General features: G+C 68.1%; 55 protein-coding genes (2 of these 55 running past the window's edge). 21 read left to right on the plus strand and 34 right to left on the minus strand.

Going from position 1 to position 56,272, the window contains the following annotated elements; genetic code table 11:
* On the minus strand, positions 1-3,113 hold the 5' portion of the coding sequence (locus G6N59_RS08205; RefSeq protein WP_138231689.1) for an ATP-dependent helicase. It extends 160 nt beyond the left edge of the window; 3,113 of the gene's 3,273 nt are visible here — the first part of the coding sequence; the start codon lies at positions 3,111-3,113; its stop codon lies beyond the left edge, outside the window.
* Entirely contained in the window at positions 3,104-6,244 is a 3,141-nt protein-coding gene (locus G6N59_RS08210) for an ATP-dependent helicase (RefSeq protein WP_138231690.1), read from the minus strand. The genes G6N59_RS08205 and G6N59_RS08210 overlap by 10 nt, the downstream gene beginning before the upstream one ends.
* 89 nt (positions 6,245-6,333) lie before the next feature.
* Between G6N59_RS08210 and G6N59_RS08215 the strand changes: the two genes are divergently transcribed.
* Positions 6,334-7,119, plus strand: coding sequence for an alpha/beta fold hydrolase (locus G6N59_RS08215; RefSeq protein WP_407665835.1), 786 nt, complete (start codon positions 6,334-6,336; stop codon positions 7,117-7,119).
* A 2-nt stretch (positions 7,120-7,121) separates the two neighbouring features.
* On the plus strand, positions 7,122-7,427 hold the full coding sequence (locus G6N59_RS08220) for an MGMT family protein (RefSeq protein ID WP_138231691.1): 306 nt from the start codon (positions 7,122-7,124) through the stop codon (positions 7,425-7,427).
* On the opposite strand, the gene G6N59_RS08225 is transcribed toward G6N59_RS08220, so the two are convergent.
* From G6N59_RS08225 to G6N59_RS08250, 6 genes are all read right to left on the minus strand, one after another.
* The gene (locus G6N59_RS08225; protein WP_138231692.1) at positions 7,414-8,373 is read right to left on the minus strand and encodes an isopenicillin N synthase family dioxygenase; all 960 of its coding nucleotides are present in this window, start codon (positions 8,371-8,373) and stop codon (positions 7,414-7,416) included. The genes G6N59_RS08220 and G6N59_RS08225 overlap by 14 nt on opposite strands.
* On the minus strand, positions 8,370-8,810 hold the full coding sequence (locus G6N59_RS08230) for a nucleoside deaminase (protein ID WP_138231693.1): 441 nt from the start codon (positions 8,808-8,810) through the stop codon (positions 8,370-8,372). The genes G6N59_RS08225 and G6N59_RS08230 overlap by 4 nt, the downstream gene beginning before the upstream one ends.
* Positions 8,807-10,201, minus strand: coding sequence for a purine-cytosine permease family protein (locus tag G6N59_RS08235; protein ID WP_138231694.1), 1,395 nt, complete (start codon positions 10,199-10,201; stop codon positions 8,807-8,809). Before G6N59_RS08235 ends, G6N59_RS08230 begins: the two co-directional genes overlap by 4 nt.
* A 57-nt stretch (positions 10,202-10,258) precedes the next feature.
* Positions 10,259-11,113, minus strand: a complete 855-nt coding sequence (locus tag G6N59_RS08240; RefSeq protein ID WP_138231695.1) for a TIGR02569 family protein — start codon at positions 11,111-11,113, stop codon at positions 10,259-10,261.
* 95 nt (positions 11,114-11,208) lie between these two features.
* Positions 11,209-12,387 (minus strand): adenylyltransferase/sulfurtransferase MoeZ, encoded by a 1,179-nt coding sequence (moeZ, locus tag G6N59_RS08245; RefSeq protein ID WP_138231696.1) that lies wholly within the window; start codon positions 12,385-12,387, stop codon positions 11,209-11,211.
* A gap of 119 nt (positions 12,388-12,506) precedes the next feature.
* Positions 12,507-13,550: a DUF3152 domain-containing protein gene (locus G6N59_RS08250; protein WP_138231697.1), complete on the minus strand. Its 1,044-nt coding sequence runs from the start codon at positions 13,548-13,550 to the stop codon at positions 12,507-12,509.
* A gap of 256 nt (positions 13,551-13,806) precedes the next feature.
* Here G6N59_RS08250 and G6N59_RS08255 point away from each other — a divergent pair, with 256 nt between their 5' ends.
* On the plus strand, positions 13,807-14,484 hold the full coding sequence (locus G6N59_RS08255) for an HTH-type transcriptional activator FasR (protein WP_138231698.1): 678 nt from the start codon (positions 13,807-13,809) through the stop codon (positions 14,482-14,484).
* 70 nt (positions 14,485-14,554) lie between these two features.
* On the opposite strand, the gene G6N59_RS08260 is transcribed toward G6N59_RS08255, so the two are convergent.
* The gene (locus G6N59_RS08260; RefSeq protein ID WP_138231699.1) at positions 14,555-14,791 is read right to left on the minus strand and encodes a DUF3107 domain-containing protein; all 237 of its coding nucleotides are present in this window, start codon (positions 14,789-14,791) and stop codon (positions 14,555-14,557) included.
* Between the two features lie 363 nt (positions 14,792-15,154).
* On the opposite strand from G6N59_RS08260, the gene G6N59_RS08265 reads away from it, so the two are divergent.
* Positions 15,155-16,111, plus strand: coding sequence for a hypothetical protein (locus tag G6N59_RS08265; RefSeq protein ID WP_179970283.1), 957 nt, complete (start codon positions 15,155-15,157; stop codon positions 16,109-16,111).
* 33 nt (positions 16,112-16,144) lie between these two features.
* On the opposite strand, the gene G6N59_RS08270 is transcribed toward G6N59_RS08265, so the two are convergent.
* The gene (locus G6N59_RS08270; RefSeq protein WP_179970284.1) at positions 16,145-16,858 is read right to left on the minus strand and encodes a ferritin-like fold-containing protein; all 714 of its coding nucleotides are present in this window, start codon (positions 16,856-16,858) and stop codon (positions 16,145-16,147) included.
* Positions 16,859-17,118: 260 nt separating this feature from the next.
* On the opposite strand from G6N59_RS08270, the gene G6N59_RS08275 reads away from it, so the two are divergent.
* A complete protein-coding gene (locus G6N59_RS08275) occupies positions 17,119-18,669 on the plus strand; it encodes a DEAD/DEAH box helicase (protein ID WP_138231700.1) in 1,551 nt (516 codons plus the stop codon).
* Between the two features lie 20 nt (positions 18,670-18,689).
* A complete protein-coding gene (locus G6N59_RS08280) occupies positions 18,690-19,904 on the plus strand; it encodes an Rv3212 family protein (protein WP_138231701.1) in 1,215 nt (404 codons plus the stop codon).
* A 9-nt stretch (positions 19,905-19,913) separates the two neighbouring features.
* Here G6N59_RS08280 and G6N59_RS08285 read toward each other — a convergent pair whose 3' ends face one another.
* On the minus strand, positions 19,914-20,717 hold the full coding sequence (locus G6N59_RS08285; RefSeq protein WP_163911122.1) for a ParA family protein: 804 nt from the start codon (positions 20,715-20,717) through the stop codon (positions 19,914-19,916).
* 50 nt (positions 20,718-20,767) lie between these two features.
* Here G6N59_RS08285 and G6N59_RS08290 point away from each other — a divergent pair, with 50 nt between their 5' ends.
* From G6N59_RS08290 to G6N59_RS08310, 5 genes are all read left to right on the plus strand, one after another.
* The gene (locus G6N59_RS08290; RefSeq protein WP_234884336.1) at positions 20,768-21,403 is read left to right on the plus strand and encodes an acid phosphatase; all 636 of its coding nucleotides are present in this window, start codon (positions 20,768-20,770) and stop codon (positions 21,401-21,403) included.
* Between the two features lie 44 nt (positions 21,404-21,447).
* Entirely contained in the window at positions 21,448-22,494 is a 1,047-nt protein-coding gene (locus G6N59_RS08295) for an isochorismate synthase (protein ID WP_138231741.1), read from the plus strand.
* A 13-nt stretch (positions 22,495-22,507) separates the two neighbouring features.
* Complete coding sequence (locus G6N59_RS08300) at positions 22,508-22,999, plus strand: GNAT family N-acetyltransferase (protein WP_138231704.1); 492 nt, start codon at positions 22,508-22,510, stop codon at positions 22,997-22,999.
* A gap of 126 nt (positions 23,000-23,125) precedes the next feature.
* On the plus strand, positions 23,126-25,321 hold the full coding sequence (locus tag G6N59_RS08305; RefSeq protein ID WP_138231705.1) for an adenylate/guanylate cyclase domain-containing protein: 2,196 nt from the start codon (positions 23,126-23,128) through the stop codon (positions 25,319-25,321).
* Positions 25,321-26,718: a mechanosensitive ion channel family protein gene (locus tag G6N59_RS08310; RefSeq protein WP_170212424.1), complete on the plus strand. Its 1,398-nt coding sequence runs from the start codon at positions 25,321-25,323 to the stop codon at positions 26,716-26,718. The genes G6N59_RS08305 and G6N59_RS08310 overlap by 1 nt, the downstream gene beginning before the upstream one ends.
* Positions 26,719-26,722: 4 nt before the next feature.
* Here G6N59_RS08310 and G6N59_RS08315 read toward each other — a convergent pair whose 3' ends face one another.
* The gene (locus G6N59_RS08315; RefSeq protein WP_138231707.1) at positions 26,723-27,112 is read right to left on the minus strand and encodes a hypothetical protein; all 390 of its coding nucleotides are present in this window, start codon (positions 27,110-27,112) and stop codon (positions 26,723-26,725) included.
* The gene (gene aroQ / locus G6N59_RS08320; protein WP_138231708.1) at positions 27,109-27,552 is read right to left on the minus strand and encodes a type II 3-dehydroquinate dehydratase; all 444 of its coding nucleotides are present in this window, start codon (positions 27,550-27,552) and stop codon (positions 27,109-27,111) included. The genes G6N59_RS08315 and aroQ overlap by 4 nt, the downstream gene beginning before the upstream one ends.
* Before the next feature lie 78 nt (positions 27,553-27,630).
* Between aroQ and G6N59_RS08325 the strand changes: the two genes are divergently transcribed.
* The 3 genes from G6N59_RS08325 (at position 27,631) to whiB1 (ending at position 29,503) form a co-directional block, all read left to right on the plus strand.
* Positions 27,631-27,987 carry a YchJ family protein gene (locus G6N59_RS08325; protein WP_138231742.1) on the plus strand — a complete coding sequence of 119 codons (357 nt, stop codon included), beginning with the start codon at positions 27,631-27,633 and terminating at the stop codon, positions 27,985-27,987.
* A gap of 52 nt (positions 27,988-28,039) precedes the next feature.
* Positions 28,040-28,999, plus strand: a complete 960-nt coding sequence (locus tag G6N59_RS08330; protein ID WP_138231709.1) for a diacylglycerol/lipid kinase family protein — start codon at positions 28,040-28,042, stop codon at positions 28,997-28,999.
* A 249-nt stretch (positions 29,000-29,248) separates the two neighbouring features.
* The gene (whiB1, locus tag G6N59_RS08335) at positions 29,249-29,503 is read left to right on the plus strand and encodes a transcriptional regulator WhiB1 (RefSeq protein ID WP_043392449.1); all 255 of its coding nucleotides are present in this window, start codon (positions 29,249-29,251) and stop codon (positions 29,501-29,503) included.
* Positions 29,504-29,596: 93 nt separating this feature from the next.
* Here the strand turns inward: whiB1 and G6N59_RS08340 are convergent, their stop codons facing one another.
* Both G6N59_RS08340 and G6N59_RS08345 read right to left on the minus strand, forming a co-directional pair.
* The gene (locus G6N59_RS08340; RefSeq protein ID WP_138231710.1) at positions 29,597-31,090 is read right to left on the minus strand and encodes a two-component system sensor histidine kinase PdtaS; all 1,494 of its coding nucleotides are present in this window, start codon (positions 31,088-31,090) and stop codon (positions 29,597-29,599) included.
* Positions 31,091-31,113: 23 nt separating this feature from the next.
* Positions 31,114-31,329, minus strand: coding sequence for a biotin/lipoyl-binding carrier protein (locus G6N59_RS08345; protein ID WP_036421130.1), 216 nt, complete (start codon positions 31,327-31,329; stop codon positions 31,114-31,116).
* Positions 31,330-31,467: 138 nt separating this feature from the next.
* On the opposite strand from G6N59_RS08345, the gene G6N59_RS31835 reads away from it, so the two are divergent.
* Entirely contained in the window at positions 31,468-31,542 is a 75-nt protein-coding gene (locus tag G6N59_RS31835) for a 50S ribosomal protein bL37 (RefSeq protein ID WP_085976028.1), read from the plus strand.
* Between the two features lie 54 nt (positions 31,543-31,596).
* Here the strand turns inward: G6N59_RS31835 and rsrA are convergent, their stop codons facing one another.
* Together rsrA and G6N59_RS08355 are read right to left on the minus strand one after the other, a co-directional pair.
* Entirely contained in the window at positions 31,597-31,914 is a 318-nt protein-coding gene (gene rsrA, locus G6N59_RS08350) for a mycothiol system anti-sigma-R factor (protein WP_138231711.1), read from the minus strand.
* Positions 31,914-32,543: a sigma-70 family RNA polymerase sigma factor gene (locus G6N59_RS08355; protein WP_179970338.1), complete on the minus strand. Its 630-nt coding sequence runs from the start codon at positions 32,541-32,543 to the stop codon at positions 31,914-31,916. The genes rsrA and G6N59_RS08355 overlap by 1 nt, the downstream gene beginning before the upstream one ends.
* A 221-nt stretch (positions 32,544-32,764) precedes the next feature.
* On the opposite strand from G6N59_RS08355, the gene G6N59_RS08360 reads away from it, so the two are divergent.
* Both G6N59_RS08360 and G6N59_RS08365 read left to right on the plus strand, forming a co-directional pair.
* Positions 32,765-33,256: an aminoacyl-tRNA deacylase gene (locus G6N59_RS08360; protein ID WP_138231713.1), complete on the plus strand. Its 492-nt coding sequence runs from the start codon at positions 32,765-32,767 to the stop codon at positions 33,254-33,256.
* 23 nt (positions 33,257-33,279) lie between these two features.
* Positions 33,280-34,128, plus strand: a complete 849-nt coding sequence (locus G6N59_RS08365; RefSeq protein WP_138231714.1) for an SDR family oxidoreductase — start codon at positions 33,280-33,282, stop codon at positions 34,126-34,128.
* Positions 34,129-34,152: 24 nt separating this feature from the next.
* Here G6N59_RS08365 and G6N59_RS08370 read toward each other — a convergent pair whose 3' ends face one another.
* From G6N59_RS08370 to G6N59_RS08380, 3 genes are read right to left on the minus strand one after another with little or no spacing between them, the layout of a single operon-like run.
* Entirely contained in the window at positions 34,153-34,398 is a 246-nt protein-coding gene (locus G6N59_RS08370) for a hypothetical protein (RefSeq protein WP_138231715.1), read from the minus strand.
* Complete coding sequence (locus G6N59_RS08375) at positions 34,398-35,282, minus strand: oxygenase MpaB family protein (protein WP_138231716.1); 885 nt, start codon at positions 35,280-35,282, stop codon at positions 34,398-34,400. Before G6N59_RS08375 ends, G6N59_RS08370 begins: the two co-directional genes overlap by 1 nt.
* Positions 35,279-35,512, minus strand: coding sequence for a hypothetical protein (locus G6N59_RS08380; protein WP_138231717.1), 234 nt, complete (start codon positions 35,510-35,512; stop codon positions 35,279-35,281). Before G6N59_RS08380 ends, G6N59_RS08375 begins: the two co-directional genes overlap by 4 nt.
* Before the next feature lie 31 nt (positions 35,513-35,543).
* Here G6N59_RS08380 and G6N59_RS08385 point away from each other — a divergent pair, with 31 nt between their 5' ends.
* Complete coding sequence (locus G6N59_RS08385) at positions 35,544-36,302, plus strand: class I SAM-dependent methyltransferase (RefSeq protein ID WP_138231718.1); 759 nt, start codon at positions 35,544-35,546, stop codon at positions 36,300-36,302.
* A 2-nt stretch (positions 36,303-36,304) separates the two neighbouring features.
* Here G6N59_RS08385 and G6N59_RS08390 read toward each other — a convergent pair whose 3' ends face one another.
* Together G6N59_RS08390 and G6N59_RS08395 are read right to left on the minus strand one after the other, a co-directional pair.
* The gene (locus tag G6N59_RS08390; RefSeq protein WP_138231719.1) at positions 36,305-37,780 is read right to left on the minus strand and encodes a DUF7782 domain-containing protein; all 1,476 of its coding nucleotides are present in this window, start codon (positions 37,778-37,780) and stop codon (positions 36,305-36,307) included.
* Positions 37,777-38,607 (minus strand): SOS response-associated peptidase, encoded by an 831-nt coding sequence (locus tag G6N59_RS08395; RefSeq protein WP_163911127.1) that lies wholly within the window; start codon positions 38,605-38,607, stop codon positions 37,777-37,779. Before G6N59_RS08395 ends, G6N59_RS08390 begins: the two co-directional genes overlap by 4 nt.
* Positions 38,608-38,625: 18 nt before the next feature.
* Between G6N59_RS08395 and aroA the strand changes: the two genes are divergently transcribed.
* Together aroA and rsgA are read left to right on the plus strand one after the other, a co-directional pair.
* A complete protein-coding gene (gene aroA / locus G6N59_RS08400; protein WP_138231721.1) occupies positions 38,626-39,924 on the plus strand; it encodes a 3-phosphoshikimate 1-carboxyvinyltransferase in 1,299 nt (432 codons plus the stop codon).
* Between the two features lies 1 nt (position 39,925).
* Positions 39,926-40,906, plus strand: coding sequence for a ribosome small subunit-dependent GTPase A (gene rsgA / locus G6N59_RS08405; protein WP_138231722.1), 981 nt, complete (start codon positions 39,926-39,928; stop codon positions 40,904-40,906).
* A 387-nt stretch (positions 40,907-41,293) separates the two neighbouring features.
* On the opposite strand, the gene G6N59_RS08410 is transcribed toward rsgA, so the two are convergent.
* From G6N59_RS08410 to G6N59_RS08430, 5 genes are all read right to left on the minus strand, one after another.
* Complete coding sequence (locus tag G6N59_RS08410) at positions 41,294-42,553, minus strand: fatty acid desaturase family protein (protein ID WP_138231724.1); 1,260 nt, start codon at positions 42,551-42,553, stop codon at positions 41,294-41,296.
* 95 nt (positions 42,554-42,648) lie between these two features.
* Positions 42,649-43,791, minus strand: coding sequence for a ferredoxin reductase (locus tag G6N59_RS08415; protein WP_138231725.1), 1,143 nt, complete (start codon positions 43,789-43,791; stop codon positions 42,649-42,651).
* A 110-nt stretch (positions 43,792-43,901) separates the two neighbouring features.
* Positions 43,902-44,423 carry a DUF6912 family protein gene (locus G6N59_RS08420; RefSeq protein WP_179970339.1) on the minus strand — a complete coding sequence of 174 codons (522 nt, stop codon included), beginning with the start codon at positions 44,421-44,423 and terminating at the stop codon, positions 43,902-43,904.
* A 6-nt stretch (positions 44,424-44,429) separates the two neighbouring features.
* Positions 44,430-45,260 carry a polyphosphate kinase 2 gene (gene ppk2 / locus G6N59_RS08425; RefSeq protein ID WP_179970285.1) on the minus strand — a complete coding sequence of 277 codons (831 nt, stop codon included), beginning with the start codon at positions 45,258-45,260 and terminating at the stop codon, positions 44,430-44,432.
* The gene (locus tag G6N59_RS08430) at positions 45,260-46,672 is read right to left on the minus strand and encodes a WS/DGAT/MGAT family O-acyltransferase (RefSeq protein WP_138231727.1); all 1,413 of its coding nucleotides are present in this window, start codon (positions 46,670-46,672) and stop codon (positions 45,260-45,262) included. The genes ppk2 and G6N59_RS08430 overlap by 1 nt, the downstream gene beginning before the upstream one ends.
* 183 nt (positions 46,673-46,855) lie before the next feature.
* Between G6N59_RS08430 and G6N59_RS30885 the strand changes: the two genes are divergently transcribed.
* Positions 46,856-47,344, plus strand: a complete 489-nt coding sequence (locus G6N59_RS30885; protein ID WP_220099687.1) for an Rv3235 family protein — start codon at positions 46,856-46,858, stop codon at positions 47,342-47,344.
* Positions 47,345-47,351: 7 nt separating this feature from the next.
* Here the strand turns inward: G6N59_RS30885 and secA are convergent, their stop codons facing one another.
* The 7 genes from secA to G6N59_RS08470 form a co-directional block, all read right to left on the minus strand.
* A complete protein-coding gene (gene secA, locus G6N59_RS08440) occupies positions 47,352-50,141 on the minus strand; it encodes a preprotein translocase subunit SecA (RefSeq protein ID WP_138231728.1) in 2,790 nt (929 codons plus the stop codon).
* 128 nt (positions 50,142-50,269) lie between these two features.
* Positions 50,270-50,938: a ribosome hibernation-promoting factor, HPF/YfiA family gene (hpf, locus tag G6N59_RS08445; RefSeq protein ID WP_138231729.1), complete on the minus strand. Its 669-nt coding sequence runs from the start codon at positions 50,936-50,938 to the stop codon at positions 50,270-50,272.
* Between the two features lie 307 nt (positions 50,939-51,245).
* Positions 51,246-51,875 (minus strand): ComF family protein, encoded by a 630-nt coding sequence (locus G6N59_RS08450; RefSeq protein ID WP_138231730.1) that lies wholly within the window; start codon positions 51,873-51,875, stop codon positions 51,246-51,248.
* Positions 51,876-51,923: 48 nt separating this feature from the next.
* Complete coding sequence (gene lpqB / locus G6N59_RS08455; protein ID WP_138231731.1) at positions 51,924-53,684, minus strand: MtrAB system accessory lipoprotein LpqB; 1,761 nt, start codon at positions 53,682-53,684, stop codon at positions 51,924-51,926.
* Positions 53,681-55,333 carry an MtrAB system histidine kinase MtrB gene (gene mtrB / locus G6N59_RS08460; protein WP_138231732.1) on the minus strand — a complete coding sequence of 551 codons (1,653 nt, stop codon included), beginning with the start codon at positions 55,331-55,333 and terminating at the stop codon, positions 53,681-53,683. Before mtrB ends, lpqB begins: the two co-directional genes overlap by 4 nt.
* 43 nt (positions 55,334-55,376) lie before the next feature.
* Positions 55,377-56,063 carry a two-component system response regulator MtrA gene (gene mtrA, locus G6N59_RS08465; protein ID WP_138231733.1) on the minus strand — a complete coding sequence of 229 codons (687 nt, stop codon included), beginning with the start codon at positions 56,061-56,063 and terminating at the stop codon, positions 55,377-55,379.
* Positions 56,064-56,150: 87 nt separating this feature from the next.
* Positions 56,151-56,272: the 3' end of a dTMP kinase gene (locus G6N59_RS08470; RefSeq protein WP_138231734.1), read on the minus strand. The gene runs 508 nt beyond the window's last position; only the last 122 of its 630 coding nucleotides appear in the window; its start codon lies off the right edge, out of view; it ends in the stop codon at positions 56,151-56,153.

A 56,272-nucleotide genomic window follows, 5' to 3' on the forward strand; every position in this document is an offset into this window, starting at 1 on the left:
GCCTTGGTGCGCAAGGTTTCCGGAGTGGTCGGCGGATCACCGGTCTTCCAGTCCAGCACGGTGTAGCCACCGTCGGCGTCGGCGAACACCGCGTCGATGCGGCCGCGGATCACGCGATCGCCGAGCACCATGTCGAACGGCACCTCGATGTCGATCGGGGTACGGGCCGCCCACGCCGACAGGGCGAACGCGGCCTGCAGGTCTGCCAGTTCTTCGGCGACGGACTGCCCCAGCTCGGCGTCGACCGCACCGGGCAGGTCGTCGAGGTCGAACAGCCGCTCTGCCGAGAAGTACCGCTGCACCCAGTCATGAAACGCGGTGCCCAACAGCGCCTGCGGGTCCGGTCGGGACGGCAGCCGCCGCTGCAGCCGTTGCAGTGCGCCGGACCGGTCGCTGCCCAGGTCGACCAACGCGCTGACCGACAGTTGCGGCGGCAGCTCGAGTGGACCGCGCTCCTGGCTCCGCGCGCGTTCGGCCAGCAGGGCATCGACGTCGGCGGACCAACCGTGGGGATCCTCGGCGCTTTCCTCGGTGCCGGCGGCCAGCGCCTGGGCGACCAGGGCCGCACCCCGGTCGACGTCCGCCCGGCGGGAACCGGCCGGGTCGACGGGCCATGAGCATTCGATGACGTTGTCCCGCAACGGGTTGACGGCGCTGTCGGGTGGCGCGGCGGCCCACTGCTCGATCTCGCCGCACGGGTCGCCTTCCGCCGCCGCGCGTTCGATGATGTCGCGCATCTCGACCAGGAAGTCGGAGGGCCCAGCTGGTTTCGCGGCCGTCGTCCCCCAGTGGTACCCGGACAACAGCAGGGTGTCCTCGGCACGGGTGAGGGCCACGTAGAGCAGGCGCCGCTCCTCATCGGTCCGCCGCTGATCGAGCAAGGCCTTGTGCGCGGCGATCTTGTCCGCCAACACCTTCCGGTCGTTGACGTCGGACGTGTCGAGCACCGGCACCCCGTGTTCGGACAGCTCGGCACGGTCGCCGCGCAGCAGCGGCGGTAGGTCGCCCGCGTCGGTCAACCAGGTGCGCTGCGACGCAGTGGACGGGAACACCCGGGCCACCAGATGCGGCACCGCGACGATCTGCCACTCCAGCCCCTTGGCCGCGTGCACCGTCAGGATCTGCACCCGGTCCGAGGCCACCGTCACCTGTGCCGGTGCCAGCCCGTTCTCCACCTCCGCGGCGGCGGTCAGATACGCCAGCAGTCCGACGATGGGCGCCGACGCGTCGGCGTCGCCGGCCGGCCTGGCCGCGTACCCGGCGACCACATCGGCGAATGCATCGAGGTGCTCGGTCCCCCGCCAACCCTCGGAAACGCCACTGGCAGCGCGAGTTTCGGCGTCGATGCCCAGAACCCGTCGCACTTCGGCGACCAGGTCCGGCAGCGGCTGATGCAGATGTGCGCGCAGCTGGCTCAGTTCGGCGGCCAGGGCCAGCAGCCGGCGGTGGCCCTCCGGCGAGTAGCGGTCGGCCGGACCGGGGTCGCTGATGGCGTCGGCCAGGCAGGCGTGGTCGGCATCGGGCGCAACCTGGGCTATTGCCTTGTTGATGGCCTGCTCGGCAGCCGACCCGGACGTCCGCGCGGCATCGGGGACATCCAGTTCCGAAGCGCGACGCCACAGCGCGGCCAGGTCGGCGGCGCCGAATCTCCACCGCGCGCTGGTGAGTACCCGCATCGCGGCGACCCCGGCGGTCGGTTCGGCGACCAGGCGCAGCATCGCGACCACGTCGGCCACCTCGGGGATGGCCAAGAGCCCGGCCAGGCCGACGACTTCGACGGGTACACCACGTGCCGTCAGCGCCTCAGCGATGGGCGCGGCATCGGCGTTACGGCGTACGAGGACGGCCGCCGTGGGCGCCGGTTCGCCGGCCGTCACGGCACTGTGGTAGCGGCGGGCCAGGTGGTCAGCCACCCAATCACGTTCGGCGACAACATCATCCAACAACGCACACTGGATGGTCCCCGGCTCGGCGCCCGGCCTCGGTAGCAGTTCGCGCACACTCACGCTGCGGCGCCGGGCCTCGGCGGACACCGCGTTGGCCAGTTTCAGAGCCCGCGGTGGGTTGCGCCAGCTGGTCCGCAGTTCGAGCGTCGGGGCCGGCGAGCCGTCCGAGCGCCGGAAGTCGGTGGTGAACCGGGGCAGGTTGGTGGCCGACGCGCCGCGCCACCCGTAGATGGACTGGATCGGGTCCCCCACCGCCGTCAACGCCAGGCCGTCGTCGACCCCGCCGCCGAACAGCGACGACAGCGCGACCCGCTGGGCGTGCCCGGTGTCCTGGTACTCGTCGAGCAGGACCACGCGATACCGTGCCCGCAGCTGCGCGCCGACCTGTGGGTGACGCTCCACCAAGCGGGCCGCGGCGGACATCTGGCTGCCGAAGTCCATCACCTGCGCGTCCCGCATCCGCTGGTGCACGGCGTCGATGAGTGGCACCAGCTCGGCGCGCTCGGTCTGGGTCGCCAGCAGATTCAGCAGCCACTGCGTGGGGCCACCGCGCTGGCCCGGTCCCGCCGGGAGCGTGTGGATGAGCCGTTCCAGCTCGTGGTGGGTGTCCCGGACAGCATCGGTGTCGACGAGGTGCTCGGACAGCTGGCCGGCCAGGCGCAGGACCATCTGGGTGATGGCGGCCGGGGACTTGTCGGTCTGCAACCGCCCCGGGTAATCGGACACCACCCGAAAAGCCAACTGCCACATTTCGGTTTCGGTGACGAGCCGGGTGGCCGGTTCGATGGGCAGCAGCAGCCCGTACTCGCGGAGCAGGGTGCCGGCGAAGGCGTGATACGTGCTGACGGTCGCGTGCTCGTCGGCCAGCGAAACGCCGGGCAACAGGCCCGAACCGGCAAGCCGCGCCAGCCGGGTACGCACGCGGCGCAGCAGCTGTCCGGCAGCTTTCCGCGTGAAGGTCAGCCCCAGCACCTGCGACGGGGTGGCGTAGCCGTTGGCCACCAGCCAGACCACCCGCGCGGCCATGGTCTCGGTTTTGCCGGCGCCGGCACCGGCGATCACCACCAGCGGTCCCGGTGGGGCGGCGATGACCGCGGCCTGCTCGTCGGTGGGGGTGAACAGCCCGAGCGCCTCGGCAAGGTCGGCGGGGCTGTATGTCACGGGCATGCCCCCTTCGTACCTTGCGCCGGGCACATGGCCCGCACCGGGCAGGTCGCGCACCCGGCGCCGGCGCGCGCGACGAAGTGCGGCCCGGCCGTCGCTGCCGCGGCATCGGTGACCCGCTGCCGCCACTGTGTCTGAGCCGACTCCCCCATCGGATCCTGCTCACGTTCGGTGGCGCCGGTCTTGGCCGGCTTGGCCGGATACACCAACCGGCCACCTCCCGGCTGATCACCATGCGACACAACACCTTCCGCGATGGCCAGCTGGTAGAGCGCCAGCTGCGCGTGCTGCTGGGCATCGGCCTTGGTGGCCGGGCTCTTGCCGGTCTTGACGTCCACCACGACGAGACGGCCGGCACGGTCGCGTTCGAGCCGGTCGATACGTCCCTTGACCTGAACCTGCGGCCCATCGGATGCGTCGGCGACCACGCCCGTGACCTCGAGTTCGGTGCCGACCTCGGTGAGCTCACCGCGGCTCTCCTGCCGCCAGGTGGTGAACGTGGCGAGCATGGCGCGGTAGCGCTCCAGCTCGTTCTCGGCATACCAGCCGGATTCGAAAGGCAGCTGCTGCCAGACCTTTTCGAGCTCGCTGCGCAGCTGCGCCTCGGTCCGGCCGGAGTCGGCGACCAGCGCGTGCACCAGCGAGCCCAGCGCCGAGCGCAGGTCGCGGCCGTCGCTGCCGCCATGGCGCTCCAGCATCCAGCGCAGCGGGCAGTCGGTCAGGGTCTGCACCGTTGACGGGGACACCGTGACGACGTGTCCGTCGCCGGACCACAGCGGCTCGGCGGTGGACAGCTCGGTGCTGCCATACCATTGCGCCGGGTGTGCACCGGGTACCCCGGCCTCGGCAAGCCGGGCTAATTGCGCTGCCGCACACAGCCGGTCAGTCTCTTCGACCGCGCCGTCGGGGGCGCACACCACCGACCGCAACCGGCCGACCAAAGCCGACGGGGACAACACCGCGGGGGCGTGGACCGGCAGGGCGTCGGCGTCGGGATCGGTACCGCCGGCCAGTGCCGCCAACTCCTCGAAGAAGGTCGACGGCAGCAGCGCCTCGTCACCGTTGTCGCTGTCGACGGCCGTCACCAGCACCCGGCTGCGGGCCCGGCCCAGCGCGGCGACCAGCAGCCGCCGTTCCTCGGCCAGCAGCGGAGCGGTGGCCGACATGCCCCGAACGTCACCCACACCGTCGACGACGTCGAGCAGCTGCTGGGTCCCGAGCACGCCTCCGCGAGGAACAGTGTTGGGCCACAACCCTTCCTGCAGACCCGCGATGACCACGAAGTCCCATTCCCGCCCCAGCGCGGCATGGGCACTCAGGACGGCCACCTCGTCGGCCTCGGCGCGCTCCGGTGTCGAACCCGCCCAGGACAACGCGCGGACGTGGTCGATCAGGCCGGTGAGCGATGCCGCCGCGGTGCGCGCCACATACTGATCTGCAGTGTCGAACAGCGCGGTGACGGCGTCCAGGTCGGCGCCCGCAGCAACCCCGGCCACACCCGGGCGCCCGGCCGCGGCCTGCCACCGTCGCGACAACCCGCTGGCGTGCCAGGCCTGCCACAGCACGAACCGCGGGTCCTGGCCGGTGGCCGCCGACCGGCGCGCCGCGTCGAGGACCGCGCGGACCCGTCGTACCGGCCGGGCCAGCTGATCGGGCAGCAGATGCTTGCAGTCCGCGCCCACCGCTTCGACGAGCAGCTCACCGAACTCACGGCCGCTGCCGTCGGCGCGGCGCAGGGCGCGCCGCAACTGGCGCAACGACACCGGGTCGACCCGGCCGACGGGACCCGTCAGCAAGGCCAGTGCCCGATCGCCGGTGAGCTCATCGGCGACGCAGTCCAGCACCGTGAGCAGTGCGCCCACCGCCGGATGCTGGGCCGGCGGCGCGGTGTCGGCTTGCTGCTGCACCGGAACCCCGGCCGCGGTCAAGGCCCGGGCCAGCGCTGTCCCGGCCCGCGGCACCGACCGCACGATGACGGCCATCTGCGACCACGGCACGCCGTCGACCAGGTGCGCGCGCCGCAGCGCATCGGCGATCAGCGCCGATTCGGCGTGCGGCGAACCCGCGACGCGCACCGTCAGCGTGCCGGCCTCCCCTGCCGCCGCCGACGACGTCAGGGCTCGGGAGGCGTCCACACCGGGCAGCCGCCGGGCCACGGCCGCGACCGCGCCGGCCACCGCGGGGGCGCAGCGGTGGGACTCCGTCAGCACCACCTGCGGCTGATCCTCGGGGCCGTACAGCAGCGACGGCTCGGCGCCGCGGTAGCCGAACACCGTCTGGCTCGGGTCACCGGCGATCACCGTCAGCTGGGCGCCGGCCGCCAGCACCCGCACCAGCAGCGCGGCCTGCGGATCGAGGTGCTGGGCGTCGTCGACGAGCAGCAGCTTGATCCGAGAGCGTTCGGCGTCCAGCAGCGCGGGATCGACGGCGAAGGCTTCGAGCGCGGCGCCCACCAGCTCGGCCGCGCCCAGCGCCGGCACGGTCGCCTGCGGAGCGGCCATGCCGACGGCACTGCGCAGCAGCATCACCTGCTCGTAGACCTGCGCGAACCGGGCCGCGGCCACCCACTCCGGGCGCCCCGCCTTACGACCGATGCGGCGCAGGTCCGCGGGGTCGACGCCGCGTTCGGTGCAGCGCGCCAACAGGTCGCGCAATTCGGTCGCGAACCCGGCGGTGGCCAGCGCCGGACGCAGGTGCAGCGGCCAGTCCACACTGGCCTCGTCGCCGTCCTCCAGGTCACCGGCGAGGAGCTCGCGGATGATGCCGTCCTGCTCGGCGCTGGTGATCAGCCGCGGCGGCGGGTCACCAGCACGTTGCGCGGCCTGGCGCAGCACGGCGAACGCGTAGGAGTGCAACGTACGGACCAGCGGTTCCCGGGTGACCTGGCCGGACTCGCCGAGCAGCGCCGAGGTGATGGCGCCGCGCGCCCGAGTGCCCAACCGTGCCGAACCCGTGAGCAACAGTACGGACTCCGGATCGGTCCCCGTTGCGATATGCGTTGCCGCAGTGCGGATCAGCAGCTCCGTCTTCCCCGTTCCGGGGCCGCCCAGCACCCGCACCACACCGCGCTGGCCGGGCTCGGTCAGGGCATTAACCGAGCCGGGCGCGGTGAGTGCGGAGTGCGGGGCGGCCATGGCAGGAATGCAACCACGGGGGTACGACAAGTTCGGCCCACTGGGCGAGCGCAGCGACGGGACGGCCGAAGTCTGGCAGCATCATTGCGGTGAGCTTGCAGGTGTATCGCTACGGACCGGCGCGGCCGGCACAGATTCTGGCCCTGCACGGCCTGACCGGCCACGGAAAGCGGTGGCAGACGTTGGCGGATGGGTACCTGCCCGAATACGCCGTGCTGGCACCGGATCTCCTCGGGCACGGCCATTCCTCCTGGGCGGCGCCATGGAACATCGATGAGAACGTCGCCGCCCTGGCCGCCCTGCTCGAGGACCAGGCCGGCGGTCCGGTGGTCGTGGTGGCGCATTCGTTCGGCGGCGCGATAGCGCTCAATCTCGCTGCCGCCCATCCGCATTTGGTGTCGGGCCTGGTGCTGCTGGACCCGGCGACCGGGTTGGACGGCAGCTGGATGAGCGAGATCGCCGATGCCATGCTCGGCTCCCCGGACTACCCCGACCGGCGGGAGGCCCACGCCGAGAAGGTGAACGGGTCGTGGGGGGAGGTCTCGGCGAAGTACCCGGAAGAACTCGAACGCGACCTGGACGAGCACCTGGTCACCCTCCCCGGCGGACGCTTCGGCTGGCGGATCAGCCTGCCCGCCATGATGTCGTACTGGAGTGAGCTCGCCCGCCCAATTGTGTTGCCGCAGCCGGGCACGCCGACGACGCTGGTGCTGGCGAAACGCACCCACCCGGCCTATGTGACCGGTGAACTGGTGTCCGCGTTGCAGGCCCGACTCGGCGCCGATTTCGTGCTCACCGAATTCGACTGCGACCACATGGTGCCGCATGCCATGCCCGCCGAAACCGCCGACGTGATCCGGCGCCACCTGGTCTGATCATGGCCGCGGTCACGGACGAACAGGTGGAGAAGGTGCGGGGCCTCGTCGCCTCGATACCGCCCGGCCGGGTGTCGACCTACGGCGATATCGCCGACGCCGCAGGGCTTTCCAGCCCGCGGATCGTCGGCTGGATCATGCGGACGGACTCCTCGGACCTGCCCTGGCACCGCGTGATCAGCGCCTCGGGCCGGCCGGCACCGCACCTGGCCACGCGGCAGCTCGAGAGGTTGCGCGCCGAAGGCGTGCTGGCGGTCGACGGGCGGGTTCGGCTGCGGGAGTATCGGCACGAGCTCACCCGACGGTGATAGCGTCCAGCCGTGCCTTGATGAACTCCGAGGAGACCACGGGCGCCAGCCCGGACACCGCTCCGATGGGCGGCCGCAACGGGGTGATCAGCGCATCGTGGTTGGCTTCGTAGAAGTAGATCAGCGACACCAGGTCTTCTTCCGGTGCGTGTGGTTGCGGCGGCAGCACGCGATGCCGACCGGACGGCCAGCGTCGTCCGCTCCAATACTCCAGCAGGTCGCCGATATTCACGGTCAGCGCGCCGGGTTCCCAGGGGGCGTCCTCCCAGCCCTCGGCGTCGGAATACACCTGCAGCCCGCCGGCGCCCGGCTCCCGGTCGAGGACGGTGACGGTGCCGAAATCGGTGTGCGGGCCGATGCGGAACTGCCCGGGCTCGGGTTCACCCACCACGCTCACTGGCGGGTAGTGGTTGATGTTCATCGTCCAGGTCGGCCGATCCGCCAGCGCGGCAAAAGGATTCGCTGACAACCCCAGCGCGTGTGCAAACAGGGCCAGCAGATCGTCGGACAGCCGGCGCATCTGGGCGGTGTAGTCATCCACCAACGTCTGCAATGTGGGCACCTCGGCGGGCCATACGTTGGGGGCGAACCAGATTCGATCCACCTCCGAATCCCCGGTCGATGTTTCCGCGCCCAGACTGAAGCTCTCTTTGAGGTCGGGAGGCGTCTCGGTGCCTTCGGCGTAACCGTTGGCCTCGGCGCCCGGGCCGATCCAGCCGTGCCCGCCGACCGGCACAGAGTACCGTCGCTTCACCTCGTCGGGCAACGCGAAGAATTCCCGGCTGGCCGCACGGACCGCAGCCGCCAACCCCTGGTCCACCCCGTGGCCGGTGACCACGATGAAACCGGCTCGCCGCAGACCCTCGTCGACTTCGGCGGCCAACGCGTCAGCCTCGGCTCCGCCGGCATACCAGCGGGAAATATCCACTGTCGCAATGGCACTCATTCGCCGATATCCTCCGCCCACAATTCCGGACTGGTTCGGATGAACTCATCCATCATCGCCACGCACCGCGCGTCGTCCAAAAGGGTGACCGCCACACCGTGTTCGGCCAGCCAATCATGACCACCGTAGAACGTGCGGGCCTCCCCGATCACGACCGCGCCGATGCCGAACTGCCGCACCAGCCCGCTGCAATACCAGCACGGCGAAAGCGTCGTCACCATGATGGTCGAGCGGTAGCCGCGCTGACGTCCGGCCGCGCGGAACGCGTCCGTCTCGGCGTGCATCGAGGGATCATCGTTCTGCACCCGACGGTTGTGGCCGGCGCCAAGGAGTTCACCACCGGCACGAAACAACGCCGCACCGATCGGAATACCACCTTCGGCCAACCCTTTTCGCGCTTCAGCTACCGCAACGTCGAGCATCTGCTCAGGGGTCATACGGACGCGCATTCCGCGGAGATTTTCGATCGGCACAGCACCAGGTACGCGGCACCCGAGATGACAAAGCCGACGAAGAAGGTGATATCGCCGAGTTCCGGCACCGCCCGAGCGATATAGCCGACGAACTTCTCCTGGTTGGAGAACAACAGCACCGACAGGCCCAGGCCCAGCGCGAAGGACAACAGCCCCGGCCAGTTCGAGTACGAGCGGTCGTAGAGATAACCGGCGATCTGTTGTCCGCGACGCAGATACTGATCGGCGAAGACCACACCCAGCCAGGGGCCGATCCAATAGGCGATCACCAGCAGGAACGCCTCATAGCTGTGCGCGGCATCGGGCAACGCCCACCACGCGATCAGGAAACCGGCCACGCCGAAGAAGACCGTCACCAGCGCCCGCGCGATGTGTGGCGGCAACGTGATCCCGATGGTCACGAAAGCCATTGCCCCAGAATAGATATTGAGCGCATTGGCGGCGATCGCACCGATCGCGATGGCCAACAGGGTCGCCTTGGCCAGCCACGGCGCGAGCTCGGCGGTGAACGACCCCGTCGGATTGCCCAGGCTCGCCGCGCCGACCGTCGTCGATGCCGCCCCGACGATCTCCAGGACCACACATGAGACGAACAACCCGGTGGAGGCGAAGAACCCCGTCGCGAAGGTGGACACCGCCGACGGCAGATAGCGGGTGTAGTCCGCGGCGTACGGGGTCCAGCCGGCCGCGTAACCGAACGCGGTACCGACGGTGAGCAGGAAGCCACCGAGTCCGCCAACCCCGCCGGACGGCGCCGGCGCACCCAGCTCCGCATGCGCGAAAATTCCCACCGATGCCGCGCCGAAGACGATGGCCAGCGCCGGGAACGACCACCGCTCGAACGCCTGCACCAGGTTGTGGCCGAAGAACGCGAACACGGTCTGCAACACCACGATGATGATCAGGCCGATCAGTGGCCCGAAGCCGAACAGGGTGGACAACGCAAACGCACCGCTGACACTGTTGGTGGCGAACCAGCCGACGCCCGCGGTGATCGACATCAACGTCGCAGGCACAGCGTTACCCTTGAACCCGAACGCCATTCGTCCCAGCACCATCTGCGGCACGCCGTGCAGCGGTCCGCGCGCGGACAGGAAATAATGCGCGATGGCACCCAGCCCGGTACCGACGACGATCCCGGCAACCGCCTGCCAGAAGCTCATGCCGAATGCGAGGACGGCCAGCATGCCGACGAACACCGTCGCGAATTCCATGTTGGGTGACGTCCACGTCCAGAACAGCTGACTCGGCTTGCCGTGCCGGTCCGCCTCGGCGATGAACTCGTTGCCGCCGGGTTCGACCGCAGCGATCCTGTCCTTGTAGGTTCCGTCGGTGGTGGGTTCAACAGCCGTCATGCGAGGTAACTTTCTCACCGAACGGGGCACGCTGCCATTCGAATGCCGGCGCGCCGGCTACAGCACCAGGCGGACCAACGCTGCCGTGCGGGCCAGACCTGGGAAGGCCGCGGCCGTCGAACGGGGGTGCAGCGCGTGCACCGCAAGCCGGAAGATCAACGCGCGCAACAACATCTGCGGCCACTCCGGCAGCGACGCCCAGCGTTCGATGAGACCGTCGTCAGCCTCGCCCCACGACAGCGCGTCGACGACGACCACACCCGCGGCCCACGACGCCGGCCGCCAGTACGGCGTGATATCGGTGATGCCGGGCGCGGCGGTGCCGGCGAACAGCACGGTGCCGTAGAGGTCGCCGTGCACCAGCTGGCTCGGGTTCCGGGTCGGCTTGCGCAGGGACGCAAGCTGATTGATCAGTTCGACCGAGCGGCGTCCGTCGGTGGTGCCGGGCACCGCCCGGGCACCCGGCGGCAGCGACTGCAGCGGCCGGTCTTCCCAGGCCGCGCGGTCGGCGGCGATGAAGACGTCGACGTCGCTCCACGGCACCGCAGGCGGTTGCGTCAGGAAGCGCGGTCGCTCCAACTTGGCGGTTGCCTCGTGCAACCGCACCGCGGCCGAGACGATTTCGTCGTGGCGCGGTTCAGGGGTACCGGTGACGAACGTGTCGGCCCGCCAGCCGCCGACGACGTAGCGGCCATCGGTCGCGCGCACCGGACGGGCCAGCCGGACGCCATCGACGAACAGCGTTTCGCGGACTTTGGCCGACCAGGAGGCGCGCGCGTTGTCGGCGACCATGGACAGCACCACCTCACCGCAGCGCCAGCCACCCTCCCAGCTTGAGCCGAGCGGTACCGCCCGCAGACCGGTCAGGCCGAACGCCGTCAGCACATGTTCAGGAGGACGGTCGACGGTCACCCGATCAGACTAAGGCGTGCCTGCCCGGACACCGCTTTCCCCCGTCGCTTCACTCGCCCGCGTGTCCATCCCGTCGCTTCGCTCGCCCCGGTGCGTCAGTACATGACCATGTCGGGTTCCAGTTGCCTGGCCCAGGCCACGATTCCGCCCTGCAAATGCAACGCGTCCGCGAATCCGGCCTGTTTCAGGGCGAGCAGAGCCTCGGCCGACCGGATCCCGGTCTTGCAGTACAGCACCGCGATTCGGTCCTGCGGCACGCGCGCCAACCCGGCACCGGAGTCGAGCGTCGACTTGGGGATCAGTTCGGCGCCCTCGATGTGGTTGATGGCCCACTCCGAGGGCTCCCGCACGTCGATCAGCGCGACGGGCTTGCCGGAGTCGAGCAGCTCCCGCAGCTCTATCGGGGTGACGGTGGAGTCTGCGGCCGCCGCAGCCGCGTCGTCGGAGACCACGCCGCAGAACGCGTCGTAATCGACGAGCTCGGTGATCTTCGGCGTCGCCGGATCCTTGCGAATTGCGATGGTGCGGTAGGTCATATCCAGCGCGTCGTAGATCATCAGCCGGCCCAGCAGCGACTCCCCGATGCCGGTGATCAACTTGATGGCCTCGGTGCCCATCACCGAGGCCACGGAGGCGCAGAGGATGCCCAGCACCCCGCCCTCGGCGCACGACGGCACCGTGCCCGGGGCCGGCGGCTCCGGGTAGAGGTCGCGGTAGTTCAGCCCGCGCCCGTCGGGGGCGTCGTCCCAGAACACCGACACCTGACCGGCGAACCGGTAGATCGAGCCCCAGACGTACGGCTTGTGGGCCAGCACGGCGGCGTCGTTGACGAGGTAGCGGGTGGCGAAGTTGTCGGTGCCGTCGAGGATCAGGTCGTACTGCTCGAACAGCGGCACCGCGTTGTCGGTGTCGAGCCGGAACTCGTGCAGATTGACGGTGACGAGCGGGTTGATCTCCAGGATCGAATCGCGGGCGCTGAGGGCCTTGGACCGACCGACGTCGGACTGGCCGTGGATGATCTGGCGCTGCAGGTTCGATTCGTCGACCACGTCGAACTCGACGATGCCGATGGTGCCGACACCGGCCGCCGCGAGATAGAGCAGCGTCGGGGAACCCAATCCCCCGGCACCGATCACGAGCACGCGGGCGTTCTTCAGCCGCTTCTGCCCGTCGACCCCGAGGTCGGGGATGATCAGGTGACGGCTGTACCGCGCCACCTCGTCGCGGGTGAGTTCGGCCGCCGGCTGCACCAGCGGCGGCAACGCGTTTGCCATGCCTTCAACACTAGTGAGAGACATTTTTTGACACGCTCGGCGGCTGCGAGCGGCCTGAAAATGCACGTCTGACGCGGCGTGTCGGGCGCAGACACGCACTCTCGCGGGGGACTGCGCGATCAGGGGATGGGGTACGGCCAAGAGTTGACGTGGCAGGTCTTGCCGTCGGGCTTGACCGACTCCGGGTCGAACCTTGCGTCGTCGTTGTTGCTGGTCGAGAAGGTCTGCTGCATCATGATCGGCGCCAGGCCGCCGTTGTCGCCGCACGGCTCGTGCATCCGGAACCCGAGGGCGTGCCCGACCTCGTGGTTGATCAGATACTGCCGGTACGAGCCGATGTCGCCCTGGAACGGCACCGCACCGCGCACCCAACGCGCCTCGTTGATGAACACCCGGGACTGGGCCTTGCCGCCGTCGGCCGGGAAATACGCCGGGTTGAAGCACGACGACTCGAGCTGGATGTCGTAGCCGCAGCCCTCTCGCACCGTCATCGGTGAGGTCAGCGAGACCCGGAAATCGGGCTTCTCCGGTGAACTCTCGTCGAGCCGGGTGAAGGCGAACTTGCCGTCGTGCGTCCAGCTCTTCGGGTTGGCGAGGGTTTCGGCGACCATCCGCGCAAACGCCTCGTCGCCGCCGAAACTGGTGGTGTCGACGCCGTCCTCCACCTCGACGGTGTAGGTCACCGCCTTGGTGGTGCCCTGGCCGATCTTCGGCGTGGTGCCCGGCACGATGTGCCACGCCTTGGCGCCGGCCTCGGTGAACGCTCCGCCGTCGGGGAGGACTCCAGTCGGCAGGTTGACGTCGAACTGGGTCAGGCCCTTCGGCGGTGCGCCGACGATCGCGGTGCTCGCCGAATTGGTGGGCTGACCGACCAGAGGCCCGTGTGGATGATCCGGTGTGACCGGCTTGGGGCCCGAGATGCCCTGGTAGACCACAATTCCGGTGACAACAGCCAGCGCGGGCAGCGCATATGCGCGCCACCCGTACGTGGATAAGAAGCGACCAAGCCAGGACTGCTTGCGCCACTGCTGCCGGTCGTCGCGATTGGACCGGAGGCGACCTGAGTCCTCTGCCACCGGATCCCGCTGGGCGCGCAAAGGCTCACGCCACTCGTTGCGCACCACAGGGACGCGACCGGTGCCTCGGCCCGGGTCGTAGGTCACCGAACCAGGATGGCATAGAGCTGCACGAACGCTTGCCATGGCACGCCACCGGCCGTTCAAGTGCGGCAGCCACAATCGCCGAACCGCTGGTAGCAGGCGGATGCCGCGAACTAACGGTAGTAGTGTCGTGGCGATAAACTGCCGGGTCGGTCAACCTGAACAACAAGTTGGGCGACCATGAACGACAGGGGCCAGACCGGTCCCTGAACAGTTGGTCACGGACATATGTGCCGGACAATGTCAGATTGAGGACGTGATGAGCGAGGTTGCCAACACCTCTGACGCCAGAGGGACGCAAGCCGGATCCGACGGTGCGCAGGGCGGCCCGACCACCAATCGGCGGGGCAACCGGCTGCCTCGCGACGAACGGCGCGGCCAGCTGCTGATCGCCGCCAGCGATGTCTTCGTGGACCGCGGCTACCACGCCGCCGGGATGGATGAGATCGCCGAACGCGCAGGCGTCAGCAAACCCGTCCTCTACCAACACTTTTCATCGAAGCTCGAGCTGTACCTGGCGGTGCTGCAGCGGCACGTGGACAACCTGCTGCAGGGTGTGCGCGGGGCGCTCAGCGCGACCACCGACAACCGGCTGCGGCTGCGTGCCGCCGTCGAGGCCTTCTTCGACTTCATCGAGCACGACAGCCAGGGCTACCGGCTGATCTTCGAGAACGACTACGTCACCGAGCCGCAGGTATCGGCGCAGGTGAAGGTCGCCACCGATTCGTGCACCGACGCCGTGTTCGACCTGGTCAGCAGCGATTCCGGGTTGGAGCCCCATCGCGCCCGGATGATCGCCGTCGGCCTCGTCGCCATCAGCGTCGACTGTGCCCGCTACTGGATCAACAACGACCGGCCGATCTCCAAGGACGCGGCCGTCGACGGCACGGTGCAGTTCGCGTGGGGCGGACTGTCACACGTTCCACTCACCCGCTGACGCGGCGCGATCACACAAAAACTGCCCCATTCCGAACGGAACGGGGCAGTTTTTTGACGTGCGGCCGGTGTCAGTCCTTGCCGGTGACGCCGAAGCCGACGCGGCGGACATCCGCCGCACCGATCTCGACATAGGCGATCTTGGCGGTTTGCACGAGGAACCGGCGACCCTTCTCGTCGGTCAACGCGAGCACGCCCGAATCCGCACCGAGCGCGTCGATGACCAGCTTCTCCACTTCTTCGGGAGTCTGCGCGCTGTTGAGGAACAGTTCGCGCGGGCTGTCGGTGACCCCGATCTTGACCTCCACGCTGACCCCTTTCATTCGTTTTCAAGACTTCATTCGAGCTGTTATCGAACTCTCCCCAGGAGGCTAGTGGACGGTGACGGCCGCGGTGCCCGCGGGCACGTTCGCCGTAGGCGAACCACGTGCGGAGGCCGCCGGTGGCGAATACGTGCGGAGACCCCCGCCGAGGTCACGACGTCGTCACAATTGCCGCTCCGGAAACGCGGCGGGCCGGCCCTACTTTTCGAGGTCGCGACGGGTCGTCTCGGCCCGGTCGGCCGAACCGAGTCCCGACCGTTATCCAGAGGCCAGCGAGCCAACCTCATCGGTAACTTCCGCACCACTAGCATCGATGAGGTAACTGATACTCGACCGGGGAAAGTCGCCATGAGCAGGACATATTCGCGATATTCAGCACCGTCGGGGGCGTCCACCGGCAGCTACGGGGACACCCCGAGCGACCAGGGCTACGACCGCGGCTACAGCTACGGCTCCAGCACGGGGTACGGCAGCACCGACTACACCAGTCGCCGCACACACTCGTACGACTCATACGGTTCGTACAGCTCGTACGGCTCGGCCACCGGCCTGGCCGACCGGCCCACCGGCGAGTACCCGAGCACCTACGGCGACACCGACCGGTTCACCGCAGCTGACGCGGACTACGCCGGCGGGGCTCATGCCGACGCGGCGTACGACGACTACGACCACGACTACAACGACGACGAGATCTACGAGTACGACGACGCCATCGATCGGCGGTGGGTGTGGGTGGCGGGTGTCGCCGGCGCCATCCTGCTGGTCGCGGTGATCTGCACCGTGGTGATCCTCGGTGGCGGCGACAGCGGCCCGGTCACCGCGCCGATCACGCCGCCCAGCACCAGCCAGTCGGCAACACCGACCGCTTCCGCTGCGCCGTCGGCGGCTCCGAGCCCGCGCGTGACGGCCGCACCGCCGACCGCGTCGCTGGCACCCGAGACCGTCACGACCGTCACCCCGACCGCGGCAGCCCCGACGCCCGAGGCCGTCCCGCCGGTCGACCCGGCGGCACCTGCAGCACCTGCAGCACCGGTCCCGAACACGGTGACCTACCGCGTCACCGGCAACAAGTCGCTACTGGACCTGGTGACGGTGATCTACACCGACGGGCAGGGCGCCCTGCAGACTGACGTCAACGTGGCACTGCCCTGGGCCAAGACGGTCACGCTGAACCCCGACGTGACGTTGAGCTCCGTGACCGCCACCAGCGTCACCGGTCAGCTGAACTGCTCGATCAGCGACGGGTCGGGGACGGCGCTCGCCGCGCAGAACAACAACACGATGATCACCACCTGCACGAAGTAACCAGCACAGCACCACAGAACCGGGTGCGTGAGCTCAGCCCAGGCCGAGTTCGCGTACCCGGTTCTTGTGTGTCTCCTGCAGGCGCTCGAAGAACTCGGTCATCTGGGTCAGGCCCTCGCCGCTGGACAGCACGAGATCGACGAGTTCGTCGTGCTCGGCCATCACGAACTGCGCCTGGGTGATGGCCTCGCCCAGGAGCCGCCGCGACCACAACGCCAACCGGTGCCGCTGCCGGTCGCTGGCGCTGACCGCGGCCCGCACCTCGGCCACCACGAACTGGGAGTGGCCGGTTTCCGACAGGACCGCACGCACGACGTCAGCGGCCTCGGCAGGCAGTGAACCGGCGATCTCCAGGTAGAAGTCCGCCGCCAGGGCGTCACCGACATAGGTCTTGACCAACGCCTCCAGCCACGTGCTCGGCGTGGTCAACCGGTGGTAATTCTCCAGTGCCGCAGCGTACTTCGTCATCGCCGGCACAACGTCCACCCCGCGGCGCAGCAGTGCCTCACGCAGCACGTCGAAGTGCCCCATCTCGGCCGCCGCCATCCGCGCCAGGTTGATGCGGCCGGCCAGATTCGGCGCCATCCGCGCCTCCTCGGTCAACCGGTAGAACGCGGCGACTTCGCCGTAGGCCAACAAGGCGAACAGCTCGTTGATACCAGGATGATCGCCGGATACCGCCGGCTGCACCGGAGTTGCCGTCTGCTCGGGCAGCGCCTGGGACCTCGAAGGCGACGGGGAAGGCATGGCCCCAACTGTAGACCGCGATTCGTGTCACAGCCGACCGGCGGCGCGACCAGCTACAATGGTCTCGGCTGCAGTCAGATTCTTCGTGAGATGGGCTGCGACCAAGGAAATGTGCGTGCACGTGTTGGCCCTCGCCGGAACACCCGGCTGAATTCGGCAGATTCGCCCCAAGGGCCCAAGTGTTGATCGTCAGACTCGTGCGCGCGTGGACAACAGCGAGCACTGACTCCGATGACACTGGAAGGCATCCACGCCACCTCATGACCGCATTAACCGCACACACAACAGAAGAAAAAACTTTCGCTGACCTGGGCGTTCGGGACGAAATCGTCCAGGCTCTCGCCGAAGACGGCAAGGCCCACCCGTTCGCGATCCAGGAGCTCACCCTCCCGCTCGCGCTCGCCGGCGACGACCTGATCGGCCAAGCCCGCACCGGTATGGGCAAGACCCTGGCCTTCGGCGTGCCGCTGCTGCACCGCGTCGCCTCCGATGCTTCGCTGCCACTGACCGGCACGCCCCGGGCCCTCGTCGTGGTCCCCACCCGCGAACTCTGCATCCAGGTGTACGGCGACCTCACCATGGCCGGCAAACATCTCAAGGCCGGCGAGGCCGGGGAACGCAAACTCCGCGTCGAAGCCATCTACGGCGGCCGTCCCTACGAGCCGCAGATCGAGGCCCTCAAGCAGGGCGTCGATGTCATCGTCGGCACCCCGGGCCGGCTCCTGGACCTGGCGCAGCAGGGCCACCTGCAGCTCGGCGGCCTGTCCGTCCTGGTCCTCGACGAGGCCGACGAGATGCTGGACCTGGGCTTCCTGCCCGACATCGAGCGCATCCTGCGGCTGACCCCGGATTCCCGGCAGGCGATGCTGTTCTCGGCCACCATGCCGGACCCGATCATCACGCTGGCCCGCACCTTCATGAACCAGCCGACGCACATCCGGGCCGAGGCCCCGCACTCGGCGGCCACCCACGACTCCACCAAGCAGTACGTCTACCGCGCCCACGCCCTGGACAAGATCGAGATGGTCAGCCGGATCCTGCAGGCCACCGACCGCGGCGCGACCATGATCTTCACGCGGACCAAGCGCACCGCACAGAAGGTGTCCGACGAGCTCGCCGAACGCGGCTTCAAGGTCGGTGCCGTGCACGGTGACCTGGGCCAGATCGCCCGCGAGAAGGCGCTCAAGTCCTTCCGCAACAGCGACATCGACGTGCTGGTCGCGACCGATGTCGCTGCCCGCGGCATCGACATCGACGACATCACGCACGTCATCAACTACCAGATCCCCGAGGACGAGATGTCCTACGTGCACCGCATCGGCCGCACCGGCCGCGCCGGCAAGACCGGCATCGCCGTCACGCTGGTCGACTGGGACGAGCTGACGCGCTGGTCGATGATCGACAAGGCCCTGAACCTGGACTGCCCGGACCCGGCCGAGACCTACTCCCGCTCGCCGCACCTCTACGAAGAGCTGGGCATCCCGACCGACGTCACCGGCTCGATTGGCGCCTCCCGGGCCAAGCCCGCCAAGAAGTCTGCAGCTGACCCCGAGGTCAAGCGCGAGTCCAGCACCGACAAGGACCGCCCGGCCCGCAGCCGCAGCCGGTCCCGCCGCCGCACCCGCGCCGGCGAGTCCGCCACGGGCCATGTCGAGACGGCCGGCGCAGCCGAGGGCGATACCGCCGATGCCGGTGCGTCGAGCGGCGACAGCTCCGCCGAGTCGACCCACTCCGGTCGCCGCCGCCGGCGCCGTCGTCCGAGCAAGGCCGGATCCGAGGCCGCGGCCGTCGCCGCACCTGCAGCCGAGTAGCCGCAGGTCGTCGGCACCCTATGGTCAAACCGGAACGACGTACCAAAGCTGATCTGATCGCCGCCGCGGCCATCGCGGTGGTGGTCGCCGTCGGTGCAGCGATGATCTGGTGGAACAGCGACGCGCGGGCCACCATGAGCCGCCCCGCCGACCGTCCCATCCCGGCGTTGCACGCCGCGAAGACGGTGCCCACGACGCTGCGCGAACTGTGGACCGCGACCAGCGGCAAGACGACCAAGCCGTCGGTCGTCGGCGGCGTCGTGGTGACGGGCGACGGCGACGAGATGCAGGGCCGCGACCCGGCCAACGGCAACACCTTGTGGAGCTACTCGCGGGGCCGTGAGCTGTGCGGTGTGACGACCGTCTACCAGTTCGCGGTGGCGGTCTATCCGGACGGGCGCGGCTGCGGGCAGGCCAGCGCCGTCGACGCGAGCACCGGACGGCGCGGTCCCGCCCGCAGCAGCCTGGCAGACGCCGAGGTGAAGCTGTCCACGGACGACACGACGATCCTGTCATACGGCGACAGCAGGCTGGAGCAGTGGCGCTCGGACCTGGTGCGGATGATCAGCTACGGCTATCTCGACGCGGTCGTCAAACCTGGCGTCCCCGCCTCTCCCCTGTGCCGATTGACCTCCGCCGCGGCCAGCCCGGCGTCGGTGGCCGTCATGGAAGCCTGCCCGAAACAGAACGACCTGCGGCTGACGCTGCTCAAGGCCGGCAAGGAAGAAGACCAGCCGGACGTCAAGAAAGTGGCGCTGCCCGGTGTCAGCGTGGATTCCGACGCACAGGTGATCGCGGTGTCAGAAACCAAGGCGGCGATCTACCTGCCGACGCCGCAGCCGTGCGTCAACATCATCGACGAAACCGGCAACACCATCGCCAGCACCTTGCTGCCGCATCCCGCGACGCCGGTGACGGCGACCACCCGCGTCGGTGACGTCGTCACCTGGTACACCGGCGATTCGGTGCTGGTCTTCGACGCCAGCGGCCTGCGCTACAAGTACACCGTCAGCGCGCAGGGCGGGCAGGCGCCGATCGGCCCGGCGACCATGCTGGCCGGGCATCTGCTGGTTCCGGTGACCAGCGGCTACGACACGTTCGACGCGCAGAGTGGCGCCGGCCAGACGCACATCGCGCTGGCCCGCAAACCGGTCAACACCGCGGTCATCCCCGCCGTCGCCGGCCCGATGCTGCTGGAGCAGCGCGGCAGCCAATTGGTCGCGCTGGGCCAGTGACCCGCGGGATCACACCTCAGGGGTGAAGACGGGCAGCGCCTTGTTCTTCTTCCAGTGCTTCAGCAGCGCCTCCGCCAGCTCGCGATAAGCGAGGGCGCCCTTGTTCTTCCGGCCCGCGAGGACCGACGAGCCGGAGGCGCTGGCCTCGGCGAACCGCACCGTCCGCGGGATGGGCGGGGCGAGCACCACGAGGCTGTAGCGGTCGGCCACGTCGAGCAGCACGTCCCGGCTGTGGGTGGTGCGGGCGTCGTACAGCGTGGGCAGCGCGCCCAGCAGCCGCAGGTCGGGGTTGGTGATCTGCTGCACGTCGGTGACGGTCCGCAGGAACTGACCGACGCCTCGGTGGGCCAGCGTCTCGCACTGCAGCGGCACGACGACGTCGTTGGCGGCGGTCAGGCCGTTCAGGGTCAGCACACCCAGGGACGGCGGGCAGTCGATGATGATCACATCGAATTGGTCTGCGATCTTGGCCAGCGCGCGCTTGAGCGCGTACTCCCGGCCGGCCCGCATGAGCAGCATCGCCTCGGCGCCGGCCAGGTCGATGTTGGCCGGCAGCAGGGTCATGCCCTCGGCGGTCGAGACCAGCGCGGCGTCGGGTTCCACGTCACCGAGCAGCACCTCGTGCACCGACACCGGCAGTTTGTCCGGATCCTGGCCGAGGGAGAACGTCAGACAGCCCTGCGGATCGAGGTCGACGAGCAGAACCCGCTGGCCTTCCTCGGTCAGCGCTGCACCCAGCGATGCCACTGTTGTCGTTTTTGCGACGCCACCTTTTTGGTTGGCGACCGCAAGTACCCGCGTCACGATGCCCATCCTGACACGCGGCCATGTGGCGCCGCTTACCGTGGGGCAGAATCTCGGTCGTGGATATTGCAGTCGACCCGTCAGTTGAGCTGCTGACACACCGGCTCTTGCTGCTTCGCCACGGGCAGACCGAATGGTCGCGCACCGGCCGGCACACCGGCCGCACCGAGGTGGAGCTGACCGACGAAGGGCGGCAACAGGCCCGTAGCGCCGCCTCGGCGCTGGCCGCACTGAAGCTCGACGACCCGTTGGTGATCAGCAGCCCGCGCAAGCGCGCCGTGGTCACGGCAGAGCTGGCCGGGCTGGACGTCGCCGAGACGACCGAACTGCTGGCCGAGTGGGACTACGGCGCTTACGAGGGCCGCACCACACCACAGATTCGTGAGCAGGTGCCCGACTGGCTGGTGTGGACGCACGGCTGCCCCGGCGGCGAGAGCGTGGCCGGAGTCGGCGAGCGGGCGGACCGCGCCATCGCGCTCGCCCTGGAGCAGCTGCCGTCGCGCGACGTGGTCTTCGTGGGGCACGGCCACTTCTCGCGCGCCGTGATGGCCCGTTGGATGGAGCTCCCGGTGACCGACGGAATCCGGATCTCCATGGTGCCCGCCTCGATCTCGGTGTGCGGTTTCGAGCACGGGGTACGCCAGTTGGTCGCGCTCGGTCTGACCGGTCACCCCAACCCGTGCCTGCCCGGGTGAGCCGCCCCGCACCGGTGTTCGTGCTGGCCGGCCCCGATGGGGTCATGCTGGCCGACGGACCTGTCCAGGCGTTCGGCGATCTGGACGACGCACGACGGACGCTGGCCGCCGGCGACGTGCCGATCCTGTTGGGCGCCTTGCCTTTTGACCTGCATTCTCCCGCCGCATTGATGGCGCCGACGGCAGTGACCTCGGCCGACGTCCTGCCGTTCACCGACCACCGCTTGCCGGCGGTCCGCATCGCGGCCAGTCTGCCGTCACCCGACGAGCACCGGGCCCGCGTGGCGGCGGCGGTGCGGGCCCTGCGCGATCCCGCTACCGGCCTGCACAAGGTGGTACTCGCCCGGGCGCTGCAGCTCGTCGCCGACGAGGCCATCGATCCCTATGCCGTACTGGCCCGCCTCGCCGAAGACCGCAGCGCCACCGCATTTTTCACCGACCTCAGCGCGGCCGGTCCGCGGTACCGCGGCACCGCGCTGCTCGGCGCGAGCCCGGAACTGCTGGTGGCCCGCCGCGGCGACGTGGTGACATGCACGCCGTTCGCCGGCTCTGCGCCGCGCTCCCTCGACCCCGAAACGGACGCCGCCCACGGCGCAGCCCTGGCCGCGTCGGCCAAGAATCGGCATGAGCACCAGCTGGTGGTCGACATCATGCGCGAGGCGCTCGAACCGCTGTGCGCCGAGCTCCACATCGCCGCCGAGCCGCAGGTCAGCGCCACCACGGCCGTCTGGCATCTGAGCACGCCCATCGTCGGGCGGCTGCGCGAACCCTCGACCACCGCACTGGATTTGGCGATCGCGCTGCACCCGACGCCGGCAGTCGGCGGGGTACCCACCGCCGCGGCGGCGCGGCTGATCACCGAGTTGGAGGGCGACCGCGGGTTTTATGCCGGTGCGGTCGGCTGGTGCGACAGCGCCGGCGACGGCCGCTGGGTGGTATCGATCCGGTGTGGGCAGCTGTCCGCGGATCGGCTGTCCGTCGACGCCCGCGCCGGCGGCGGGATCGTCGCCGAATCCGACCCCGACGACGAAGTCACCGAGACCACAACAAAATTCAGGACGATGCTGACCGCACTGGGAATAGCGCAATGATGGGACAGGACAAATGACAACGACCATCCGACCGGCCCAGCCCGGCGACGAAGTCGAGATCACCGCGATGATCCACGAGCTGGCCGCCTTCGAGAAGGCCGCCGACGAGTGCACCGTGACCGAAGCGCAGATTCGGACCGCGTTGTTCGGCGGTGGCGAGTCCGGTCAGGCCGCCGTCTCGGGTCACTTCGTCGAGGTCGACGGCCGGCCGGCCGCCTTCGCCCTGTGGTTCCGGAACTTCTCCACGTGGGACGGCGTCTCCGGCATCTACCTCGAGGACCTGTTCGTGCGCCCCGACTTCCGTCGCCGCGGGCTGGCCCGGAAGCTGCTGTCCACCCTGGCCCAGGAGTGCGTCGAGCACGGGTATTCACGGCTGCAGTGGGCGGTACTGAACTGGAACGTCAATGCGATCGCCCTGTATGAGGAAGTCGGCGGTAAGCCGCAATCCGAGTGGACCACCTACCGAGTGTCCGGCCCGGACCTCACCGCGCTGGCCCAGGGCTGATCATCACACCCTTGACCAATCCGTAAATTTCGCGCCGGATCCCCTTCAACACGTGGGTCACAGCTGTCACATCGGTGTTAATCTGCGGCCAGCCCGCTCTGAGGCCGGGCCAGCGAAGGGACGGCAATGGTGGATGCCTCCGAACGGAACGGTGACGAAAAGCTCGCAGCTCCGCACCAGGCTTCGCGGCGATTCGATCGATTCCAGCGCCGTCAACTGCTGTCGAAGGTGAGCATCCAGTCGAAGCTCGTCGTGATGCTGGTGCTGTGCACCATCGTGGCCGCCACGGTCGTCGGGTTCATCGCATTCCAGACCGGCCGCGGCTCGATGCGGGATTCGGTCTTCAACCGGCTGACCGAGGTGCGCCAGTCGCAGTCGCGCGCACTACAGGACCAGTTGTCGGACCTGAAGAACTCGATGATCATCTACGCGCGCGGGGCCACCACCGTCAACGCGCTGGCAGACTTCACCGCGGGGTTCGACGCGCTCGCCGACAAGCCGATCAGTCCCGCCCAGGCGCAGTCGGTCGCCGACTACTACACCAACACCTTTGTCAAAGAGGTCCAGAAATCCAGCGGGGTCACCCTCAACACCGACCAATTGCTGCCGAAAGACAACCCACAGCGGTACCTGCAGGCCAACTACACCGCGGTGCGTCAGAACGACGACACCGCCGTCAAGATCAACGACGCCCACGACGGCAGCCTCTGGTCGGCGGCCAACGCCAGGTACCAGGATTTCTTCCGCGAGATCGTCAGCCGGTTCGAATTCCAGGACGCCATGCTGCTCGACACCCGCGGCAACATGGTCTACACGGCGTACAAAGACGTCGACCTGGGCACGAACATCCTCACCGGGCCCTACAGCGGATCCAAACTCCGTGGGGCGTACGAGAAGGCGTTGTCGTCCAACGCGCTCGACTACGTGGGGTTCACCGACTTCGAGATCTACCAGCCGGCGGAGAACGACCCCACGGCGTGGATGGTCACCCCGATCGTCAACGGCGGGCGCGCAGTCGGCGTGCTGGCCCTGCAGTTCCCCGCGTCGAAGGTCAACCGGCTGATGACCTTCAACAAGCGTTGGAACGAATCCGGGCTGGGCAACACCGGCGAGGTCTACCTGGTGGGGTCGGACAACCTGATGCGCTCGGACTCCCGGCTGTTCCTGGAGAATCCGCAGGCCTACAAGCAAGCAGTCGTCGATGCCGGGACCCCCGCATCCGTCGCCGAACGGGCCATCCAGGTCGGCGGGACCACGCTCGTTCAGCCCATCCCGGCGGAGTCCGCACGGCGGGCACAGCGCGGCGAATCGGGGACCCAGATCGGCACCGACTACCTCGGCAACGAGGCGCTGCAGGCGTATGCGCCCGTGACAATTCCCGATTCCGATCTGAACTGGTCCATCATCGCGAAGATCGACACCGCGGAGGCCTTCGAAAAGGAGGCCTCGTTCACCCGGACCATGGTGCTGTCGACGGTCGGCATCATCTTCGCGGTCTGCATCGCCTCGGTGTTCCTCGCCCAGCTCTTCGTCAGGCCGATCCGGCGGCTGGAAGCCGGCGCGCAGCGGATCGGCGCCGGTGACTACGACATCGCCATCCCGGTGTCCACGCGCGACGAAATCGGGGATTTGACAGAAGCTTTCAACGAGATGAGCAGAAGTCTCACCGTCAAGGAGGAGCTCCTCGTCGAGCAGCGCAAGGAGAACTCCAAACTGCTCGCGCTGCTGATGCCCGAGCCGCTCGCGGAGCGCTATCAGCAGGGCGAGGAGATCCCGGCCGAGGAGCACCAGAACGTCACCGTGATCTTCACCGAGATCATCGGACTCGACCGGCTGCAGGCCGAGCTGACGTCGCAGGGGTCACTCGCCATCGTCACCGAGATCGAGCGCCAATTCGATGCCGCGGCAAACAGTCTCGGTATCGAACGGGGCCGGCCCATCCGCAACGGCTACCTCAGCAGCTGCGGCCTGAATGTGCCGCGCCTGGACAACGTGCGTCGCACCGTCGACTTCGCGCTGGAGTGCCAGCGGATCATCGAGCGGTTCAACGGCCAGACGGGCTACACACTGGGCCTGCGCGCGGGCATCGACACCGGCACCGTCAGCAGCGGCCTCGGCGGCCGGCACTCGGTGGTGTACGACATGTGGGGCGCGGCGGTGAATGTCGCGTACCAGATCAAGAGCGGGTCACCGCAACCCGGGATCGACGTCACCGACCGGGTGTACCAGGCCTTACACGAGACCATGAGCTTCACGTCCGTCGGCACCGTCACCGTCGACGGGCGGGAGGAGCCGATCTGGCGACTGGTGGAGCCGCGGTGATCGCCGGCATCTTCACCTCGTCCTGGTTCTACTGGGCCGTCGGCATCGCGATCGGACTGCCGATCGGGCTGGTCGCCCTCACCGAGTGGCAGCACGCCTTACGGCGCCGGCAGAGCTTCCTGGTGCGGCCGGTGACCCTGCTGCGCAATTATCTGCTGCCGCTGGGCGCACTGCTGCTGCTGCTGACCGAGGCCCGTCAGGTGCCCGCCGGGGCCACCTCGGTCCGCACCGTCGCAACGCTTTTCGCGTTCGTCGTACTCGTCCTGCTGTTGTCCGGGGTGAATGCCGCCCTGTTCCAGGGCGCCCCGGAAGGGACGTGGCGCAAGCGGATTCCGACGATCTTCGTCGACGTCGCGCGGTTCGTCCTCATCGCGGTCGGTCTCGCGCTGATCTTCTCGTACATCTGGGGCGCCAACGTCCGCGGGTTGTTCACCGCGCTCGGGATCACCTCGATCGTCATCGGCCTGACGCTGCAGAACTCCGTCGGCCACGTCATCTCCGGGCTGCTGATGCTGTTCGAGCAGCCGTTCCAGATCGGCGACTGGCTCGACACCGCCAGCGCCCGGGGCCGGGTGGTCGAAGTCAACTGGCGTGCAGTGCATCTGGAGACCAGCACCGGACTGCAGATCATCCCGAACGCGGTGCTCGCCGCGGCGTCCTTCGCGAACCTGAGCCGCCCGGAGAACAAGCACAAGGTCAAGGTGACGACGATCTTCTCGCTGGACGATCCACCGAACCAGGTGTGCGCCATGCTGACCGGGCTCGCCGCCGAGTTGCCGATGCGGCGCCGCGAAGGCACCGTGTCGTCCACGCCGCTGGGTGGTCTCGAATACCAGACCACCATTCCCCTGAACTCCCCCGCCGACGACGGGGACACGAAAACCCTCTTCCTGCAATGGGTCTGGTACGCCTCCCGGCGGGCCGGCCTGCATCTCGACGAGGCCGAGGACGAGTTCGCGACGCCCGAACGGCTGCTGGCCGCCGTGGGCCAGGTCGTCGCGCCGACGTTGCATCTGGACGCCGACGAACAGCGTGAGCTCATGCCGGCCGCAGCCCTGGAACGCTACGCCATCGACGAAGTGGTCCAGCGTGCCGGCGAGGTGCCCGAGCGGATGACCTTCATCGTGTCGGGCCGCGTCCAGCTGACCGCCGGAACCGCCGACGAACCCGGCCCGGTGATCGGAATCCTCGACGAGGGTGGGTATCTCGGCCAGAGCACTCTCACCCGCCAGCCGGTGATCGGCTATGCACACGCCCTCGATGAGGTCACGGTGGTCCATGTCGAGCGGGCCCACATCGAAATGGTGGTGCAACGAAACCCGTTGCTGCTACAGGAGTTCGGCCGCGCCATCGAGGACCGCCGGGCCCGGGCCCAGCGCGCACTGACGGAGGACTGAAATCTCAGTCGCGCTGGGATATCCACTGCACGGTCGACGGGCTGAACAACAGCCCCAGCGTGACGAGCGAGACCAGCGCGACCACAATGGCGTACTGCAACTGACCGGACTGGAAGACGTACCACGCGACGCCGAGCAGCAGCAGGTTGGCGAACACCCCAATGCCGCGTCCCCACCGTCGTCCGGTGATCAGCGCCCAGCCACCGGCAAGCACGCCACCGCAGATGCACACCAGCCAGAGCGCGTTGCCGTACCCGCTGACGATGTGCTGGTCCGCCCCGGCCAGCCCGCGCACCACGTACACCGCCGCCCCGATCAAACCGAGCACCCCCTCGGCCGCCACCAGGAACCCGGCCCGGCGGACAGCCGGCGGGTGGATCGCCGGATCACTCACCGCGACAACCGATCTGCCAGGTACCGCACTGCCAATTCGTAGCCGATGGGCCCCGCGCCGGCGATCACGGTCTCGGCCACCGCCGACACGTAGGAGTGGTGCCGGAAGGCCTCGCGCTTGTGGATATTGCTCAAATGCACTTCGGCAACCGGCAATTCGGCCGCGGTGAGTGCGTCTGCGATGGCCACTGAGGTGTGGCTGTACGCGGCGGGGTTGATCACGATGCCGACGCAGTCGGTGCGCGCCGCCTGGATCGCGTCGACCAGTTCACCTTCGTGGTTGCTCTGCACCGCACGCACGGAGAAACCGAATTGCGCGGCCAGGTCGGTGACGGCCCGCTCGATCTGCGCCAGGGTGGTGGAGCCGTAGATTTCCGGCTGGCGAGTACCCAACAGATTCAGGTTGGGCCCGTTGACGAGGAGCAGGCGGCGATCGGTCACCTACCCACGGTACCGGCTGCGAACAGGCAGAATTGCCCGGTGCCGATCAACACTGCGCCGTGTCGCTGCGATACCGGGATGGAGTACGCCGCCTGCTGCGGCCCGCTGCACCGCGGGGAGCGCCGCGCCGCCACCGCGGTGGCGCTGATGCGTTCGCGGTTCACCGCGTTCGCCCTCGGCGATGTCGACTACCTGCTGGCGACGTGGCACCCGAGCACCCGCCCGGCAGACCTCGACCTGGACGCCGACGTCGTGTGGCGCCGGCTGCAGATCGTCGACACCGAGGCCGGCGGCGAGGATGACCCGACCGGCGTGGTGCAGTTCCGCGCCCAGTACGTGCGCGACGGTGGTCGGCACATCCTGCACGAGCGCAGCCGCTTCGCCCGCGGCCGTGACGGCCGCTGGCTTTACCTCGACGGCGATTTCGTGGACTAGCACCCGGGCGATCGAGTTGCCGACGGTCGCGGCGCGGATAGGCTCGTCATCCGTGCGTGCCGTGCTGATCGTGAACCCGAACGCGACCTCGACCACCCCGGCAGGCCGGGACCTGCTGGCCCATGCGCTGGAAAGCCGCGTCGACCTCACCGTCGCGCATACCGATCACCGCGGCCACGCCATCGAGATCGGGCACAAGGCCGCCGCCGACGGCACCGATGTGGTGATCGTGCACGGCGGGGACGGCACGGTGAACGAGGTCGTCAACGGCATCCTGGGTCATGCCAACGGGGTGCCCGGCGCCTCCAACACCGCCGTCGGCGTGGTGCCCGGCGGCTCGGCGAACGTTTTCGCCAGGGCCCTCGGCATCAGCCCCGACCCGCTGCAGGCGACCAATCAGCTCGTCGACCTGCTGAGCGACCATCGCCGAGGCGTCCCGTGGCGGCGGATCGGCCTGATGGACTGTGGCGACCGCTGGTCGGTGTTCACCGCGGGCATGGGCGTCGACGGCGAGGTCGTGGCGGCCGTCGAGGCGCAGCGGGCCAAGGGCCGCAAGGTGACCGCGTCGCGGTACATCCGGGTCGCGATCCGCGAGGCCGTCGGCAGCGCCCGGAAACCGCCGCGGCTGACGCTGCACCTGCCGGACCGCGAGCCGATCCCCGGTGTGCACTTCGCGTTCGTCTCGAACTCCAGCCCGTGGACCTACGCCAACAGCCGGCCGGTCTGGACCAACCCAACGACGACGTTCGAGACCGGGCTGGGCGTGTTCGCGACCACCAGCATGGGCATCTGGGCCAACCTTCGATTGCTGCGACAGATGCTGTCGCGTACGCCACAGATCGAGGGACCACATCTCATCCGCGACGACGATCTGCCATGGCTGCGCGTGACAAGTGACACACCAATCGCGTGTCAGATCGACGGGGATTTCGTTGGCCTGCGCGAAAGCATGACGTTCACGTCGGTACCGGAGGCGCTCAACGTGGTCGCGCCACCAGCGGTAGCACAGTGACCAGCGATCTCGGTAACAGTTTGCCAAATTTAGGGCGCAGGTGGCTCAAGTGTAGTACAACTGGGTTAGGGGCCTGCCAACCCGGGTCCGAAGTGACATTGCCCACGAGTTAACGCGCCGCTATTGACATCTGTCCAGCCTGTGAAAACATCAGATGCAACAGTGCAGAAACATTTCGTGTGCACCCGTTAACAGCCGAAGTTAAAAACCTTGCGCGCTTTGCTGCGCGCCCAGTGAGGAGTGTTGACCATGGATTGGCGCCACAAGGCGGTCTGTCGTGACGAGGACCCGGAACTGTTCTTCCCCGTGGGAAACAGCGGCCCGGCCATCGCCCAGATCGCTGACGCGAAGCTCGTGTGCAACCGCTGCCCGGTGACCACCGAGTGCCTGAGCTGGGCGCTGGAGTCCGGCCAGGACGCCGGCGTCTGGGGCGGTATGAGCGAAGACGAGCGTCGCGCGCTGAAGCGCCGCAACGCCCGCACCAAGGCTCGCACCGGCGTCTAGCCACCACGGCATTCAAAAATGACCCCGGCGAATCGCCGGGGTCATTTTTTACGGGGCGGACCCGAAATATAGTGCGCGGCGCGGACTCTCAAGTTATTGCGCAGCTCTACCGCGGCGACCGATCGGGACCCGCAGCACCACATCCGTCCCGCCGCCCGGCACCGCGTTCATCGACAGCGAGCCGTCCAGCACCGACGACACCTGCGTCTGCACGATCTGCAGCCCCAGCCGGTCTGAGTTCTCAAGGGTGAAGCCGTCGGGCAACCCGTGCCCGTCGTCATGCACCACGACGTCGAGCCAGCGCGCGGACCGGTCGGACTTGATGGTCACGCTGCCTTTCTCCGTGGTCGGATCAAAAGCGTGCTCGATCGCGTTCTGCACCAGCTCGGTGATGACCATGATCAGCGCGTGCGCCCGGTCGGCGTCCAGCACACCGAGATCGCCGTCCCGGGTGACCCGGATGGGCGCGCCCAGCGACGCCAGGTCGTTCATCATCGGCAGGATGCGGTCGATCACCTCGTCGAGGTTGACTTCCTCGTCCACCGACAGCGACAGGGCGTCGTGCACCAGCGCGATCGACGACACCCGGCGGACCGAATCCAGCAGCGCCTCGCGCGCCTCGGCGTTGTTCATGCGCCGGGACTGCAACCGCAGCAGCGCCGCCACCGTCTGCAGGTTGTTCTTCACCCGGTGGTGAATCTCGCGGATCGTGGCGTCCTTGGACAGCAGCGCACGGTCACGCCGCTTGATCTCGGTGACGTCGCGGACCAGAACCGCCGCGCCCACCGCCTGACCGCCCACCGACAACGGGATGGTCCGCAGCAGCACCGCGGCACCGCCGGCGTCGATCTCCATACGCATGCTGGAGCCGCCCGCCAGCAGATCGCGAACGTGGTTCGCCAGTTCCTGCGCGTCGAAGGGATCAGAGATCAGCGGACGGGTGACGCTCACCAGGTTCTGGCCGTCCAGCTCGGTGGCCAGCCCCATCCGGTGATAGGCGGAGATGGCGTTGGGGCTGGCGAACACCACCAACCCGTCCACATCCAGCCGGATCAGGCCGTCGCCGACGCGGGGGCTGGACCGCGACATCGGCACGTCGCCGACGTTCGGGAACGTGCCCTCGGCCAGCATGCGAAGGAGATCGCGGGCACAGTCCAGATAGGCCCGCTCGAGCGGTGCCACCTTGCGACGGTCGGCCAGCGCGGTCTGGTGCGTGAGCACCGCCACCACGTCGTTGCCGTAGCGGACCGGCACGGCCTCCAGGTTCAGCCGTGAATCACCTTGTGCCGCCGTGTTTTCCTGGCCCCGACCGATGAGTCCGGTCTCGAAGGCCGTCGTGACGGCAGGCATGTCCGCGGCAGAGCTGATGGTCCCGACCGCATCGGCGAACAACACCGTCAGCGCGGTGTTGGGCCGAATTTGGGCCACACACACCAGGGCCCCGTCATCGCGGCGGACCCACATGAGGTAGTCGGCGAACGACAAGTCGGCCAGCAACTGCCAATCGCCGACCACGGCATGCAGGTGGTCGACCGCATTGCCGGGTAGGACAGTGTGCTCGGCGAGCAGATCACCGAGAGTGGACACGTCGCGTTATCCGGTTGGGGGGCTTAGCCGATGACGGCGATGAGGTCGCCGGCCTGGATCACGTCGCCGACAGCCACGTTGACGGACGTCACCGTGCCGGCGACCTCGGCCAGCACCGGAATCTCCATCTTCATCGACTCGAGGAGCACCACCGTGTCACCCTCACCGATCTGGTCGCCCTCGCGAACCACGACCTCGAGCACACTGGCCACGATTTCAGCGCGAACGTCCTCGGCCATCTTCACCCCACTCGTCTACGTATCTGTACGCAGGCGGTGCCTGCGGCCTCTATTGCACCACAGCACCACGGTTTGCAATTGGGTGGCGTGGCCGTGCGACACTGTAGGGCGAGCAACCCGAACCTTTGGAGGACCATCATGGCCAAGCGTGGCCGCAAGAAGCGTGACCGTAAGCACTCGAAGGCCAACCACGGCCGGCGTCCCAACGCCTGACGTACGCCTTCCCGACCGCCCGGCTCCTCACGGAACCGGGCGGTTTTCTTGCTTTCAGCCGCGAATGATGGTGGTGCGGCTGATCTCGAGCTTCAGGCGGGCACGCAGGCCATCGGGAGCCCTCTCCCCGCTGCATTTGGTGGCGATCAGCGACTTCACCCGCTCCTCCACGCCGTACTGACGCAGGCAGGTCGGGCACTCCTCCAAGTGGAAACGCAGCTTGTCGCGCGTCTCGGCCGTGCATTCCCCGTCGAGCAGGGTCCATACCTCGGCGATCACCGCGGCGCATTCCGGATGCTCCGGGTCGATCGGCCCGATCGGCGGCGTGAACGTGTGCCCGTCGGGACGGGTGAACTCGTCGCTGTCGCTCATCAGGACACCTCCTGAGTGTCAACAAGGCTGTCCCCACGGACGAATCCGCGATCCCGGGCGACGCCGGCCAACAGTTCCCGCAGCTGCTTGCGGCCACGGTGCAGACGGGACATCACCGTCCCGATCGGGGTATCCATGATTTCGGCGATCTCCTTGTACGGGAAGCCCTCGACGTCGGCGTAGTACACCGCCATCCTGAACTCCTCAGGCAGCGCCTGCAGCGCCGCCTTGATTTCGGTGTCCGGCAGCGCCTCGAGCGCCTCGACCTCGGCCGACCGCAGACCGGTCGACGAGTGCTCGGCGTTCGCCGCCAGCTGCCAGTCGGTGATCTCGTCGGTGGGGTACTCAGCCGGCTGCCGCTGCTTCTTTCGGTAGCTGTTGATGTACGTGTTGGTCATGATGCGGTACAGCCACGCTTTGAGGTTGGTGCCCGCACGGAACGAATGGAAGGCCGAGTAGGCCTTGACCATGGTTTCCTGCACCAGATCCTCGGCGTCCGCGGGATTGCGCGTCATGCGCAGCGCGCCGCCGTAGAGCTGATCCAGCAGCGGAATGGCGTCGCGCTCGAACCGCGCCGTCAGCTCCGCATCGCTCTCGAGCGCGGATCCCAGCCCGTCGATGTCGGTCATCGTGGTCGAGACCGTCCCTTCTGTCGCGGCGCCACGCAACAGGTCCGGCAACTCGACCGGACGTTCCAGACATGCCGTTGGCACCTATGTCCCCTTCCGTCCGATCCTAGAGGCTGCGACCGACAAGTTCTCCAGCCATTAATTGACCATGCTGACGGGAGTAACAGCGCCGGACCTCGCAGTTGTTCCCGGTCTCGCTGCGGCCCTTACCCTTGGACGCCATGGCGAGCGCGGCAACCCCGGCGATCAGGGCCCTCCAGGCTGCCGGGATCAGCTACGAGGTACGACAGTTCCGGCATGACCCGCGGGCGACGTCGTTCGGCGACGAGGCCGTCGCCGAACTCGCCGGTGCGGGGTTCGTCGCGGCGCAGATCTTCAAGACTCTGGTGCTGGCGATCCCCGGCGGTCTCGCCGTCGCGGTACTGCCGGTGCCCGACAAGCTGTCGTTCAAGGCCGCGGCGGCCGCACTGGGTGTGCCGAAGGCCGAGATGGCCGAGCAGGCCGCCGCACAACGTTCCACCGGGTATGTCGTCGGCGGAATTTCTCCGCTGGGACAACGCAAGCCGTTGCCGACGGTCGTCGACGAGTCCGCACTGCGTTGGGACCGGGTGCTGTGCAGCGCGGGCAAGCGCGGGCTGGACCTCGTGCTGACCCCGGGCGATCTGGTCACCGCCACCTCGGCGGTGACTGCCGAGATATGTACTGCGCGGTAACTCCGGCGGCATAGGGTGTGCGCATGACACTGTCCGGGAAGACCATGTTCATCTCCGGTGCCAGCCGCGGCATCGGTCTGGCCATCGCCAAGAAGGTCGCGGCCGACGGCGCCAATGTCGCGCTGCTCGCCAAGACCGCCGAGCCCCATCCCAAACTCGAAGGCACCGTCTACACGGCAGCCAAGGAGATCGAGGAGGCCGGCGGCCAGGCGCTGCCCATCGTCGGCGACGTCCGCGACCCCGACTCCGTGACCGCCGCGGTGGCCCAGGCCGTCGCGCAGTTCGGTGCCATCGACCTCTGCGTCAACAACGCCTCGGCCATCAACCTCGGCTCCATCGAGGAAGTACCGATGAAGCGCTTCGACCTGATGAACGGCATCCAGATCCGTGGCACCTACGCCGTCTCGCAGGCCTGTATCCCCCACATGAAGGGCCGCGCGAACCCGCACATCCTCACCCTGTCGCCGCCGATCCGGATGGAATCCGAGTGGCTCAAGCCGACCGCCTACATGATGGCAAAGTACGGAATGACGTTGTGCGCGTTGGGTATCGCCGAAGAGATGCGCGAGGCCGGCATCGCGTCGAACACCCTGTGGCCGCGCACCCTGGTCGCCACCGCTGCCGTGCAGAACCTGCTCGGCGGCGACGAGGCGATGGCCAGGGCCCGCCGCCCCGAGGTGTACTCCGACGCCGCCTACGCGGTCTTCACCAAGCCGGCCCGCGAGTACACCGGTCAGAGCCTGCTGTGCGAGGACGTGCTGCTGGAGTCCGGCGTCACCGACCTCTCGGTGTACAACTGCGTCCCCGGCGGTGAACTCGGCGTCGACCTGTGGGTGGACACCCCGAACCCGCCGGGATACACCGGCCCGTAGTCGTCACGGCGGATCTGCCCGGCGCTAGTCGGCGGCCGGGCAGATCTCGACACCCGCGACCATCGGCGGCCACGCGACCGTGACCTCGACGAGCGCGGCCAGCGGCGCGATCGCGGGAAACGCGCGGTCCCATTGCTTCTGTACCTGCTCGACCGCATGCGGGTGCAGAAAGGTCCACCCCATACCGATCAACAGGTACGGCAGCGCCATCCACAGCAGGAATTCCGCCATCGCTCCGACGCTGACCCGCCGGCTGAGCAATCGGCGCATCAGATCAACTCCCCGCCCCGGCGAATCTGCCTGCGTACGTAGGCCAGCAGCACGTAGCTACCGGCCTGCCGGACGAAGGGCGGCAGGAACCGGTTGCCGAAAGCGACCAGCCGGAACAGTGTCTCGAACAGGTGCTGGCGGCCGCCGCCCCAGGACATACCCATCGCGTCCCGGAACACCGGCGCCAGAAAGCCCCCGGTGAGGAACGCCAGCAGGGGCCGAAACGGCAGGGCCAGAACAGGATTGAGCATGCGCAACCGCACCAGGTCGGTCAGATAGGCGCGCACGGTGTCATCGATGGCCACCGTGGCGCAGGCCGCGGTCCAGTAGTCGTCGAACCCCGCGCGGGTGGCCGGCCACTGGTCGTCGGTGACCTGCAGCGTGGTGCCCAGCGGCGCGGCGGACCGGTAGAACTGCTCGGCCAGTTCGGGCGTCAGCTCACCGCGCAATAGCTGATAGACGTCCTCCATGCCGACGAAGAGGCACGCGGCGACCCACATCTGCAGATCGCGGTCAAAAGCGTTGTAGCGCACCGGGCTGTCCGGGCCCGACTGCACCTGACGGTGCGCGGTGTCGACCGCTTCGCGCATGGCCGCCCGGTCCTCGTCGGTGCCCAGGATGGCCACCGCGAGGTACTGGAACGTGGTGCGGGCGCGTTTCCACGGATGCCTGAGCAGATTCCCCGAATCGACCGTGCTCTCCACCACGCCGTAGCCGACACCCGGTCGGGACAGCTGCATGATGACGTTGGCGGCGCCGGCCGCCGCGCCCCAGAGATCGGCGGCATCGGCGATGGTCACCGGGTACTCGTCCCAGCGCGCGGTGCGGTGCCTAATCTGGATCCGGCAGTCCGCAAGGGTCAGAGCCGGTGTTTCGCCGGTCATGGCAGGCACATGCTCGTCAACAACAGCATCGGCCAGAACACCATGGTCCGGACGAACACGAACACGCGGTCCGCACCGTGGGCAGCTTCGAACGCGGTGGTGTGGGTCATCGCCCAGAGCAGACCCAGCACCAGATACGGAGCAGCGAACATGGCCGCGGTTCCCAGCCACTCGGCGATCGTCATCTCGAAACCGAGTACGCCGGCCGCCCGTTCTTCGTCGTCGGTCATGGTGGTTTCACCGTAGGCATACAGTGGCCGCATGTCGACGTGGTCAGTGGGACGGTACGAGGCCGTCGCCGAATTCATCTCGCCCATCGCCGCAGAAGTCGTCTCCGCGGTGCCCCACGGACCCGGCACCGCCCTCGTCGACCTGGCCTGCGGTACCGGCAATGCGGCGCTGCACGCGGCCGGTCTCGGCGCCCATGTCACCGGTGTCGACCTCACGCCCGAGCTGCTGGCCATCGCCGCCGCCCAGCCCGGCGGCGACACGGTCGAGTGGGTGGCCGCCGACGCGTCCGCCACCGGGCTACCCGATGCCGCCTTCGACACCGCGGTCTCGAACCAGGGCATCATCTTCGTCGAGCCGGTCGCCATGGTCGCCGAGCTGGCCCGGCTGCTCAAACCCGGTGGTGCCCTCGGATTCTCGACGTGGGTCCGGGCCGGGGACAATCCGTTCTTCACCCCGATCGTCGAGGTGCTGGGCCCGCCGGAACCGGCCCCCTACTCCCCCGATCAGTGGGGTGTGCCCGAGCTGGTGCACGCCCGGCTGGACGCCGACTTCGCCGATGTGGCCATTCACAGCGGCACACTCACCTGGCGTTTCGCATCGTTGGCGGACGGAGTGCGGTTCATCACCGACGAATCGCCGATGCACGTCTCGATGTTGGCCAACCTCGATGACGCGACCCGGCACCGGCTGGTCGCCGCCTTCACCGCCGCACTGGCCGCTCACGAATCATCCGACGGCGCCGTCGCTTTCGACGCACCGTATGCGGTGATCACCGGACGCCGTCGCTGAATTCAGCTGGCCTGGTAAAGAATTCCCCGTCCGATCGCTTCCCGGATCTCGGGCAGCGCCGCCTCGGCGAGGGCGTCGGCGTCGACGCCGTGATGCGCGGCGAGCAGGCCGATGAGCGTGCCCAGCGGCACCTCACCGCGGCACCCGGCCAGCAGAGCGGTCAGCACCTCGTCCACGCCGAGCACCGCGCCCGGGCCGCCGGGACGACGGACCGCGGCGCCGATCTGCTGCCAGCCATCCGGCCCGGGCAGCGAATGCTGTTCCAGCAGTACCGGCGCCGTCGACAGCCGGGCGGCCAGCAGGGCGGCGTCCGAGTTGTCGCGCAGGTAGGCCCGGCGGGCGAAGAACGCCGCCACCTCCGTCCCGGTGATGGGTTCGTCCGTGATCTCCTCGAGAATCTGCTCGGGCGCTTCACCGGGGCGCGGCACCCGCAGCGAGATCAGTCCCATGCCGATCCCGGTGATGCCTTCGGCGTCGAACCAGTCCAGCCAGTCCGCGCCCCGCTGTGCGAGCTCTTCGGCGGACTCCCCTGCGTCGGCCAGCCACAACGAGACATAGCTGACCGGGTCGGCCAGCTCCCGCTGCACCACCCAGGCGTGCAGCCCGGTGCCGGCCAGCCACTGCCGCACTCGGGTCCGCCAATCGTCGTCCCGGACAATCCAATTGGCCATGATCTGGGCGGTGCCGCCGGGCGTCAGGTAGTTGCCGACGTTCTCGATGATGGTGCGGCACAAGCCGTCTCCGGCCACGCCCGAATCGCGGTAGATGTAGTCCTGGGCTCCCGCCCCCACCACGAACGGCGGGTTGGAGACGATGAGGTCGAACCGTTCCCCGGCCACCGGGTCGAACAGGCTGCCGGGCCGCAGATCCCAGGACATCCCGTTGAGACCGGCGGTAGCCTGCGCCAGGGCCAGCGCCCGCGGATTGGTGTCGGTGCCCACGACGTCGGCGCAGTGGCCGGACAGGTGCAGCGCCTGGATGCCACAGCCGGTGCCCAGATCGAGCGCGCGCTGCACCGGCGTCCGAATCACCGCCCGCGCCAACGACATCGACGCGCCGCCGATTCCGAGCACATGCTCGTGCTCGACCGGCCCGCCGCGCAGGGCGGCGTCCTGGTCCGAGACGACGAAAAAATCGTGTTCCCCGTCACTGTGCGGGCGGATGTCGAGAGCCGCCCGGGCCGTATCGGTCACGTCCAGCACGCCGGCCGCGGCCAGCTCGGCCAGAGGGGTGGACGGGAACGCCGCCTGCACCTGGTCCACCGGTTCATCGGTACCGAGGAGGAAGAGCCGGATCAGCGTGGCCAGTCGGGTGTTGTCGGCGGTTCGGGTCGCGCGCAGCGCCGGCCACCACACGCCGCGGCCCATCGCCGCGTTGGCGTCGTCGCCGAGCAGCTCGGCCACTCCGTCGGTGATGTATCCGGCCGAGCGCAGATCCGCGCCGAGGGCTTCCACCAACAGCGGGTCCAGGGCGGTCAAAACAGCGTCCCTTCCGGCTCGGGCTTGGCGGGCTCGATGAGTTCGGGGCCATTGTTGCGAATGCTGTTGACCAACGTGGACACCTCACGGGTGACGATGCGGTCCAGGTCGCCGTGACCGCGCAGCAGCCCCTCGTCGATGGGTGCATCGGGATCGAGCCAACGGTCCCAGTCGCCGGCGCTGATGGTCAGCGGCATGCGGTCATGAATCTCGGCCAGCGGCCCGACCGACTCGGTCGTGATGATGGTGCAGCTGACCAGCGGCGCGTCCTCTCTCGAGGCGCCTGTCACCTCTCCCGTCGCTCCGCTCGCCCCTCTCGGCCGCCACGTCGACCACAAGCCCCCCATGAAGAGCAGATCGTCGTCGGCGGCATGCATGTAGAACGGCGTCTTGGTGGCCTTTTTACCCTCGGCCGCCGGGTTGGGCCGCCACTCGTACCAGCCGTCCATCGGGATGAGGCAGCGCTTCGATTTCGCCGAGCCGCGGAACGCCGGCGACGTGGTGAGTGTCTCGGCGCGCGCGTTGATCAGTAGCGGTCCCTTGGTGTCGGGCGAGCCGTCGGCCGTGGTCTTGACCCATGGCGGGATCAGGCCCCAGCGCATCGACCGGACCCGGCGGGTGGCCTCGTCGTCGGGCTCGGAATGCCGCCGCACCACGGTGCTGATGGTCGTGGTGGGCGCGACGTTGTAGTTCGCTGCCGGCGGCCCCGACCCCTGGTCACCGCTGTCTTTCTCGCGTCGGGCGGTGCTCTCGGCCGTTTCATCCAAGGCCTGGATTTTCTCGGCCAGCAGCGCCGGGTCGGTGGTGACTGCAAATCGCCCGCACATACCAGGCAGGATAGGGGCATGGAAACCTGGCCCGCACCGTCGGTGACCGGTCCGGTGCAGGCCACTGTCACCGTGCCGGGATCGAAGTCGCAGACCAACCGGGCGCTGATCCTGGCGGCCCTGGCCACAACATCAGGCACCGGCCAGGGCACCTCGACCATCAGCGGCGCGCTGCGCAGCCGCGACACCAACCTGATGATCGGCGCGCTGCAGGCGCTGGGCGTGACGATCGACGGCCCCGGCGGTGAGGCTGGCACCGAGCTGACCGTCGGCGGCGCCATCGCCCCCGCCGGGGACGTGCGCATCGACTGCGGACTGGCCGGCACCGTGCTCCGGTTCGTCCCGCCGGTGGCCGCCATCGGTCGTCGTGTCGTCACCTTTGATGGTGACGAGCAGGCCAAGACCCGCCCCATCACCCCACTGCTGGACGCGATGCGCGGCCTCGGCGTGGACATCGACGGCGACGGGCTGCCGTTCACGGTGTCCGGAACCGGATCGGTGGCCGGCGGCGAGGTGCGGATCGACGCGTCGTCGTCGTCGCAGTTCGTGTCCGGACTGTTGTTGTCCGGAGCCACTTTTCGCTCGGGCCTGACGGTCATCCACACCGGTGAGACGGTGCCGTCCCAGCCGCACATCGAAATGACCATCACCATGCTGCGCGAGGCGGGTGTCCAGGTCGACGACAGCCGGCCGAACCGCTGGCACGTGTCGGCGGGCCCGATCGCGGCGCGGCACTGGGCCATCGAACCCGACCTGTCCAACTCGGTGCCGTTCCTGGCCGCCGCCGCGGTGACCGGCGGCACGGTGCGACTGGCCCACTGGCCTGAGCAGAGCGTGCAGCCCTCGGGCGACATCCTGGAGCTGCTGAGCAAGCTCAATACCGATGTCCAGGTGGTTGATTCGCACCTGGAGGTCCGGGGCGCCCAGAGCTACCCGGGCTTCGAGGCCAACCTGAAAGCCGTCGGCGAGTTGGCACCGTCGATGGCCGCGCTGGCCGCGCTGGCCAGCCCGGGCGCGGTGTCGACGCTCTCCGGGATCGCGCATCTGCGTGGACACGAGACCGACCGGCTGGCCGCGCTGACCAACGAGATCAACGGGCTGGGCGGCCAGTGCCGAGAGACCGACGACGGTCTGGTGATCACCGCAGTGCCGCTGCACGAAGGCATTTGGCGCTCCTACGCCGACCACCGCATGGCCACCGCCGGCGCGATCATCGGGCTGCGGGTGCCCGGGGTGCAGGTGGAGGACATCGGCACCACGGCCAAGACACTGCCCGACTTCCCGGGTATGTGGGCAGACCTGCTGGCCGGGAAATAGCTTGCGGGAGTACGACGAATCAGATGTCCGGGTGCGCTCGGGCAAAGGTTCACGTCCCCGCACCAAGAACCGGCCGACCCACGCCGACGCCCGCGAGGCCATGGTGGTCACCGTCGATCGCGGCCGCTGGGGTTGCGCGCTCGACGGTAATCCCGACCACATCGTCACCGCGATGCGGGCCCGCGAACTGGGCCGCACCCCCATCGTGGTCGGCGACTCGGTGGGCATCGTCGGCGACCTGTCGGGAAAACCCGACACCCTGGCCCGCATCGTGCGCCGCGACGAACGCCGAACCGTGTTGCGTCGCACCGCCGACGACACTGACCCCACCGAACGGGTGGTGGTCGCCAATGCCGACCAGTTGTTGATGGTGGTCGCCCTGGCCGACCCGCCGCCGCGGACCGGGCTGGTGCAGCGCGCCCTGATCGCCGCGTACACCGGCGGGCTGCGGCCGATCCTGTGTCTGACGAAGAACGATCTGGCGCCGGCCGAACCGTTCGCCGCTGAATTCGCCGAACTCGACCTGACGGTCCTCACCGCCGGGCGCGACGACCCCCTCGACGTGGTGGCACCGCTGTTGTCCGGTCAGGTCACGGTGCTGCTCGGGCACTCCGGGGTGGGCAAGTCCACGCTGGTGAACCGCCTTGTGCCGCAAGCAGATCGGGCCATCGGCGAGGTGTCGGGCGTGGGCAAGGGCAAGCACACGTCGACCCAGTCGGTGGCCCTGCCGCTGGCGGGGTCCGGCTGGGTCGTCGACACCCCCGGCATCCGGTCCTTCGGCCTGGCGCACATCAAGCCCGACGATGTGTTGCTGGCGTTCTCCGACCTCGCCGAGGCCATCGAGGACTGTCCCCGCGGCTGCGGGCACATGGGCCCGCCGGCCGACCCGGAGTGCGCGCTGGACACGCTCACCGGCCCGGCCGTGGACCGTGTGGCCGCCGCCCGGCGCCTGCTCGCCGTGCTCAACGAGCCGACGTACTAGTGCATTTTCCTTTGTGAAGTTTCTTTACAGTTGGCTTTCTTTCACGACTTCATCGACGGACCGCGCCTAGCATCAACCACTATGAATTCACGAACGGTCCGTCGCCTGAGCGCGACGTTGGGCATGAGTGCATTGATCGCGTCGAGTGCACTGCTGGCCAGTTGCAGTAACGGTGGTCAATCACCGACCCCCACTCCAACCACAACCACAACCACAACGACGACTTCGGTGTCGCCAACCGAGAACAACATCAATCCGGGCGGACCAGGGACTTTCACCCCCGCCCCGCCCGAGCATCGCGGTAACGTCGGCTGAAACCTGCAGACGCAGAACTGCCCCTTTCCCGAAGAAAAGGGGCAGTTCTGTGTCTCCTGGCGGGATACCCCGCTAGACGGCGGCCGCGCGCTTGGCCTGGCGCCGGCGCCGCACGGCGGCGACGGCCGTCTTGAGCCCGCGCTTGTTGCCGGTCGACGGATCGACGGCGCCGAAGCTCTCGTCGAGCTCGACGAACATCCGCTCGCTCCGGGTTTCCGGCGCGTCGTCGGCGGTGTCGGTCAGGAACCTGTCCGGCAACGACAGCTTGGCGATGGTGCGCCAGGTTTTGGCGTACTGCACCAGGAATGGCCCGGTCGTGTACGGCAGGTCGTACTTCTCGCACAGGGCCCGCACCCGGATCGAGATCTCGGCGTACCGGTTGCTCGGCAGATCCGGGAACAGGTGATGCTCGATCTGGTGGCTCAGGTTGCCGCTCATGAAGCGCAGCACCGGACCCGAGTTGAAGTTCGCACTGCCCAGCATCTGCCGCAGGTACCACTGGCCGCGCGACTCACCCACCATGTCGGTTTTGGTGAATTTGTCTGCACCGTCCGGGAAATGACCGCAGAAGATGACCGCGTTCGACCACACGTTGCGGATGACGTTCGCCACCGCATTGGCCTTGAGCGTCGAGGAGAACGTGGCACCCGGCGACAACGACGTGATCGCGGGGTACGCGAGGTAGTCCTTGGTCAGCTGTTGCCCGGCCTTGACGCCGAACTCCCGCACCCGGACCATCGTGGCCTTGCGGTCATCGCGGCCCTTGAAGATCTTGCCGAGCTCCAGGTGCTGCAGGCCGACGCCCCACTCGAAACCGATCGCCAGAAGCGTGTTGAAGAGCAGATTGCCGTAGAGATTGAACGGCCTCCACCGCGTGTCGCGGGTGACCCGGATGACGCCGTAGCCCACGTCGTCGTCCATGCCCAGGATGTTGGTGTACTTGTGATGCATGAAGTTGTGCGTGAACCGCCAGTGCTTGGACGCGCCGCTCATATCCCACTCCCACGTCGAGGAGTGAATCTCGGGATCGTTCATCCAATCCCACTGGCCGTGCATGACGTTGTGGCCGATCTCCATGTTCTCGATGATCTTGGCCACGCCCAGGGTGCTCGCCCCGGCCCACCAGAACGACCGCTTGGAGCTGCGCAACAGCAGCAGGCGGCCGGCTACCTCAAGAGCACGCTGTGCCGCGATGGTGCGGCGGATGTACCGCGCGTCGCGGACGCCGCGGGATTCTTCGATGTCCTGCCGGATCGCGTCCAGCTCGATTCCCAGAGCCTCGATATCGGCTTCGGTCAAGTGCACGAATTCCGGTACGTCGGTGACAGCCATTTATCGACCTCCTTCCTACTACCTACGCTAACGTAACCTACGGGACAGTAGGTTACCAGGCAGCAAATTCTGAATTTCCCAGATTTGCAGTTGAGTTAAATATCCAGCACACAGTCGCCGGCCGCAGCCGAAATGCAGGTCTGCACCCGAGTACCCGGCTCCCGTTCCTCTCCGGTACGCAGGTCCCGCGCGTGACCGTCCAGCAAACTCACCACGCACGACTGACAGATGCCCATACGGCAGCCGAACGGCATCCGCACGCCGGCCTGCTCGCCGGCTTCCATCAGAGACATCGCCGCATCAGCGGTGACGGTCTTGCCGCTGCGCTCGAACGTCACCGAACCACCGGTCCCGGTCACCGCGGCCCGCGACGCCGCGAAGCGCTCCAGGTGCAACCGCACCCCGAGCCCCGCCGCCTCGTACTCGCGTTCCGCGTCGTGCAGCATGGCCTCCGGCCCACATGCCCACGCCTCCCGGGTGCGCCAGTCGGCGACCTCGTCGTCCAGCTTGGACAAGTCCAAGCGTCCTTCGGTGCGCGTGGCCCGAACCCTCAGCTGGTAGCTCGGGTGTTCCTTGGCCAGCTGCGCCAATTCATCGGCGAAGATGACGTCGGATTCGGTCGGAGCCGAGTGCAGGTGGACGATGTCGGTGATCTGGTCCCGGCGCGCCAGGGTACGCAGCATGGACATCACCGGGGTGATGCCCGAGCCCGCGGTCAGGAACAGCACCTTGCCCGGTGCGGGGTCCGGCATGACGAACTCGCCCTGCGGTGCGGCCAGTCGCACAATGGTTCCGGGCGCCACGCCGCCGACCAGGTGAGTGGACAGGAACCCCTCGGGCATCGCCTTCACGGTGATGGTGATGGTGTGGTCGCCCTTGGATTCCACCGGGCTCGAGGTCAGCGAGTACGAACGCCACCGCCACCGGCCGTCGACCAGCAGGCCGATGCCGATGTACTGGCCCGGGCGGTAATCGAACGAGAAGCCCCAGCCCGGCTTGATCACCAGGGTCGCCGAATCCTCGGTTTCCCGGCGAACCTCGACCACCTTGCCGCGCAACTCCCGCGCCGACCACAGCGGATTGACCAGCTTGAGGTAATCATCCGGCAACAGCGGCGTCGTGATCCGCGCAACGATGGTTCGCAACGCGTGCCAGCCCGGCCGTTCCTTGGCGCCGGCAACCGTGGGCCGCACCGTGTTCACGACATTGGCCGAGATTTTGATTTCGTTCTTGGCCACGTCCACTCCCGCTCAGGTGGTCTCCACTGATCGCGTTCCGACCAGCTCGTCCTAACCTACGGTACCGTAACCTACGCGCAGGTAGCTACCCCACCGGCTACGCCCGAGGGCTACAGCAGCTCCAGCAGAAACGGTAACTCCTGAGCGGCGTACCACGCCAGATCATGATCCTGGGCATCTCCGACCGTGAGCTCGGCGTCCTCGTCGCCCAGATCGGCGGCGTCGACCGCAGTCACCGCAGCAAGCACCGCCGGCTCGGCCGCCGAATTGTCGACGTACGCCGCGATCACGTCGGCCAGCGCCACCGGTCCGGCCAGCCGCACCACCGCGTCGTCCAGATCGGGGCGGACCGTCACGCCGTCGGCCTCGACCACCAGCACCGCGCGCCGCGGCGGCAACCTCGATTCCTCGCCGGTCTGCTCACCGACGCCCTCGCCCGCCAGCAGCCGCAGCGAGGCCAGTGCCGCCTCCTGCAGCGCGATCTCGCCGAGCTCGTCCTCGTCGCCGTGCGCGTACGCCTCACGAAGAGTCGGCGTCACCGCGAATGCGGTACCGCTGCGGGCCGGCATCGCCCCGTCGGCCACCAGTTGCGTGAGCATGGCCAGGGTCGCCGGAATGTAGACGCGCACCAGGGCACTCTAAAGGGATCTCTCGGGATCGCCCATCAGCTCCGCCACGTGATCTGGCACATAGGTGCTGAGCTCGCGCGACGGCCGCACGTAAGTCCCACTCACCACCGGACGCTCGGGTAGCTCCACCTTCGAATGCTCGACCGCCTCGTACGGGATCGTCGACAGCAGGTGCGAGATCATGTTCAGCCGTGCGTGCTTCTTGATGTCGGATTCGACGACGAACCAGGGGCTCTGCGGGGTATCGCAGTGGACCATCATCTGGTCCTTGGCCCGCGAGTAGTCCTCCCAGCGGAACACCGACTCCAGGTCCATCGGCGACAGCTTCCATTGCCGGACCGGGTCGTTCAGGCGGGACCGGAACCGCTTCAGCTGTTCCGCGTCGGACACCGAGAACCAGTACTTGCGCAGCATGATGCCGTCGTCGATCAGCATCTGCTCGAAGATCGGGGTCTGCCGCAGGAACAGCTCGTGTTCCTGCGGCGTGCAGAATCCCATCACCGTCTCCACGCCGGCCCGGTTGTACCAGGACCGATCGAACAGCACGATCTCGCCTTTGGCCGGCAGGTGCGCGATGTAGCGCTGGTAGTACCACTCGCCCCGCTCCCGGTCACTCGGCGCGGGCAGCGCCGCGACCCGTGCGATGCGCGGACTCAGGTATTCGGAGACGCGCTTGATGGTGCCGCCCTTGCCCGCGGCGTCGCGGCCCTCGAACACGATCACGATGCGTGCGCCGGTGGCACGAACCCACTCCTGCAGTTTCACCAGCTCGGTCTGCAGCCGGAAAATCTCGGCCGCGTACACGTCGTTCGGGATCTTGCGGGCCTTCTTGGACACCATCAGCGTGCCGCCTCTCTCAGCTCGTCGAGCGCTTCGCGCAACAGACTCGGGAACACGTCGACGTCGCTCATGGCCTCACGGTCGGCGTTGATGCCGTAGTAGAGGCTCCCGTTGTACGACGTGATGCCGAGCGCCAGCACCTGGTTGTTCAACAGCGGCGGGACCGCGTAGGTGTCCAGCAGCTTGGTGCCCGCCACGTACATCTGCTTCTGGGCCCCCGGCACGTTGGTGATCAACAGGTTGAACTGGCGCGCCGGGAAGCTCGTCGCGACCCGGGTGCCCATGGCGTGCAGCGTCGGTGGCGCGAAACCCGACAGCGTGACGATGGTCCGCGCGTCGACCGGGGTGGTCGTGGTCGCCTGGGTCTCGGTGTCGTGCGCGATCTGGGACAGCCGGACCAGCGCGTTGTTCTCGCCCACGGGCAGGTCCACCAGGAAGGGCGTCACCTCGCTGATCGCCTGGCCCGGACCGGCGGTCTCCAGGTGGTCGCTTTCGGGGTACACCGACATGGGCGCCATGGCCCGGACGGTCATGCCCGTCGACACCGACTGGCCGCGCGACATCAGCCAGTTGCGCAGCGCACCGGTCACCACCGCGAGTACGACATCGTTGACGTCGCAGTCGAAGCGGGTCCGCAGCTGGCGGTACTCCTCGAGTTCGTGCTTGGCCACGGTGAAGCGCCGGTTGCGCGACACCGTGGCATTGAGCGGGCTGCTCGGGGCGGTTCCGCGCACCATCGTGCGAGCCATGTCGATGACGCGCCGGCCGGCCTCGACGAACTGCTCGGTGCTCGAGATCATGTCCGTGGCCGCCGATTGGACGGCGGCCAACTGTGCCGTCGGCCGGGTGATCCACTCCCCGATGGCACCCAGCAGCAGCGAGACGTCGCTGGGCTCGCGGCCGGGGATCCAGATGTCCTCGCCGAATTCGGGCGGCTTCTGGGTCCGGTCGGCGATGACGTGCCCGACCTCGAGCGCCGTCATGCCGTTGACGAGGGCCTGGTGGGTCTTGGTGTAGATGGCGAGGCGGTTGTCGGAGAGCCCCTCCACCAGGCACATCTCCCACAGCGGCCGGGTCTTGTCCAGGGGCCGGGACCCCAGCCGGGCCACCAGATCGTGGAGCTGGGCGTCACTGCCCGGAGACGGCAGCGCCGAACGCCGGATGTGGTAGGTGATGTCGAAGTCGCGATCGTCGACCCAGACCGGCCGGGCCAGGCCCAGCGTGACCTCGCGGACCTTCTGCCGGTAGCGCGGAATCTGCGGGAGTCTGGCCTCGACGGTCGCCAGCAACGTCTCGTAGCTCAGGCCGGCCCGCGGCCTCCGCAGGATGGACAGCGTCCCGACATACATGGGTGTCGATGAGTCTTCTAGCCCGTAGAACGACGCGTCTGACGCCGACAACCGGGTCACCATGCAGCCCGATCCTCCTTCACCCCTGCCGGAACGACCCCGTCACGGTATCCCCGGGACCCGGCCCCCGCAGCACCGGATCGGCGAATTGGCGTCGAGCGCCAGGTGAAACCGGTGCGATGATTTAGCGGTCTGCAACTCTCCAGCAGATGCGTCACCCACCTGACCGACCGCTGGAGAGATTTCATGACCGCATCGACCCGCATCGACATCGAGCTGACGGCACCGATTGTCGACTACGAGCCGCCGCCGGACGCGACGAGAACGACGGTTCGTGCGATCAACCGGCTGCACGTGGTGTCCGATCCGGTCACCGAATCCACTGTCGCATGCCAGCTCGAGGCCGCGCCGCCCACGGCCGCGCTGGTGTTCGCCGATACCGCGCTGCGCCGGGTTCTGGAGGTCAGCGACCGGCGCCGCCCGACGGCGCAGCTGCGTCCACTGGTGACGGCGACACTGTTCGACGCCATGTCGTCGTGGCCCCGCCGCCCCAGGACCGACGGCACGGCCGTACTGCGGCGGGTACGGCTACGCACCGCCCGCGAACAGGACGGGCTGGTCACGGCGGTCGAGGTATTCGCCACCTTCAGCCGCGGGCCACGACTGCACGCCGCAGCCGGCCGCATCGAAATCATCGGCGGGCGTTGGCAATTCGTGGCCCTGCAACTGGGCTAGCGACTGGCTAGCGCCGCTTCTGCTTGCGCGCGGCCTCACGACGTTCCCGGCGCGAACCCGGTCCGGCGGCGTGCCGGCCACCTTCCCGACGAACCTCCGCGGAACCGTCCTCGGCCGGACCACTGTAGGTCATGGCCTGCCCGCTGTTGCCGGCTTTGTCCTCAATTCCCTTGGCGCGCAACGCTGCCGGCGCGGCCTGCTCTGCAGCGGCGTTCTGCTCGGCCCGCTCGGCCTCGGTGGCGAACTGCGCCAGCCCCTGCGGCGCGGCGACCGGGGCCACCTGCGGCGCCTGCTGCGCCTCGACCTGCACGTTGAACAGGAAGCCGACCGACTCTTCCTTCAGCCCTTCGAGCATGCCGGAGAACATGTCGAAGCCCTCGCGCTGGTACTCGACCAATGGGTCGCGCTGCGCCATGGCGCGCAGGCCGATGCCCTCCTTGAGGTAGTCCATCTCGTAGAGGTGCTCACGCCACTTACGGTCGATGACGTTGAGCAGCACGCTGCGCTCCAGCTGCCGCATGGCACCCGGGCCGGCGATGGCCTCCAGCTCGGCTTCCCGCTTGGCGTAGGCCTTCTCGGCGTCGGCGATCAGCGCGTCGCGCAACTCCTCCTGCGTCAGCTCGCCCGGCTCGCCGACGGCGTCGGAATCGACCAGGTCGTGGTAGTCCAGGCCGACCGGGTACAGCGTCTTGAGCGCGTCCCACAGCTTGGCCAGATCCCAGTCCTCGGCGTAGCCCTCGGCGGTCGCGCCGTCGACGTACGCGGTGATGACGTCGACCAGCATCTGGTGCGCCTCGCCGGAGAGGTCGTCACCCTCCAGGATCTGCTTGCGCTCGCGGTAGATGACCTTGCGCTGCTGGTTCATCACCTCGTCGTACTTGAGGACGTTCTTGCGGACCTCGAAGTTCTGCCCTTCGACCTGGGTCTGCGCGCTCTTGATCGCGCGAGTCACCATCTTGGCCTCGATCGGCACGTCGTCCGGCAGGTTCAGCCGGGTCAGCAGCGCCTCGAGGGTGGCGCCGTTGAACCGGCGCATCAGCTCGTCGGACAGCGACAGGAAGAACCGCGACTCGCCCGGGTCGCCCTGACGGCCGGAGCGGCCGCGCAGCTGGTTGTCGATACGACGGGACTCGTGGCGCTCGGTGCCCAGCACGTACAGGCCACCGACCTCGCGGACCTTCTCGGCCTCGGCCTCGACTTGTGCCTTGACCTTGGGCAGCTCCTCGTGCCAGGCCGCTTCGTACTCCTCGGGCGTCTCGACGGGGTCCAGACCGCGCTTGCGCAGGCGCGCGTCGGCGATGAAGTCGACGTTGCCGCCCAGCACGATGTCCGTACCGCGGCCGGCCATGTTGGTGGCGACCGTGACGGCCTTCAGCCGGCCGGCCTCGGCGATGATGTTCGCTTCCTGCTCGTGGTACTTGGCGTTGAGCACGTTGTGCGGGATGCGGCGTTTGGTGAACTGCTTGGACAGGTACTCCGACCGCTCCACGCTGGTGGTACCGATCAGGACCGGCTGGCCCTTCTCGTAGCGCTCCTGCACGTCGTCGACGACGGCGATGTACTTGGCCTCTTCGGTCTTGTAGATCAGGTCGGACTGGTCCTGGCGGATCATGGTCCGGTTGGTGGGGATCTGTACCACGCCGAGCTTGTAGATCTCGTGCAGCTCGGCGGCCTCGGTCTCGGCGGTACCGGTCATGCCGGACAACTTCTCGTAGAGGCGGAAGTAGTTCTGCAGCGTGATGGTGGCCAGGGTCTGGTTCTCGGCCTTGATCTCGACGTGCTCCTTGGCCTCGATGGCCTGGTGCATGCCCTCGTTGTATCGCCGGCCGACCAGCACGCGGCCGGTGAACTCGTCGACGATGACGACCTCGCCGTCACGGACGATGTAGTCCTTGTCGCGCTGGAACAGTTCCTTGGCCTTGACGGCGTTGTTCAGATAGCTGACCAGTGGCGAGTTGGCGGCCTCATAGAGGTTGTCGATGCCCAGCTGGTTCTCGACGAACTCCACGCCGGCCTCGTGCACACCGATGGTGCGCTTACGGATGTCGACCTCGTAGTGGACGTCCTTCTCCATGAGCGGCACGATGCGCGCGAACTCGGTGTACCAGTTCGACGCACCGTCGGCCGGGCCCGAGATGATCAGCGGCGTACGGGCTTCGTCGATGAGGATCGAGTCGACCTCGTCGACGATGGCGAAGTTGTGGCCGCGCTGCACCATGTCGTCGGTCGAGTGCGCCATGTTGTCGCGCAGGTAGTCGAAGCCGAACTCGTTGTTGGTGCCGTAGGTGATATCGGCGGCGTACGCGGCGCGCCGCTCCTCCGGCGTCATCTGCGACAGGATCACCCCGACCTCGAGACCGAGGAAGCGGTGCACGCGACCCATCCACTCGCTGTCACGCTTGGCCAGGTAGTCATTGACGGTGACGACGTGCACGCCCTTGCCGGCGAGCGCGTTGAGGTAGGCCGGCAACACACAGGTCAGGGTCTTGCCCTCACCGGTCTTCATCTCGGCGACATTGCCGTAGTGCAGCGCGGCACCGCCCATCACCTGGACGTCGAAGTGGCGCTGGTCCAGCACGCGCCAGGCCGCCTCGCGGGCGACGGCGAAGGCCTCGGGCAGGATGTCGTCGAGCGACTCACCACCGGCCACGCGCTTCTTGAACTCGTCGGTCTTGGCGCGCAGCTCGTCGTCCGACAGCTTCTCGACGTCATCGGACAAGGTGTTGACATAGTCGGCGACCTTTTGCAGGCGCTTGACCATGCGACCTTCACCGATGCGGAGCAACTTCGACAGCACGCTTTTCCCCTGTGGGTCTGGAACGGATATACGTCGGCGGGTTAGACGTGACCATCGTAGGTGACCGGCCGAATCGGCAGATAAGAGTGCGCCCCCGGCGGTTCGGCCGGGGGCGCATCAGCGGGATGTCAGGACAGACGGATCAGTCCGTAGTCGTAGGCGTGTCTGCGGTAGACCACCGTCGGCCGGTCGCTCTCCTTGTCGTGGAACAGGAAGAAGTCGTGTCCGACGAGCTCCATCTCGTAGAGCGCGTCGTCGACCGTCATCGGGATGGCCGGGTGCTCCTTGACGCGGACCACCTGACCGGGAACGTGGTCGTCGACCTCAAGGGTCGTCGGTGGACTTGAGGTTCCGGGCAGGTCCTCGGGCGGGACCATCGACGTCGCCTCGGCCAGCCCCACCGGGGTCTTGTCGCCATAGTGAATCTTGCGGCGGTCCTTGCTGCGCCGCAGCCGGTTCTCCAGTTTGCCGACGGCCGATTCGAGGGCCGCGTAGAAACTGTCCGCACAGCCTTCGCCACGCACGACCGGCCCGCGGCCGCGTGCCGTGATCTCGACATGCTGGCAGTTCTTGCGCTGGCGCCGATTCTTCTCGTGATCGAGTTCGACGTCGAACAAGTAGATGGTGCGATCGAAACGCTCCAACCGGGAGAGCTTCTCGGAAACGTAGATGCGGAAGTGTTCGGGGACCTCGACGTTGCGGCCCTTGACGACGACGTCGGCGTGCGGCTCGGGCGCAGGCTCGGTGTCGTCGGCAAACATGGTCGAGCGGGCAGAATCCACGGATTGGGTTGTCATGCTTTGCAACTCGCTTCTCTCTCGCAGTGCACGTGTGTCTCTTCTTGCACACGGTCTGAACTACGCGCCGAGCGGGTCTGCAAGTCGCCGCAGCCCGGCGCAAGGTGTTGAGTACTCACCTCCTACCGCTGTCAGCGATTTGGTACCGAGTGAATGTGCCGGTACCGCCGTGAGGCTTCACGGATGGTTGCAGCCGACGGTAGTCCGAGTTCACCTAGTCGTGCCACCGATTTCGCATACCGGTTTTGAGAACTTCATATCGAGTTGATGTAGGTGGTCTCCTGACCGTGTCCTGCCGGCTCGAAGCTCAGGCGTGTGCTATTGCGAGCACCGCGGAAACCTGGGCTCCGGATGTTTGCAGGACCCGAACCGCCTCGGCCGCGGTCGCGCCCGTCGTCACCACATCGTCGAACACCACGACCTCCCCACGCACCGGCGTCCGCTGCCGGACCCGGCCGTTGATGTTGCGTTGTCGCTGCGCACTGGACAGGCCGACGGAGTCCCGCGTGAAGGCCCGCATGGCCAACGCCGGCCGGACCGTTACTCCCGGCAGGCCCGCGGCCGCAGCGCGGGCCATCTTGGCCACAGGGTCACCGCCACGGCGCCGGGCGGCCAGGCTCCGGGTCGGCGCGGGCACCACCGTCAACGGCGGCACGATCAGGCCCCAGGTGATCAAGGTGTGCAGTGCCGCGGCCACCGCGCCGGCCAGCGGCACCACAAGGTCCGTGCGCCCATGTTCTTTGAGCGCGACGACGGCCCGCCTTCTGGCCCCGGCGTAACGCCCGAGCGCGAAGACCGGCACTCCGGGATCCTCACGAGGCGTGATGACGTGCGGCTCGTCGGGACGGACGGTCAGTTCCGTCGCGCAGGCGGGACACCAGCGGGTCGACGGCGCGCCGCAGCCACCGCATTCGACGGGCAGGACCAGGTCGAGCATGGCGTCAGCATGCCGCCGGGGTACGACAGTGCAGGTTCAGCAGCCGAGTCAGCCCGGCAGCACCGGCAGTGCGCCGACGACCATGAGCGGCCGGATATCGGTCCACATCAGGTTGTTGTCCGCCGCCGAACCCGACAGCTGCAAGACACCGCGCTGGTCGGCGAGGTACACGGTCGAGGTGTTGGCCGCCACCGTGGACACCGGGACCGCGAGATTTCGCGTGGGCCCGTCGGAATTCACACCGTCGAGGTTGACGTACGACACCGGATGCGCACCGTCGGTACGCGTCACCACGATGTCGTCACCGGTACGCCACGACAGCGACAGCGCCGTGTTGCCCAGGCCGTAACCGAGCCGGCGCGGGTAGGTGAGGGCGAGCTGCCCCGCCGGCCCCTGCTCGACGCTGGCCAGTATCACCTGGCCGTTGATCACCATCGCGGCCCGGGTGGCATCCCGGGACAGCTGCAGGCCGCTCATCGGGCCGGGGAACTTGGTAGCCACGGCCGACGAATCGACCGGGATACGGGCGGGTTGACCCGACGCCGCTTCCTGGATGGCCCGGACGACGTTGGTGCCGTCGACCACGATCCAGATCGCGTCGTCGAGCGACCAGCTCGGCCGCGACAGGGTGTGTGCGTCGAGCGTCTGCGCGGCGTCCCCGTTGACCGGGCCCACCCACAGCGACTGCGCTACGTCGGGGGCACCCGGGCGCAACGTCACGACCGAGGCGACCTCCTGCCCACTTCGGGACAGGGCGGCCGACGTCTGCCCGGGCAGTTGCCCGAAGGCCCCGGCGACCCGCGGTGCGCCCTCGCCTTCCAAAGACACCAACGAGCCACCCACCAGGGCATGCAGGCCCGCCGCTGCCCCCGGATCGGCACCCGGATCGGTCGCCGCGACGTCAGAGGTGTTCCAGCCTTCGGCGAACCGGTCATCGAGGGCGGCGCCGTCGGCGTTGATCACGTACGGACCGTTGACCCCGGCCCGGAACAGCGTCCAGATGATCTGCGCCGCAAGCAGTTGCCGGGTGTGCGGGTCGGTGGTCGACAAGCTCTCCAGGTCGATGCGGGCGCCGCCGTACCCGCGTCCGACGCCGGTCTTGCCGCCGTCGGCGCGGGTCACCGGGCCGCGCAGCCGCAGCGGTGCGGCCATCAGATTCCGGACGCTGTTGGCCATCTCGGGCCGCGGCCCGGACAGCAGCTTGGTGACGAGTTCGGTGGCCAGCTGATCGGGGTCGGACACCGCGACGTAGCGTGGGTCGGGCACGACGGTCTTGCCGGTCGGATCGACGAAATAGAGCGTGTCGCGTTTGTAGGTGGACTGGAACTGTTGCCAGTCCAGGAAAACCCCGTTGGGCAGCTTGTCGATGCGCCACCCTCGCGGCGTCTTCACCAGATCGATGGGGCCGGGGTCGGGCAGCGCGCCCTCTCCGGTCTCGAAGACTCCGACATCCGACAGCGAGCCCAGGATGTCGGCGTGCATGGTCACCGAAACCTTGTCGGTGCCACGGGTTTCCACGAACACGACGCGGTCGATCAGCAGGGCGCTACCGGCGTCGTCCCACGAGCGCGACGCCGATTCGGTGAGGAATTGACGCGCGGCCAGGTGCCGGTTCGCGGGATCGGCGGTGGCCTTGAGGAATTCGCGCAGCAGCAGGTCCGGGTCCATGCCGGGCGACGGCGTCGGCAGATTCCGTGGTGCCGGCCGGTCGACGGTGCCCACGGCCTGCGGCGCGGACGAGCTGGGCACACCGGCGCAGCCCGTCAACACCAGCAGCAGCACCGCGCAAACCGCGAACGCGCCTTTCATGACGGCTCCCCCGCCGGCAGCTCCCCAGACGAGAGGGCCGTAACCGATTTGGGCCCAGTGGGTTTGAGCGGCAGCGGGCTGGTCGTCACCTTGTGGCCACGCACCAGCGGCAGCGTAAGCCGGAAGCAGGCGCCGTGACCGGGCTCACCCCAGGCCTCCAGCCGGCCCTGGTGCAGGCGGGCGTCCTCGATGCTGATGGCCAGGCCCAGGCCCGTGCCGCCGGAGCGACGAACCCGCGAAGGGTCGGACCGCCAGAACCGGCTGAACACCATCTTCTCCTCGCCCGGTCGCAGACCCACGCCGAAATCGCGGACCGTCACCGCCACGGTATCCACGTCGGCGGCCATCTTGATCTGCACGGGCTTCTTCTCGGCATGGTCGATCGCGTTGGCGATGAGGTTGCGCAGAATCCGCTCGACCCGGCGCGGATCCACCTCGGCGATGACGGCCTCGCCCGGAAGATGTACGGCGAGTTTGATATTCGCGTCGTCGGCCAGGTGCCCGACGTTCTCGAGCGCGCTCCGCACGGTGTCACGGAGGTCGACCGACTCCACCGACAGCTCGGCCACACCGGCGTCGTGCCGGGAGATCTCCAGCAGATCGGCCAGCAGCGTCTCGAAGCGGTCGAGTTCGTTGACCATCAACTCGGTCGAGCGGCGCAGCGCCGGGTCGAGTTCCTCGCTGTGGTCGTAGATCAGGTCCGCGGCCATGCGCACCGTGGTGAGCGGCGTCCGCAGTTCGTGGCTGACGTCAGAGGTGAAGCGGCGCTGCAGGTTTCCGAACTCTTCGAGCTGGGTGATCTGTTTGTGCAGGCTTTCGGCCATGTCGTTGAACGACACCGCCAGGCGCGCCATGTCGTCCTCGCCGCGTACGGGCATGCGCTCGGTGAGGTGACCCTCGGCGAACCGCTCGGCGATGCGCGACGCCGACCGCACCGGCAGCACGATCTGCCGGGCCACCAACAGCGCGATGGCCGCGAGCAGACCCAGCAGCACGATGCCACCGGTCGCCATGGTGCCGCGGACCAGCGCGATGGTGCTCTCTTCGTTGCTCAGCGGAAAGATCAGGTACAGCTCGAGATTGGTGACCTGCGACGACGTCGGGCTGCCGACGATCAGCGCGGGACCGGAGAAGCCGTCGGTGTGGACGGTCGCGTACTGGTAGCTGACCTGGCCGGCTTTGACGAAGTCGCGCAGCGAGTTCGGGATCTCCCCGACCGGTCCGGCCGACGTGGCCGCGCGCGGGCCGTCACCGGGGACCACGAGCACGGCGTCGAACGCACCTGCCAGGCGTGAGCCCGAATCGACCTTGCGGTCGATGAGGGTGTTGCGCGCCAACTGCAGACTGCTGTTCAGCGAGCGCGTCTCCTCGCCGCCGACGATGCCGCTGACGGTGGTGCGGGCGTGGTCGATCTCCTCGGTACCGGCGCGGACCTTGGCTTCCAGGATGCGGTCGGTGATCTGACTGGTCAGCACGAAACCCAGCACCAGGATGACGGCGAGCGACAACCCCAGCGTCAGGGACACCACACGCAGTTGCAGCGAGCGGCGCCACGCGTAACCGACCACCCGGCCGACGGCGCCCAGCCCGCGCACGAAAGCGCCCGAGCCGAAACCGCCACGGATGCGGCGCCGGGATCCCCAGATCACCGGCGCCCTGCGGTCACGGGCTCGGGCTCGACGAGCCGTCCGATCACGGCGGTCCGGCCTTGTATCCCACTCCTCGAACGGTCAGCACCACCTGCGGGTTCTCCGGGTCCTTCTCGACCTTGGCCCGCAGCCGCTGCACGTGGACGTTCACCAGGCGGGTGTCTGCCGGGTGCCGGTAACCCCACACCTGTTCGAGCAGCACATCACGAGTGAAGACCTGTCGCGGCTTCCGGGCGAGCGCGACGAGCAGGTCGAACTCCAGCGGCGTCAGCGAGATCTGCTCACCTTGACGGGTCACCTTGTGGGCCGGCACATCGATGTCAATGTCGGCGATGGACAGCATCTCTGCCGGCTCATCGTCGTTGCGGCGCAACCGTGCCCGCACCCGCGCCACCAGTTCCTTCGGCTTGAACGGCTTCATGACGTAGTCGTCGGCGCCGGACTCCAGGCCCAGGACCACGTCGACCGTGTCGGTCTTGGCGGTCAGCATGACGATCGGCACGCCCGAGTCGGCGCGCAGCACACGGCACACGTCGATGCCGTTCATTCCAGGCAGCATGAGGTCCAACAGCACCAGGTCGGGGCGCAGCTCACGGACCGCAGTCAGCGCCTGGCTGCCGTCACCGATGACGGCGGTGTCGAAGCCTTCGCCCCGCAGCACGATGGTGAGCATCTCGGCCAGAGATGGGTCGTCGTCGACGACCAGAATGCGTTGCCTCATGGCGTCCATGGTGTCACCAGATTGCGATAAAGCCGTGATCTCCGATGGGTGTTTTGCCACTTGCCTGACAACTGGCTGGTAAACGCCGCGACCGGATCAGCCCAGCAGCGTCGTGGCCAACTCCCCCGGATCCACGTCCGGAGCAACCAAAGCCCAACGGCCGACCCAGTTTTCGGCCGCCAGCGCGGTGTACACCGCAGCTGTGCGGTCCTGCAGAC

Origin of the sequence: Mycolicibacterium aubagnense (assembly GCF_010730955.1) — a bacterium.
In the GTDB taxonomy this organism is placed as follows: Bacteria; Actinomycetota; Actinomycetes; order Mycobacteriales; family Mycobacteriaceae; genus Mycobacterium; species Mycobacterium aubagnense.

What these genes read in the sequence shown, in the direction of transcription:
- G6N59_RS08210 (WP_138231690.1), bottom strand. Translation starts at nt 6,244, where the DNA reads ATGGCCGCCCCGCACTCCGCACTCACCGCGCCCGGCTCGGTTAATGCC.
- G6N59_RS08220 (WP_138231691.1), top strand. Translation starts at nt 7,122, where the DNA reads ATGGCCGCGGTCACGGACGAACAGGTGGAGAAGGTGCGGGGCCTCGTC.
- G6N59_RS08225 (WP_138231692.1), bottom strand. Translation starts at nt 8,373, where the DNA reads ATGAGTGCCATTGCGACAGTGGATATTTCCCGCTGGTATGCCGGCGGA.
- G6N59_RS08230 (WP_138231693.1), bottom strand. Translation starts at nt 8,810, where the DNA reads ATGACCCCTGAGCAGATGCTCGACGTTGCGGTAGCTGAAGCGCGAAAA.
- G6N59_RS08235 (WP_138231694.1), bottom strand. Translation starts at nt 10,201, where the DNA reads ATGACGGCTGTTGAACCCACCACCGACGGAACCTACAAGGACAGGATC.
- moeZ (WP_138231696.1), bottom strand. Translation starts at nt 12,387, where the DNA reads ATGGCAAACGCGTTGCCGCCGCTGGTGCAGCCGGCGGCCGAACTCACC.
- G6N59_RS08255 (WP_138231698.1), top strand. Translation starts at nt 13,807, where the DNA reads ATGAGCGAGGTTGCCAACACCTCTGACGCCAGAGGGACGCAAGCCGGA.
- G6N59_RS08265 (WP_179970283.1), top strand. Translation starts at nt 15,155, where the DNA reads ATGAGCAGGACATATTCGCGATATTCAGCACCGTCGGGGGCGTCCACC.
- G6N59_RS08270 (WP_179970284.1), bottom strand. Translation starts at nt 16,858, where the DNA reads ATGCCTTCCCCGTCGCCTTCGAGGTCCCAGGCGCTGCCCGAGCAGACG.
- G6N59_RS08275 (WP_138231700.1), top strand. Translation starts at nt 17,119, where the DNA reads ATGACCGCATTAACCGCACACACAACAGAAGAAAAAACTTTCGCTGAC.
- G6N59_RS08280 (WP_138231701.1), top strand. Translation starts at nt 18,690, where the DNA reads ATGGTCAAACCGGAACGACGTACCAAAGCTGATCTGATCGCCGCCGCG.
- G6N59_RS08285 (WP_163911122.1), bottom strand. Translation starts at nt 20,717, where the DNA reads ATGGGCATCGTGACGCGGGTACTTGCGGTCGCCAACCAAAAAGGTGGC.
- G6N59_RS08295 (WP_138231741.1), top strand. Translation starts at nt 21,448, where the DNA reads ATGCTGGCCGACGGACCTGTCCAGGCGTTCGGCGATCTGGACGACGCA.
- G6N59_RS08300 (WP_138231704.1), top strand. Translation starts at nt 22,508, where the DNA reads ATGACAACGACCATCCGACCGGCCCAGCCCGGCGACGAAGTCGAGATC.
- G6N59_RS08305 (WP_138231705.1), top strand. Translation starts at nt 23,126, where the DNA reads ATGGTGGATGCCTCCGAACGGAACGGTGACGAAAAGCTCGCAGCTCCG.
- G6N59_RS08325 (WP_138231742.1), top strand. Translation starts at nt 27,631, where the DNA reads ATGGAGTACGCCGCCTGCTGCGGCCCGCTGCACCGCGGGGAGCGCCGC.
- whiB1 (WP_043392449.1), top strand. Translation starts at nt 29,249, where the DNA reads ATGGATTGGCGCCACAAGGCGGTCTGTCGTGACGAGGACCCGGAACTG.
- G6N59_RS08345 (WP_036421130.1), bottom strand. Translation starts at nt 31,329, where the DNA reads ATGGCCGAGGACGTTCGCGCTGAAATCGTGGCCAGTGTGCTCGAGGTC.
- rsrA (WP_138231711.1), bottom strand. Translation starts at nt 31,914, where the DNA reads ATGAGCGACAGCGACGAGTTCACCCGTCCCGACGGGCACACGTTCACG.
- G6N59_RS08355 (WP_179970338.1), bottom strand. Translation starts at nt 32,543, where the DNA reads ATGACCGACATCGACGGGCTGGGATCCGCGCTCGAGAGCGATGCGGAG.
- G6N59_RS08360 (WP_138231713.1), top strand. Translation starts at nt 32,765, where the DNA reads ATGGCGAGCGCGGCAACCCCGGCGATCAGGGCCCTCCAGGCTGCCGGG.
- G6N59_RS08365 (WP_138231714.1), top strand. Translation starts at nt 33,280, where the DNA reads ATGACACTGTCCGGGAAGACCATGTTCATCTCCGGTGCCAGCCGCGGC.
- G6N59_RS08370 (WP_138231715.1), bottom strand. Translation starts at nt 34,398, where the DNA reads ATGCGCCGATTGCTCAGCCGGCGGGTCAGCGTCGGAGCGATGGCGGAA.
- G6N59_RS08375 (WP_138231716.1), bottom strand. Translation starts at nt 35,282, where the DNA reads ATGACCGGCGAAACACCGGCTCTGACCCTTGCGGACTGCCGGATCCAG.
- G6N59_RS08380 (WP_138231717.1), bottom strand. Translation starts at nt 35,512, where the DNA reads ATGACCGACGACGAAGAACGGGCGGCCGGCGTACTCGGTTTCGAGATG.
- G6N59_RS08385 (WP_138231718.1), top strand. Translation starts at nt 35,544, where the DNA reads ATGTCGACGTGGTCAGTGGGACGGTACGAGGCCGTCGCCGAATTCATC.
- G6N59_RS08395 (WP_163911127.1), bottom strand. Translation starts at nt 38,607, where the DNA reads ATGTGCGGGCGATTTGCAGTCACCACCGACCCGGCGCTGCTGGCCGAG.
- aroA (WP_138231721.1), top strand. Translation starts at nt 38,626, where the DNA reads ATGGAAACCTGGCCCGCACCGTCGGTGACCGGTCCGGTGCAGGCCACT.
- G6N59_RS08410 (WP_138231724.1), bottom strand. Translation starts at nt 42,553, where the DNA reads ATGGCTGTCACCGACGTACCGGAATTCGTGCACTTGACCGAAGCCGAT.
- ppk2 (WP_179970285.1), bottom strand. Translation starts at nt 45,260, where the DNA reads ATGGTGTCCAAGAAGGCCCGCAAGATCCCGAACGACGTGTACGCGGCC.
- G6N59_RS08430 (WP_138231727.1), bottom strand. Translation starts at nt 46,672, where the DNA reads ATGGTGACCCGGTTGTCGGCGTCAGACGCGTCGTTCTACGGGCTAGAA.
- G6N59_RS30885 (WP_220099687.1), top strand. Translation starts at nt 46,856, where the DNA reads ATGACCGCATCGACCCGCATCGACATCGAGCTGACGGCACCGATTGTC.
- hpf (WP_138231729.1), bottom strand. Translation starts at nt 50,938, where the DNA reads ATGACAACCCAATCCGTGGATTCTGCCCGCTCGACCATGTTTGCCGAC.
- G6N59_RS08450 (WP_138231730.1), bottom strand. Translation starts at nt 51,875, where the DNA reads ATGCTCGACCTGGTCCTGCCCGTCGAATGCGGTGGCTGCGGCGCGCCG.
- lpqB (WP_138231731.1), bottom strand. Translation starts at nt 53,684, where the DNA reads ATGAAAGGCGCGTTCGCGGTTTGCGCGGTGCTGCTGCTGGTGTTGACG.
- mtrA (WP_138231733.1), bottom strand. Translation starts at nt 56,063, where the DNA reads ATGGACGCCATGAGGCAACGCATTCTGGTCGTCGACGACGACCCATCT.